At 72.6% G+C, this 53,286-nt stretch carries 28 protein-coding genes and 3 pseudogenes; 22 read left to right on the forward strand and 9 right to left on the reverse strand.

What is annotated here, in order from left to right:
* Positions 1–992, reverse strand: a 992-nt coding sequence (locus tag STRAU_RS12250) for an FAD-dependent oxidoreductase (RefSeq protein WP_106967893.1), incomplete at its 3' end; no start/stop codon positions are given.
* A gap of 187 nt (positions 993–1,179) precedes the next feature.
* Between STRAU_RS12250 and STRAU_RS12255 the strand changes: the two genes are divergently transcribed.
* The 3 genes from STRAU_RS12255 (at position 1,180) to STRAU_RS12265 (ending at position 4,295) form a co-directional block, all read left to right on the forward strand.
* Positions 1,180–2,298 carry an NAD(P)H-dependent flavin oxidoreductase gene (locus tag STRAU_RS12255; protein ID WP_016640614.1) on the forward strand — a complete coding sequence of 373 codons (1,119 nt, stop codon included), beginning with the start codon at positions 1,180–1,182 and terminating at the stop codon, positions 2,296–2,298.
* 9 nt (positions 2,299–2,307) lie between these two features.
* Complete coding sequence (locus STRAU_RS12260; RefSeq protein ID WP_016640615.1) at positions 2,308–3,861, forward strand: acyl-CoA synthetase; 1,554 nt, start codon at positions 2,308–2,310, stop codon at positions 3,859–3,861.
* Positions 3,862–3,971: 110 nt separating this feature from the next.
* Entirely contained in the window at positions 3,972–4,295 is a 324-nt protein-coding gene (locus tag STRAU_RS12265) for a DUF4326 domain-containing protein (protein ID WP_016640616.1), read from the forward strand.
* Here STRAU_RS12265 and STRAU_RS12270 read toward each other — a convergent pair.
* On the reverse strand, positions 4,292–5,014 hold the full coding sequence (locus STRAU_RS12270) for an N-acyl homoserine lactonase family protein (RefSeq protein WP_016640617.1): 723 nt from the start codon (positions 5,012–5,014) through the stop codon (positions 4,292–4,294). The genes STRAU_RS12265 and STRAU_RS12270 overlap by 4 nt on opposite strands.
* Before the next feature lie 94 nt (positions 5,015–5,108).
* Positions 5,109–5,813 (reverse strand): annotated as a pseudogene (locus tag STRAU_RS41435) (penicillin acylase family protein); the annotation flags it as partial.
* A 536-nt stretch (positions 5,814–6,349) separates the two neighbouring features.
* Between STRAU_RS41435 and STRAU_RS12280 the strand changes: the two are divergent.
* The 9 genes and pseudogenes from STRAU_RS12280 (at position 6,350) to STRAU_RS12320 (ending at position 36,411) form a co-directional block, all read left to right on the forward strand.
* Complete coding sequence (locus STRAU_RS12280; protein WP_158692064.1) at positions 6,350–6,679, forward strand: hypothetical protein; 330 nt, start codon at positions 6,350–6,352, stop codon at positions 6,677–6,679.
* 236 nt (positions 6,680–6,915) lie between these two features.
* Positions 6,916–7,269: pseudogene (locus STRAU_RS12285) on the forward strand (alpha/beta fold hydrolase); the annotation flags it as partial.
* Positions 7,270–7,652: 383 nt separating this feature from the next.
* Positions 7,653–8,675, forward strand: coding sequence for a 3-oxoacyl-ACP synthase III (locus STRAU_RS12290; RefSeq protein WP_016640621.1), 1,023 nt, complete (start codon positions 7,653–7,655; stop codon positions 8,673–8,675).
* A gap of 109 nt (positions 8,676–8,784) precedes the next feature.
* Positions 8,785–10,692, forward strand: coding sequence for a non-ribosomal peptide synthetase (locus STRAU_RS12295; RefSeq protein WP_259299894.1), 1,908 nt, complete (start codon positions 8,785–8,787; stop codon positions 10,690–10,692).
* Positions 10,693–10,777: 85 nt separating this feature from the next.
* Entirely contained in the window at positions 10,778–15,493 is a 4,716-nt protein-coding gene (locus STRAU_RS42355) for a condensation domain-containing protein (protein WP_016640623.1), read from the forward strand.
* Positions 15,490–20,181, forward strand: a complete 4,692-nt coding sequence (locus STRAU_RS38980) for a non-ribosomal peptide synthetase (protein ID WP_016640624.1) — start codon at positions 15,490–15,492, stop codon at positions 20,179–20,181. The genes STRAU_RS42355 and STRAU_RS38980 overlap by 4 nt, the downstream gene beginning before the upstream one ends.
* Positions 20,151–23,732: an amino acid adenylation domain-containing protein gene (locus STRAU_RS12310; RefSeq protein WP_016640625.1), complete on the forward strand. Its 3,582-nt coding sequence runs from the start codon at positions 20,151–20,153 to the stop codon at positions 23,730–23,732. The genes STRAU_RS38980 and STRAU_RS12310 overlap by 31 nt, the downstream gene beginning before the upstream one ends.
* Positions 23,733–23,735: 3 nt before the next feature.
* On the forward strand, positions 23,736–34,523 hold the full coding sequence (locus STRAU_RS12315; protein WP_016640626.1) for a non-ribosomal peptide synthetase: 10,788 nt from the start codon (positions 23,736–23,738) through the stop codon (positions 34,521–34,523).
* A 361-nt stretch (positions 34,524–34,884) separates the two neighbouring features.
* Positions 34,885–36,411 (forward strand): acyl-CoA synthetase, encoded by a 1,527-nt coding sequence (locus STRAU_RS12320; protein WP_016640627.1) that lies wholly within the window; start codon positions 34,885–34,887, stop codon positions 36,409–36,411.
* Positions 36,412–36,453: 42 nt separating this feature from the next.
* Here STRAU_RS12320 and paaK read toward each other — a convergent pair whose 3' ends face one another.
* The gene (gene paaK, locus STRAU_RS12325) at positions 36,454–37,749 is read right to left on the reverse strand and encodes a phenylacetate--CoA ligase PaaK (RefSeq protein WP_016640628.1); all 1,296 of its coding nucleotides are present in this window, start codon (positions 37,747–37,749) and stop codon (positions 36,454–36,456) included.
* Positions 37,750–38,168: 419 nt separating this feature from the next.
* On the opposite strand from paaK, the gene STRAU_RS12330 reads away from it, so the two are divergent.
* The 4 genes from STRAU_RS12330 to STRAU_RS12345 all read left to right on the forward strand — a co-directional run bounded on the left by STRAU_RS12330 (position 38,169) and on the right by STRAU_RS12345 (position 42,466).
* Positions 38,169–39,599 carry a family 2B encapsulin nanocompartment shell protein gene (locus tag STRAU_RS12330; RefSeq protein ID WP_016640629.1) on the forward strand — a complete coding sequence of 477 codons (1,431 nt, stop codon included), beginning with the start codon at positions 38,169–38,171 and terminating at the stop codon, positions 39,597–39,599.
* 75 nt (positions 39,600–39,674) lie between these two features.
* Positions 39,675–40,910: a family 2 encapsulin nanocompartment cargo protein terpene cyclase gene (locus STRAU_RS12335; RefSeq protein ID WP_037658901.1), complete on the forward strand. Its 1,236-nt coding sequence runs from the start codon at positions 39,675–39,677 to the stop codon at positions 40,908–40,910.
* Between the two features lie 71 nt (positions 40,911–40,981).
* Positions 40,982–41,842, forward strand: coding sequence for a geranyl diphosphate 2-C-methyltransferase (locus tag STRAU_RS12340; RefSeq protein WP_016640631.1), 861 nt, complete (start codon positions 40,982–40,984; stop codon positions 41,840–41,842).
* 18 nt (positions 41,843–41,860) lie between these two features.
* A complete protein-coding gene (locus STRAU_RS12345; RefSeq protein ID WP_259299895.1) occupies positions 41,861–42,466 on the forward strand; it encodes a chorismate mutase in 606 nt (201 codons plus the stop codon).
* 60 nt (positions 42,467–42,526) lie between these two features.
* Here the strand turns inward: STRAU_RS12345 and STRAU_RS12350 are convergent, their stop codons facing one another.
* From STRAU_RS12350 to STRAU_RS12365, 4 genes are all read right to left on the reverse strand, one after another.
* The gene (locus tag STRAU_RS12350) at positions 42,527–43,234 is read right to left on the reverse strand and encodes an alpha/beta fold hydrolase (protein ID WP_016640633.1); all 708 of its coding nucleotides are present in this window, start codon (positions 43,232–43,234) and stop codon (positions 42,527–42,529) included.
* A gap of 116 nt (positions 43,235–43,350) precedes the next feature.
* Entirely contained in the window at positions 43,351–44,295 is a 945-nt protein-coding gene (locus STRAU_RS12355) for a PDR/VanB family oxidoreductase (protein ID WP_016640634.1), read from the reverse strand.
* Positions 44,292–44,864 carry an MOSC domain-containing protein gene (locus STRAU_RS12360; protein ID WP_016640635.1) on the reverse strand — a complete coding sequence of 191 codons (573 nt, stop codon included), beginning with the start codon at positions 44,862–44,864 and terminating at the stop codon, positions 44,292–44,294. The genes STRAU_RS12355 and STRAU_RS12360 overlap by 4 nt, the downstream gene beginning before the upstream one ends.
* 87 nt (positions 44,865–44,951) lie before the next feature.
* Entirely contained in the window at positions 44,952–46,562 is a 1,611-nt protein-coding gene (locus STRAU_RS12365) for an acyl-CoA synthetase (protein WP_016640636.1), read from the reverse strand.
* Between the two features lie 189 nt (positions 46,563–46,751).
* Here STRAU_RS12365 and STRAU_RS12370 point away from each other — a divergent pair, with 189 nt between their 5' ends.
* The 5 genes from STRAU_RS12370 (at position 46,752) to STRAU_RS12390 (ending at position 51,129) form a co-directional block, all read left to right on the forward strand.
* On the forward strand, positions 46,752–47,564 hold the full coding sequence (locus STRAU_RS12370) for a crotonase/enoyl-CoA hydratase family protein (RefSeq protein WP_016640637.1): 813 nt from the start codon (positions 46,752–46,754) through the stop codon (positions 47,562–47,564).
* A gap of 17 nt (positions 47,565–47,581) precedes the next feature.
* Complete coding sequence (locus STRAU_RS12375; protein WP_016640638.1) at positions 47,582–48,538, forward strand: Zn-ribbon domain-containing OB-fold protein; 957 nt, start codon at positions 47,582–47,584, stop codon at positions 48,536–48,538.
* Positions 48,535–49,593: a thiolase domain-containing protein gene (locus tag STRAU_RS12380; RefSeq protein ID WP_016640639.1), complete on the forward strand. Its 1,059-nt coding sequence runs from the start codon at positions 48,535–48,537 to the stop codon at positions 49,591–49,593. The genes STRAU_RS12375 and STRAU_RS12380 overlap by 4 nt, the downstream gene beginning before the upstream one ends.
* Positions 49,590–50,777 (forward strand): thiolase domain-containing protein, encoded by a 1,188-nt coding sequence (locus STRAU_RS12385; RefSeq protein WP_016640640.1) that lies wholly within the window; start codon positions 49,590–49,592, stop codon positions 50,775–50,777. Before STRAU_RS12380 ends, STRAU_RS12385 begins: the two co-directional genes overlap by 4 nt.
* Positions 50,778–50,883: 106 nt before the next feature.
* Positions 50,884–51,129, forward strand: a complete 246-nt coding sequence (locus tag STRAU_RS12390) for a DUF397 domain-containing protein (protein ID WP_016640641.1) — start codon at positions 50,884–50,886, stop codon at positions 51,127–51,129.
* 117 nt (positions 51,130–51,246) lie between these two features.
* On the opposite strand, the gene STRAU_RS12395 is transcribed toward STRAU_RS12390, so the two are convergent.
* On the reverse strand, positions 51,247–52,830 hold the full coding sequence (locus STRAU_RS12395; RefSeq protein ID WP_016640642.1) for an amidohydrolase: 1,584 nt from the start codon (positions 52,828–52,830) through the stop codon (positions 51,247–51,249).
* A gap of 111 nt (positions 52,831–52,941) precedes the next feature.
* Here STRAU_RS12395 and STRAU_RS12400 point away from each other — a divergent pair.
* Positions 52,942–53,286, forward strand: a pseudogene (locus STRAU_RS12400) (hypothetical protein); the annotation flags it as partial.

Here is a 53,286-nt window from a genome sequence, read left to right on the forward strand (position 1 = left end):
AGGTGGCGGGCCGCCGCGCAGGCGTCCTGCACGGCGAGGTTGACGCCGACGCCGCCGACCGGCGACATGGTGTGCGCCGCGTCGCCGATGCACAGCAGGCCGTCGCGGTACCAGCGCGGCAGGCGGCCCATGGTGACGTCGAGGAGCTTCACGTCGTCCCAGGACTCGATCGCGCGCAGCGCCTCGCGGTCCCAGTCGAGCAGATCGCCGAGGCGCTCGCGGAACCATTCGACGCCGTGGGCCCGCAGCCGCGCGTCCGCGCCCTTCGCGATGAGGTAGGAGGTCTGGTAGTAGTCGCCGCGGTCCATCGTGGCGGCGACCTGGCCGTCACGGACGCTCAGGAAGACGCGGCCGCGCTTGCGCCGGTCGTCCGGCGCGGGCACCCGGACCTGCCAGACGTCCATCGGCACCTCGAAGGGCCTGGGGACAAGACCGGCCGCCGCGCGCACCACGGAGTCCCGGCCGTCGCAGGCGACGGTGAGGTCGGCGGCCAGTTCGCCCGGGGTGCCGTTCTCGTCCGTGTACGTCACGCCGGTGACCCGCCCCGACGCGTCGGTACGCAGCCCCGTCACCGCCGTCCGCATCCGCAGCGTGAAGGACGGCTCCTCGGCCGCCGCGGTCGCGAGCAGATCGAGGAAGTCCCACTGCGGGACCATCGCGATGTACTTGTGACGGCCGGGTACGCGGCTGAGGTCGGCCGCCACGAACGTCGTGCCCTCGATGTGCATCCGCAGCTCCGTCAGCCGCTGCGCGGGCAACCGGGCGAACCGTTCGCCCAGGCCCAGCTCGTCCAAGAGCCGCAGCGTGGACGGATGCACGGTGTCGCCCCGGAAGTCCCGCAGGAAGTCCCCGTGCTTCTCCAGGACGGTGACCTCGACACCGGCCCGGGCGAGCAGCAGCCCGAGCATCATGCCCGCCGGTCCGCCGCCCACCACACAGCACGTCGTACGTTCCCGGCCGGCCCGGCCGCCCTTGTCCGCGGAATCTGCCATGTCTGCCACGTCCCCTCTCCCGCAGGGTTCCTCCCCGAGGTCGGGCCACTCTAACCGATCGGTCAGTTGTCTGACCGCTCGGTCAGGGAATGGCTCAGGCCGCCGAACCGTCCCGGCGCGCGCAAAGAATCTGACGCTGCATCAGAAACCTCTTCCCTCGTCCGGGTCGCTGCGGCATCCTGCGCCCATGCAGACGGAGCTGAGCAAGCAACTCGGAGTCGAGCACGCCGTCTTCGGCTTCACGCCGTTCCCCGCCGTGGCCGCCGCCATCAGCAGGGCGGGCGGGTTCGGGGTGCTCGGCGCGGTCCGCTACACCGCGCCCGACGACCTCGCGCGCGACCTGGACTGGATGCAGGAGCACGTGGACGGCCGCCCGTACGGCCTGGACGTCGTGATGCCCGCCAAGAAGGTCGAGGCGGCGGGCGGCGGGGCCCTGACCGAGGCCGACGTGGAGGCGATGATCCCGGCGGCGCACCGGAAGTTCGTCGAGGAGACGCTCGCCAAGCACGAGGTGCCCGGCCTTGCCGAGGGTGAGGCGTCCGGCTGGCGCATCACCGGCTGGATGGAGCAGGTGGCGCGCGGACAGCTCGACGTGGCCTTCGACTACCCCATCAAGCTGCTCGCCAACGCGCTCGGTTCACCGCCCGCCGACGTCATCGCCCGCGCCCACGGACAGGGCGTACTCGTCGCCGCCCTCGCGGGCAGCGCCCGGCACGCGCGCAAGCACGCGGACGCCGGCATCGACATCGTCGTCGCGCAGGGCTACGAGGCGGGCGGCCACACCGGCGAGATCGCGTCGATGGTGCTCACGCCCGAAGTCACGGAGGCCGTCGCGCCGTTGCCGGTCCTCGCCGCGGGCGGCATCGGCAGCGGTGAGCAGGTCGCGGCGGCGCTCGCGCTCGGCGCGCAGGGCGTGTGGCTCGGCTCGGTGTGGCTCACGGTGACGGAGGCCGACCTCCATTCCCCGGCGCTGACGCGGAAGTTGCTCGCGGCGGGCTCCGGCGACACGGTCCGCTCGCGCGCGCTGACGGGCAAGCCCGCACGGCAGCTGCGTACGGAGTGGACCGACGCGTGGGACGACCCGCAGGGCCCCGGGACGCTGCCGATGCCGTTGCAGGGGCTGCTCGTCGCCGAGGCCGTGTCGCGTATCCAGAAGTACGAGGTGGAGCCGCTGCTCGGCACGCCCGTCGGGCAGATCGTGGGCCGGATGAACAGCGAACGCGGCGTCCAGGCCGTGTTCGACGACCTGACCCGCGGATTCGAGCGCGCCGTCGCCCGGCTCAACCGCATCGCAGGACGAGCCTGAGGAGGCCCGATGAGCACCCCGCCCAACGGATTCTGGGCCCAGGCCGGTGCCGATCCCGCCCGCACCGTCCTCGTCGCGCCCGGCGGCGAGGAGTGGACGGCGGGGCGGCTGCACGCCGCCGTCAACCAGCTCGTGCACGGACTGCGCGCCGCGGGCCTGGAGCGCGGCGACGCGTTCGCCGTCGTGCTGCCCAACGGCGTGGAGTTCCTCACCGCGTACCTCGCCGCGTCGCAGGCCGGGTTCTATCTCGTCCCGGTCAACCACCACCTGGTGGGCCCGGAGATCGCCTGGATCGTCGCCGACTCGGGCGCGAAGGTGCTCGTCGCCCACGAACGGTTCGCCGACGCGGCGACCACGGCGGCCGACGAGGCGAAGCTCCCGTCGACGCACCGATACGCCGTCGGTGGCGACGTACCGGGATTCCGCCCCTATGCCCAACTCCTGGACGGGCAGCCCGAGTCGGTGCCCGCGGGCCGCACCCTCGGCTGGGTCATGAACTACACCTCCGGCACCACCGGAAGGCCGCGCGGCATCCGCCGCCCGCTGCCCGGCAAGCCGCCCGAGGAGTCCTACCTGGGCGGTTTCCTCGGCATCTTCGGCATCAAGCCGTTCGACGACAACGTGCATCTGGTGTGCTCGCCGCTGTACCACACGGCCGTGCTCCAGTTCGCGGGCGCCGCCCTGCACATCGGCCACCCCCTCGTCCTCATGGACAAGTGGGCGCCCGAGGAGATGCTGCGTCTGATCGACACGTACCAGTGCACCCACACCCATATGGTCCCGACCCAGTTCCACCGCCTGCTCGCGCTGCCGGAGGAGACCCGGGCGGCGTACGACGTGTCGTCGATGCGGCACGCCATCCACGGGGCGGCGCCCTGCCCCGACCATGTGAAGCGGGCGATGATCGAGTGGTGGGGGGAGTGCGTCGAGGAGTACTACGCGGCCAGCGAGGGCGGAGGCGCGTTCGCGACGGCGCGGGACTGGCTGAAGAAGCCCGGCACGGTCGGCAGGGCCTGGCCGATCAGCGAGCTGGCCGTCTTCGACGACGACGGCAACCGGCTGCCGCCCGGTGAACTCGGCACCGTGTACATGAAGATGAGCACCGGCGGATTCTCGTACCACAAGGACGAGACGAAGACGAAGAAGAACCGCATCGGCGACTTCTTCACGGTCGGTGACCTCGGCTGCCTCGACGAGGACGGCTATCTCTTCCTGCGCGACCGCAAGATCGACATGATCATCTCGGGCGGCGTCAACATCTACCCGGCCGAGATCGAGTCCGCCCTGCTCACCCACCCCGCGGTCGCCGACGCCGCCGTGTTCGGCATCCCGCACGACGACTGGGGCGAGGAGGTCAAGGCCGTCGTCGAGGCCGCCGACGGGCACGACGCGGACGACGCGCTCGCCGCGGACATCCTGCGCCACTGCGAACGCCTCCTCGCGGGCTACAAGCGCCCCAAGAGCGTGGACTTCGTCGCGTCGATGCCCCGCGACCCCAACGGCAAGCTCTACAAGCGGCGGCTCCGGGAGCCGTACTGGGAGGGGCGGGAGCGGGCGGTGTGAGGCGGTCCGTCCTGGTCCGGGCGGCGGTCCCACCCGGGGAGTGGCACGATGAAGATCGGGCTGCCGGTGCGCGGAAGCCCCCGGACGGAATCGCCGAAGGAAGCACTTCCATGACCCGTACGACGGTCGTCAACCTCAAGGGCCATCGGGACGACCCCGACTACGCGGACGTCGTCTATGTGGGCCGGGCGATGAACCGGGGCGGCTGGCACCTGGAAGGCTCCCCGCTGGCAAGCCCCTTCCGCCCCGGCCCCGACGGCACGCGCGAAGAGGTCGTGGCCAAGTACCGCGCCCACCTACTCGGCCGCCCGGACCTCCTGAAACTCCTCCCGGACCTCCGGGGCCGCCGCCTCGGATGCTGGTGCGTCCCCGAGCCGTGCCACGCCGAAGTGATCGCTGAACTCGCCGACGCCGGAGAGGGGTCGAGGCCCTAGGGGCTGTCCGCCGGCTCCCACACCGAGCAGTCGTGGGCGAAGAACACCCGGCGCGGGTCGAATTCCGCGAGGCGGTCCAGCCAGGGCCGGTGGCGGGGGAGCGGCGGGCCCGCGCCGTCCAGGGCGGCCTGCCGGGCGAGCTGGGCGTGGCCGAACGCGGAGGCGGAGTCGTACGCCTGACCGGCCAGCACCGCCGTGGTGCCGTCGCCGAGGCGAACCACCAGGGACTGGTGGCCCCGTGTGTGCCCGGGCGTCGGAACCACCCACACCCCCGGCCAGACCTCGGCCTCGCCCGCGAGTTCCTCGTACGACACACCGGGGAAGTCGACGAGCGCGTCGACGGTGTAGCCGCCCGCGCGGGCCGTCGCCAGCTCGGCCTCCTGGACGAGGACGGGCCTGCCCGGCAGCAGCGGGTTGCCGCCGCAGTGGTCGAAGTGCAGGTGGCAGTTCACGACGAGGGAGATGTCGTCGAGGGTCACGCCGGCTGCCGCCAGGGCGTCCGGCAGGGCGCGGCGCCGGGGCCGGTAGTGCGCCTCGGTCTCGGCGTCCGCGTGGCCGATGCCGGTGTCGAAGAGGAGCAGCCCCTGCTCGTGCCGCACCAGATGGGCGAGGGCGGGCTCCACACGTGGCTCCGTGCCGTTCGCTTCCGCGGCGGGTCGTACGAAGTACCCGAGGTCGAGGCGGCGTATCGCAGTCGTGGTCGTTGCCATGTGGCCCATGGTGGTGGGGAGCGCCCGCCACCGCCCCGTCGTCTGCCGACAGCAGAGCGCCCGCCTCCGCATGGCGTGCGGGGCGGGGGCGGGGGCGTTGGCCGCAGAAGCGTGACGTCACCCAGCGCTCCTGGGCGTACAGCCGGGTCTGGTCGCTGTAGTGCGGCGAGTCGGGGTTCGAGGACTGGGAGTAGGTCAGCAGGGTGGCGGCCTTGGGGCACAGCGTCTTGTCCCAGCCGACGGCCTGGATGTGGCTGGACCCGTGGGCGCGGAATGCCCGCCGCCGTCAGTTCCGTCACCGCGTCCGCGAGGGCCGTGGCGAAGCCCGGCACGGAGGTGTCGAGGGCGTTCGGGGTGCGCACCGGGTCGGAGGGCGTGAACGGCACCTTGCAGAGCTGCGCGTTCGGCACCTTCGCGGTCAGCGTGCGCCAGAACCGGTCGAAGAGCAGCGCGCCCTTGCTGCCGGTGTTCATCGTGCGGTCCCAGGACTTGATCACCTCGCAGGCCCCGCGTACGTCGACGGCCTTGCCGTCGGCCGACCTCGCCGCGCCGGGCGGCAGCGCGGCGCACGCGCGGGCCACGTCGGCCGCCGCGAGGTCACCGGCCGGGGCGCGGTTCACGAACTGCTGGCGCCGCAGGTCCTTGACGGTCAGCCCGCCGCGCGCGGCCATCGCGGACACGTCCTCGACGGCACCGCGGGTGCGCATCGAACGCTGCGTGCCGATCGTGCCGAAGATCCGCTCGACCCGGTCAGCGGCCGCTCGGCGTTGCTCAGCCACGCGCTGTCGTTGGAGTTTGCCAAGGTAGGGGGCGTGGAGAAAGACGCTGGTCAACCTAGCTGTTAAATGGTGCTTCTGTTCCTGGCGTAGCAACGTCCACCACGCCCGCTACAAGGGCCTCGCCAAGACCCAGCTGCAACACGTTCTCACTGCGGCCGCCCTCAACCTCGCCCGCATCGACGCCTGGCTCACCAACACCCCGTTCGGAGGCAGTTGGACCTCACGCCTCGACACCCTCCGCCTCTCCCTCACGGCACCTCAGATTCACCGCCGGGGGCGCCTCAGCCCGGGATTTCGTCGAGGACGTGGGCGCGGCGGGTCTGTCCCCATCTCGGTGAGGGCTGCCGTCGCACGCTTGGCGTCGATTGAGAAGGGTGCCCTGGTCAGCCTGCCGGGCAGCGGGGTTCGCCTGCTGCGCCGGCCCCGGTGTGCCGCGCCTCGTCGACCTGCCGGACCAGCTTCGCAACCGGGGCCTCCGCTACGGAAGCCTGGGGCGCGAAGGGAGCGATGTCCGGGTGCAGGACCCCTGCGGGCACCGATGCGGGTCCTGGGCCACTACGACTCCGTGCACAAGGCAGTCGAAGCGGCCCGCCCGCGCTGCTTGCGCACGGCCCTGCCAGAGCCGAAGTTCTTCACCGCTCAGGGGCGGGGCGACAGGGCGGTGCTGTCCGGCGAGGTCACCGATGATGAAGGAACGCTCGGCCCAGGTCAGCACGTAGGGCCACAGCTGGAGGTGACGGACGCGGGAAGCATCGAGCTCGTCCTGGCCGGCGGGCGCGGACCGGATGCGGTGGATCTGGTCGGCGGCATGGCGACCACGGCGCTCCGCGCGGCGGCCGGCAGCGTGTTCGCGTGCGGCGCCACATGGCGCTCGAACGCCTCGGCGCCTTCCTGACGCCTGCCGCGCGCAATGACTGCTGCGGCGTGCGAGGCATCTGCGGCACCGGTCGCTTGGGACCAGGCGCGCTCGTAACCCCCGTGGATCAGTGCGAACTGCGTCTGGAAAGTGTGCAGTTCGTCGAGGGCGGTGCCGAGGTCTTCGGCGGGGGTGTCGGTGATGAGGTGCTCCGGGACAGGGGTGCGGCGCGGTGGCTGCGCGCGGGGTTCAGCGGCGTGCGCCGGGGGCGGCGCAGGCCCGCAGCCGATCCCGCCGCGTTCGGGATGCCGACCGGGGATGACGGTCGCCGTGACGATCCGCTGCTGTCCGACCGCTCGTGGGCGGTCAGCAGCTACCGCCCCGAGGTCGACGCGCTGCCGGCGGCGCCGACGCGGGTCGTGATCGCGGTGGGGGAGGAGTCCGAGGACGTCTTCACCGGGCGGACCGCGGTGGCGACGGCCCGACTGCTCGGCCGGCAGGCGGTGGTGTTCCCCGGCCACCACGGCGGCTTCCTCGACGGCGAGTTCGGCTACGCCGGGCGGCCCGCCGCTTTCGCGCTCAGGCTCTGTGAGGTCCTCGACGGCGCCGGCGACGTCTCCGTGGATTGATGCCTCCCTCCCCGCCGTGTCCTGTCGGAAGGACACGGCTCGGAAGAACACCACAGGTTGGACAACCACTTGCCCGCACCCGGTACCTAGTGGTCTTGACCGGCTGATCCACGTCCCTGAAGGTGGACGATCAGCGGAGCCCTCCGCGTCCCTGGGCCGTTGGCCGAGGGGTTGGTCCCTGCGTGCTCGTTCGGTGCGTCGGCTGCGTACAAAGGCCGTGGCAGGCGCGGGAGTTGAACGGGCGGAGGCTGAGCGCAGAGCAGCAGGGCCGACCGGTTCTTGAGGCACGGCAAGGTCATGCAAACCATCGAGGGAGCGGACGAGGTCGCCGAGGCCTCCCACGGCAGCCAGCTGCTGGGGCCGTCCGCAAGGAGGCTGTCACGGTGAGCACGCAACGGCGCATTGTCATCGGCCCTGTCGCCACCTGGTTCCCGGAGGGGGAGATCGCCGTCACCGCGCTGCCGGAGCTGGACAAGCTTCCGGCGGCGCGGCGTGAACACGCGCTGGGGCTCGGCGTCGACACCGTCCGGGACGCCGGCGAGGCGTCCGAGGTGGACATGGCGGAGCACGCGGCCCGGATCGCACTGAGCCGCGCGGGGCTCGACGCCGCCGATCTCGACGCGCTGCTGCTGGTGCAGGGCCGTGTCCCGGAGTATCTCCTGGCCTCGGAGGCGACCCGCCTCCAGCACCGGCTCGGCGCGCACCGGGCGTTCACGACCGCGGTCGGTGACCTCGGCTGCGTCTCGGTCTCGGCTGCCTTCGCCCTCGGTTCCGCCCTGCTGCGCGGGGACCCGCGCTGTCGCAACGTCCTGGTCGTGGCCGCGGCGCGGACCCCGACCCCCAACAGGTACCGTCCGCCGATGACCCTGCTCGGCGACGGAGCGGGCGCGGTCCTCCTCACCACGTCGGGCACCGGTACCCATGAACTCGTCGACCAGACCGTGCTGAGCGACGGCAAGTACGCCGACCTGTTCTTCATCGACTACCGCCACATCCCCGAGCCCGACTGGGCCGAGGAGTGCGCGGACGAGCCGACGTACTCGTTCCGGCTCGCCGTGGAGAGCCGGAAGCGCTTCGCCGCCCTCAACGCGGAGTTGCTGGCCCGCAACGGACTCGGCCAGGAGCGGATCGGCACCCATCTGACCCAGAACCTGGCCGCCGGGGCGTTCGCCTTCTGGGAGGAGGCGCTGGACACGGAGATACATCCCGTCTGCCGGCGCAACCTGGCGGCCTACGGACACCTCGGGTCCGTGGACGTCCTGATCAACATGACGGACGCCGCGGCCACCCAAGCCCCCGGCGAGCACTGCCTGGTGATGAACAGCAGCCCCGTCGCGGCATGGAGCACCTGGCTGCTGCGCCGTCTCGGAGAACAAGAAGAACGAGCCGAGGACGTGGTCCGTTGACCCCGGCCGCCTCGCCATGGCCGAGGACGGCGGCACCCGGGCGTGCTGGACCACCCGAGCCGAAGCGCACAGCACGGCACTGTCGTCGAGGAGGTAGGGGGTGACTCGGGTGACAAGGACGCCTACCGGGCACAGAGCGCTGTCCGCGGTCGTACGGCACTTCACGCGGGTGCCCGACCGCACAGCGATCGTGGTCGGTCCGCGGGCACTGACCTATCGGGAGCTGGACGAAGCAAGCGCCGCGCTCGCCGCACGCCTGACGGCCGCCGGCGTCCGGCCGGGCCGGACCGCCGTGCTGTACCAGCGACAGACCGTGGAAGTCGTGGTGGGCATGGTCGCGGCGGCACGGATCGGTGCGGCCTGGTGCGTGGTGAATCCCGGGCATCCGGTGGAGCTGCTGCGCGCACTGCTCGACGACGTCGACTGCGGGGCCGTCGTCTTCGATCCCGCCGACCCGGCGACCTCGGCCGGTGCGGTCGCGGCGCTCGGCGCCCGCGCCCGTGGGGCCGCTCCGGTGCTGCTGGAACAGGGTGGGCCGCGACCGGCCGGCCCGCCTGCGGATGACGTGGTCTCCGTGCCGGGCAACGCACCGGCATATGTGATCACCACCTCGGGATCGACGGGCGTTCCGAAGGCCGTGGTCATCACGGTGGACAACCTGGCCGCGCTGCTCGAATTCTCGGACTACCCCTACGACGAGTCACACCTGGTCGCGTTCTCCGCGATGCGGCTCACATGGGACGGATCGCTGCACTTCACCCTGCGGCCCCTGACTCTTGGCGGAACAGCCGTACTGCCCGGCGAGGACGAGCTGTCCGACGCGGACGCCGCGGCCCGCCTGGCCCGCACCTGGCGGGCCACGCACCTGGCGGCCACACCGTCGTTCTACCGGCTCATGCTGCCCGGGATGGCGTCGTTCGGCGCGCACCTGCGCCTTGTCGTCCTCGGGGGCGAGGCCCTGCCGGTCCCCCTGGCCGAACGCCACCGCGAGGTGCTCCCCGGGGTCGACCTGAGGAATGTGTACGGACCCACGGAGACCACCGTGATCAGTCTGGCGCACCCCGTTCGGGAGGCTGCTGCCGGGTCGGTAGTGCCGATCGGCCGACCCTTCGGTGCCTGCACGGCGTACGTGCTGGACGAGCGCCTGATGCCTGTTGTGCCGGGCCGCGTGGGCGAGTTGTACATCGGCGGCCCACACGTGGCCGCCGGATATGCGGCGCGCCCCGCACAGACCGCGGAGCGGTTCGTCGCCGACCTGTTCACCGGACAGCCGGGGGAGCGCATGTACCGCACCGGTGACCTGGCGCTGGTCAACAGTGACGGGGAAGTGGAGTTCCGCGGCCGGGCCGACGGCCAGATGAAGGTCAGAGGGGCGCGCATCGAGCGCCGTGCCGTCGAGTCCGTACTGGAGAGCCATCCCGCCGTGAGCCAGGCGGTGGTGCTCGGCGTGCCCAGCGAGCACGGGGAGACCACCCTCGCCGCGTTCTGGGCACCGGCCGAGGCGGCCACCGTGTTGCCCGGCACCAGGGAGCTGCTGACGTACTGCGCGGAGCGCCTGGTCGCCCAGGCCGTGCCGGAACGTCTCATCGCGCTCGGGGCGTTCCCGTTGGCGCCGAGCGGCAAGGTGGACGAGGCGGCGCTCCGCGCCTTGCTGACCGACCCCCTGGCGGGTGCCGCCGCCGGAGGGCGGCAGCGGTGGACACCGGTTCAGCGGTCGCTGGCCGAGATCTGGGCGGCGGTGCTCCAGCACGACGACTTCGGGCTCGACGACGTGTTCTTCCAGGTGGGCGGCAACTCCCGGCGGGTGGTGGAGCTGCACGTGCGGATGGAGGGCGTCTGGCCCGGCGTGCTGCGGGTCGGCCGGCTGTTCGATCTGCGGACCGTGGCGGAGCAGGCCGAGGCCCTGGAAGCGGGCCGGGCACCGAGGGCGGAGCAGCAAGGGCGCCCACGGCCGGACGACGACGTGGCTGACAGCCCTGGCACGGGGACCGACGGCCCTGTTCTTTTCGAGATATGACCCGAGGCGCGCCCCGGCTACGACCCGAGGTGCGCCCCGAGAAATGACCCGAGAAATGACCCGAGGTGTGACGAGGGGAGCCAGCATGACCGGCTTACGTCCGGGACCGGCTGACGCGGACAGACCGGATGGCGCGGACATCAGGCGTGGTGAGAACGCCTGGCGCGGAGAGGACATCGCGATCGTCGGCATCGGCCTCCGCTTTCCCGGGGCGTCGAGCCTGGCGGAGTTCCGCTCCGGCCTCACTGCGGGGCGGGACCGGGTCGGTCCGATGCCGCCGGAGCGGGCCGAGGCGACCGGCCTGGACGCGGCCGTGAACCGTCTTCCCATGGGGCATGTCGAGGACATCCACACGTTCGACCACGCCTTCTTCCACATCTCCCGGCGTGAGGCCGCGCTGATCGACCCCCAGCACCGGATGGCCCTGACCCTGGCCCACCGGGCGATCGAGGACGCCGGTTACTCGGTGGCGGATTTCCATGGCAGCGAGACAGCGGTGGTGTGCAGCGCCTCGGCGTCCGGCTATCACACCCTCATCGGCGAACAGGGGGCGCTCGGCACTCTGGGCAACGCCCCGTTCGGGCTTCCCGCACGCATCGCGCACACCCTCGGCCTTGCGGGACCGTGCTACGCGGTCGACACCGGGTGCAACGGCTCCCTGATCGCCGTACACCATGCCTGCCGCGAACTGGCCGCCGGTGACGCCGAGTACGCCCTCGCCGGGGGCGTCAGCCTCCGGGTGGAGGGAATCCCGGTCGCGGAGGCGGTCGGCTTCACCGAACTGGTGTCGCAGAGCGGCCGGTGCCGGGCCTTCGACGCCGGCGCCGACGGAACCGTCTCGGGTGAAGGCGGGGCCGTGCTGCTGCTCACCACCCTCCGCCGCGCGCTGTCGGACGGTGCGCCGGTCCATGCCGTGATCCGGGGCAGTGCCACGCTCCACAACGGGGCCACCGCCGGCACCATCAGCGCCCCGAGCGCGGCGGCACAGCGGCGCGTCATCGCCAAGGCGTGGGCCGCCGCGGGCGCCGACCCGCAGCAGGCCGGCTACCTGGAAGCCCATGGTTCGGGGACCCGCCTCGGCGACGCCGTCGAACTGGAGGCGATCGCCGAGGCGTTCTCCGGCCGCAAGGATCCGCTTCCGATCGGCTCGGTGAAGACCAACATCGGCCATCTCGACCACGCGGCCGGTATCGCCGGACTGGTGAAGGCCGTGCTCAGCGTGCACCACGGCGAGCTCTACCCCTCGCTCCACTTCGAGCGGCCGACACAGGACATCGATCTGGCCGCGGCCGGGATCGAGGTGCTCACCGAGACGCGCCCATGGCCGTCGGCGGGCAGCGAGCCCCGGCTCGCCGGAGTCAGTTCGTTCAGCCTCGCCGGCGTCAACGCGCACTGCGTGGTGGCGCAGCCGCCGGAGCCGGCCCGCCCCGCAGGACCGCGGGCGCCTGCCGGGGAACCGCGGCTCGTCGGAGTCTCGGCCCGCACCCACGAGGCGCTGACCCAACTGTGCGGGGACCTGGCGCTTGCCCTGCGGAACAGCGAACTCGCCCTGGACGACGTGGCGTACACCCTCAACCAGGGCCGCACACACCACGCGTACCGCGTCGCGGTGACGGCGCGGAGCACCCCGGACCTGGCCTTTCAGCTCGCGGCTCAGGCGACCTGGCTGCGGGCCGAGGACGGCCGGGCACGCGACGGCCGCAAGCCTCCGGCCGTGGCCCTGCTGCTCTCGCAAGATGCGATGCCCGCGGGCATCAGCGGGGGTGAACTGCCGTCCGCCCTTCCCGCGACCGGGAGGGCGGCCGAGATCCTCGCGGCGCAGATCGCCCTGTACGACGCGCTCCGGCTCCGCGGCATCGCGTTCGACGCCGTTCTGGGCAGCGGCACGTCCCGGTTCGCGGCGCGGTACGTCCTCGGCCGCTCGTCCCTCGGCGACCCGGCGGAGTTCGCCGCCGTACAGGCCGCGCCGATCGACGCCGACGGACTGGTCCGCGCGGCCCGGACCCTCCTCGCCGACGGTCCGGTCCTCTTCCTCGAACCCAGCCCGGAAGGAGTCCTCGGCAGCCTGCTCGCCGAGCGCCTCGCCGGCGACGCGGGGGCCCGGGTGCGGGTTGCCCACGGGCTCACGGACGTGGCCCGCCTGCTGTACGAGAGCGGCATCGACGTGGACTGGGCTCAGGTGCAGTCGGCGCCCGCGTACGCCGCGCGGGTGCGGCTGCCCGGCCACCCCCTGCTCGGTTCGCCGTGCTGGCCCGCGCCCGTAACGCCGTCCTCAGCGGTGCGCGCCACGTTCGTGCCGCCGACCTCGGTGGTTCCCGGCGCCTCCGTATCGCCGCCTCCAGCGGTGCCTGACGCCTCCGTATCACCGCCCCCGGCGGTCCCCGCCACTCCCGTACCGTCGGCGGGGGCCCTCGCTGCCGCCGTGCCCACGGCCGCCGCGGCTGTCACGGCCGGTGCGGCGGGACCTGAGGAGAGCGCCGAGCCGCTGGACGGCGTCGACTGGCTGCAGAGCACGCTGCGGGAACTGCTGCACGCCGAAGGGCCCATCAGCCCCGAGGACGACTTCTTCGACCTCGGCCTCAACTCCCTCATCGCGCTGCAACTGGTCGACCGGATCCAGTCCCGGTACGGCGTCCGGCCCAAGCTGATCGACGTGTACGAACGACCCCGGGTGGCCGACCTCGCCGAGCTGATCACACCGGCGGACGCGGCGTCCGAGGCCCTGCCGCCCATCACCCCCAGGGACGAACTGGTCCTGTCGTTCGGCCAGGAGCGCATGTGGTTCCACCACCAGCTCGACCCCGACACCACGCTCTACAACCTGCCGATGGTCAGCCACATCCGCGGTCCCCTCGACGTGGACGCGCTGCGCGGCATGTGGGAGGACCTGGCGGAGCGGCACGAGGTGCTCCGCTCCAACTTCGTCGACGTGGACGGCACTCCGATGCTGCGGATCCGGCCGACGCTCGGCGACTTCTTCCGCTTCACCGATGTCGCGGCGGAGCGCGACCCGGTGGCCGCGGCGCGGGAGTTGGTGCGCGAGGTGGCACAAGTGCGGTTCGACCTGGAGCACGACCCCCTGCTGCAGGTGCTCGTCGTCCGGCTCGGCCCCGACGAGCACGTCCTCCAGGTCACGGTCCACCACGCGGTCAATGACGGACACTCGCCGAAGATCTTCCAACGCGAGCTGCCGATTCTCTACGCCGCGCGCCAGGAGGGGCGGCGGGCGGAACTCGACCCGCTTCCCATCCGTTACCGGGACTACGCCGGCTGGCAGCGTGATCTGCTCGCACGCTCCGCGCTCGATCACGAACTCGCCTACTGGGTCAGCACGCTGCGTGACGCGCCCGTGCTCACGATGCCCACGGACCACCCGCGACCCCCACGGAGACGATTCGTCGGCGATCTGTGTCCGTTCACTGTCCCGGCGCCGGTCCTGAGGGCGCTCAGAGAGTTGGCCCGCCGCGAGTCCGTGACCCTGTTCGTCGTCCTGCTCACCGCTCTGTACGTGCTGCTCGCCCGGTACAGCGGACAGCGCGACATCGTGGTCGGCTCTCCGACGACCGGTCGTAACCGTCCCGAACTGGAGGGCCTCATCGGCTTCTTCAACAGCACGGTGGCACTGCGCGCCGACCTGTCGGGCGAACCCAGCGTGCGCGAACTCCTGCGGCAGGTCCGGTCGGTGGTGCTCGGCGCGCTGGAGCACCAGGAGATCCCCTTCGACCGGGTCGTGAACGCGCTCGGCGGTGAGAAGGACCTGAGCCGGGCGCCGCTGTTCGACGTGTCCTTCGTGCATCAGGAACTGCCGCCGATCCAGGCGCTCGGCACCGCGGTGGGTGACTTCTTCGACCAGCGCGACACCGTCGCCAACAGGTTCGGCGGGATGCCGGCCGGTACCGCCAAGTGGGATCTGACCCTCCTCACCAACGACCGTGAAGGGGACGAGGACATGGTGGCCTGCCTGGAGTTCAGCACCGAGCTGTTCACCGAGGAGACCGCGGCGGAGCTGACCGCGGCCTATCTCGGCATCCTCGACGACCTCGCAGGAACGAGGGACACCGACCGTCCCGTACCCGGTCTCCAGCCTGTACCCGGTCTCCAGGCCGGGTCGGTACCTCCGAAACGGTCCGCGCCCGCGGACTCCGCGCCGCTGCCGCGGATGCGGGTTCCGGCCGACCGGCCGCGCTCCTCCGGCCCGGTCCACGCGTCGGCCACAGCCACCGTGGTGGTCGACGGCGGTCTCCTCGTGGGGCCGGGGCCGGATGTGGATGCGGATGCGGTTGTGGAGCCGGAGTCGGCGGCCGGCGACGTACGGAGCGAGCTTGACGGCGCCCTGCTCGCCGCCTGGCTGGTCCTGCTCGGCTGGTACACCGGCCAGGACGAGGTAGCGGTCCTGGCCGACACCCCGCACGGGCCGGTCGCGGTGCGCGCCGACCTGTCCGACGAACCGGGCTTCACCGCACTGCGGGCCCGGCTCCACCGCACGCCGGCGGAGCCGTTCGTACCCGAGGCCGGGCCGCTCCCCGTGCGGTACGCCGGGAACAGCACCACGGCGGACGGGCACGGAGCCGAGCTCAGCCTGTCCTGGTCCCGGTCGGACGCGGGACTGACACTCGTGATCGGTTACGCACCGGAGCTCTTCGACGAGAGCACCGTGCTGACCATGGCCACCGACCTGACGCGTCTGCTGAGCGGGCTGACGGACTGCCCCGAGGCGTCCGTGCAGGAGGTGGCGCTCGACCACATCATCCAGGACAACCGGTCGGACGACCTTGCCATGCTGGAGGAGGCGGCGCGATGAACACGTACACCCACGGCCGTGAGCCGGGAGGAGCGGGTCCTGACGAGGCCGTCGAGCCCGACGGTCAGGCCGCTGCCCCTGAGAACCCCCGACGCGGCGCGTCCGACGCCGGCGCCGAGGGCGCCCAGGGCTCGGCACCGTACGCCGCCCGGTACATCAGCCTGTGCGGCCCGGTGCGGGAGTCGGCACTGCGCGCCGCGATGGCGGGCTCGGGCGCCGGGTTCGAGCTGATCGACGCCACCGGCACGGCTGATCCGGACGCCTTCGTCACGGCTCGGGTCGAGCGGGAACTCGACCGCATGCCCGATGCGGACCAGGTACAGGGCTCCGTTCACCTCCTCTTCCGCCTGAGCCCGGAGCGATACGGCTGGTTCCAGGTGCACCACGGTCCGGCGGCGGAGGAGGCGATGGACGCGACCCTGCGCCGCGTCGCCACCCGGTACGCCACGGCGTCCGGCGCCCCCGAGGCCCCTGCCGACGAGCGCACGGACACCGCAGCCGACCGGGCGGGAGACCAGCGCGCGGCCGGTACCACCGGCGAGTCCGCGCCCCAGGCCGTCGGGCCCGCGCCCCAGGCCGTCGGGCCCGTGCGCATGGCCCGCTTCGACGCGTCGGACCGGACCCGCATCACGGCGGGCGCGGCCCTGGCCAGGGCCGCCCGACGCAGCGGCGGGGGTCAAGGAGCAGTGCTCCTTGCGGCACTCGCCGTCTACGCGCACCGCAGGTTCGGATCGGACGACCTGGTGATCGGGTACCGGAGGTCCGGCACGACCGTTCCCGTCCGGCTCGCGATGAACCCGCGCCTCACCTTCGCCGAGGTGGCGGGAGCAGCGGGCGCTCAGCTGCGCCGCGCCGGGCGAAGCAGCGGGCCCACCGTGTCGGACGGGCCGTCGTCGAAGCCCGCGGACGCGGACCAGGTCCTCGCGTGCGGGCTGGTGGATCACAGCCGTACCGTCCCGTTCGGCGCCTGTGAGGCCGCAGTGGTGTCGGTCTGGGCCCCGGCGACCGGCCTCGACGTGCGGGTCGACGCGGACGGCGAGTGGGAGACGGAGGTACGGGCCGACGAGGCGGGCGACCACCAGCGCCGGTTCGTGGCTCTCCTCGAGCGGATGGCACGCCAACCGGACCTGCCCGTCGCCCGGTTCGACCTCGCGGACGAGAAGGAACTCACGCGGTACCGCGAGGAGTTCAACGACACCGCGCGCCAGGTTCCGGAGGGGACCGTGTCCGGGGCGTTCCTGGAGCAGGTCCGCCGTGCTCCCGGCGCGGTGGCGGTGCGCCACCGTGGGAGCGAGCTGACCTACGCCGAACTCGACGAGCGGGCGGACCGTGTGTGCCGGCTCCTTGCCGAGCGGGGTGCGGGACCGGAGCGCCTGGTCGCCGTCATGGTGCCCCGGACCCCCGAGATGGTGGTCGCCGTACTGGCCGTACTGAAGTCGGGCGCGGCCTACGTGCCGATCGACCCCAAGTACCCGGACGGCCGGATCCGCCATCTCCTGAACGACGCGCGGCCCGCGGCCGTGCTGACCACGGCCGCGCTGGTGGGCCAACTCCCCGCGGCGGACGCGCCACCGGTGCTTGTACTGGACGATGCCGCCACCGTCGCCGAGCCGGCCGCCCCCGTCGACGCACCGGCGGGGGAGGGGCACGCACCGACGCGGGCGGAGCCCGCACCGGAGAACGCCGCCTACGTCATCTACACCTCGGGCTCGACCGGAAACCCGAAGGGCGTGGTGATCACACACCGGAACGTGGTGAACTTCGCCGCCTGGTCGGTGGCCGAGCTGGGCGCCTCGGCGTTCGAGCGGGTGCTCGGCGCCACCTCGCTGAGCTTCGACATGTCGGTCCTCGAGATCCTGGTGCCCCTGATGACCGGCGGCAGCATCGACCTGGTGCCCAACGTCCTCTCGCTGCTCGACGACCCCGACTGGACCGGGAGCCTGATCACCGCGGTGCCCTCGCTGTACCGGCGGGTGCACGAGGCGGAGTGGGTGGCCGAGCGCTCGGCGAACTACGGCTTCTCCGGCGAGCCGCTCCCCGCCGAGCTGGTCAGGGAGCTGCGTCAACGCCTTCCGCAGGCCCGCGTGTTCAACCTCTACGGGCCGACCGAGGTCACCGTCTACGCCGCCGCCTGGCAGTGCGACCCGCAGGCCGCCGGCAACCCGGCGGTCGGCCGCCCCGCGACCAACGTGCGCTGCCACGTCCTCGACGCGGCGCTGCGCCCGGTGCCGCTCGGGGACGTCGGTGAGCTCTATCTCGCCGGGGACTACCTGGCACGCGGGTACGCCCACCGCAGCGCGCTGACCGCGGAGCGGTTCCTCGCGGACCCGTTCTCCGACCGTCCTGGCGGGCGGATGTACCGCACGGGTGACCTCGCGCGCTGGTCCGAGGACGGGCAACTGGAGTTCGTCAGCCGTGTCGACAACCAGGTCAAGGTGCGCGGCCACAGAGTGGAACTCGGCGAAGTCGAGGCTGCTCTGCTGAGGCAGCAGGGCGTGGCCGAGGCCGTCGTCGTCGCCACCGACGACGGCGAGGGCGACCGCCGGCTCACCGCCTTCGTCGTGCCGCAGGGCGCCGAGTGCGTGCCGGAGGCGCTGGCCGACGCGCTGCGGGCCGAGCTGCCCGAGCCGTACGTGCCGGCCGCCATCCGTACGGTGGACGCCCTGCCCCGGAACCCCAACGCCAAGGTGGACCGGCTCGCGCTGGCCGCCCGGGCCGAGAGCGACGGGGCGACGCCCGCGCCCGCGCCGGTCACCAGAGGCCCGGTGGAGGTACTGCGCGAGGTGTTCGCCACGGTCGTGGGCCGTCCCGACGTGGAGCCGGACGACAGCTTCTTCGCGGTCGGCGGCGACAGCATCTCCTCCATCAAGCTGGTACGCCGTGCCCGCCAGGCCGGCCTTGTCATCTCCGTCGAGGATGTGTTCGAGCGCAAGACTCCCGCCCTCCTGGCAGAGGTGGCCGTACCGCGGAGCACCCCCGATGCCGAGCCACCGGCCGCGGACCACGAGGCGCCACTGATCGATCTTGACGCCGCGGAGCGTGCCTGGCTGGCGACGACCTGCCCATGGGCGGAGGACGTCCTTCCGCTCACGCCCGTGCAGGAGGGACTGCTCTTCCACAACAGCCACGACCGCCTCGACGAGGACGTCTACGTGCTGCAGTCGGCCCTGGACTTCACCGGCCCGTTCGACGCGGGCGCGATGCGGCGCGCCGCGGCGCTGCTGTGCCGACGGCACGCCGGGCTCAGGGCGGCCTTCCTCCGGCTGCCCTCCGGCAGGCCCGTGCAGGTCGTCAGCGCCGACGCCGAACCGGCCTTCACCGAGATCGACCTCACCCACCTGCCGGAGGAAGAGCAGCAGAAGGAGACCGCGCGGCTCACCGAGGCGGACCGCACCACACGCTTCGACCCGGCCGAACCGCCGCTGCTCCGGCTGACCCTGATCCGGCAGGCGGAGCAGCGGTTCCGGCTGCTGATGACCGCACACCACCTCCTGTTCGACGGCTGGTCGGTGCAGATCGTCGCCCGTGAACTGTTCCAGTTCTACGCCGACCCGGACCGCCTGGACGCGCTCGACGACGCCCCGCGCCACCGCACCTTCCTCGCCTGGCTCGGGCAGCAGGACCAGGAGGAGTCCATACGGGCATGGCGCGAGGCGCTGGGGCAGGTCCAGCCGACCCTGCTCGACCCCGCCGGACTGCACCGCGGTTCCGCCTGGCCGGCGCGGCTCCAGCATGAGCTGAGCGTGGAACAGCTCGATGCGCTCACGCGGTCGGCGGCCCGGCTCGGTGTCACCGTCAACACCCTGTTCCAGGTGTGCTGGGGCCTGCTGTTGGCCCAGTGGACGGGCAGGAGCGAAGCGGTGTTCGGGGTGGCCGTATCCGGCCGCGCCCCCGAGGTGGCCGGCATCGAGTCGATCGTCGGCTTCCTCATCAACACCATCCCCATGCGGGTCACCGTCTCCCCGGCCGAGTCGCTGGCCGAGCTGCTGCAGCGGGTACAGGGCGAGCAGGCACGGCTGCTGTCACACCACCACCTCGGTCTCACCAAGATCCAGCATGCGGTCGGCGCGGACACGCTCTTCGACACCGGCATGGTGTTCGAGAACTTCCCGGTCGACCGCGACCCCTGGGGCGATGTCCCCGAACTCTCGTTCCACGCCGCGCGCAACGAGACCGCAGGGCACTATCCGCTCACCCTGATGGCCGTGCCGAAGGTGACCGGAGGCATGCTGCTGAATCTGCTCCACCGCGAGGACGTCCTCGACCGGGCGACGGCCGAGCGCTTCCTCTCCAGAACGCTGCGCCTCCTCGACCTGATGGCCTCCGCTCCCGATACCCGCCTGTCCCGCCTCGACCTGCTCGACGACGCCGAGCGAGCGGCGCTCGCCGCGTACGGCGGCGGCGATGCCGACGTGGCGCCCCGCACGATCACCGCCCTGTTCGAGGAGCAGGTGGCGGCGACGCCCGACGCGCCCGCCGTCCGCAGCGCCGGACCCGACGGCACGGACATCACGTACCGCGAGGTGTCCGCCGCGGCCAACGGCATCGCCAGGGAACTGATCGCCCGCGGCGTCGGTCCGGAACAGGTGGTCGCGCTCGCACTGCCGCGCTCGGTGCAGACCGTGACGGCGGTGTTCGGGGTGTTCGCCGCGGCGGGGTGTTCGCCGCGGGCGCCGCGGTCACGCTGATCGACCCCGACTATCCCGAGGAGCGGCTCCGGCTCGTCCTGGGGGACACCCGGCCCGCCACTGTGATCACCGACCGGGCCCTCGCCCAGCGGCCGGCCCTGGGCGAAGCCGCCGACCTCCTCGTTCTCGACGACCCGGACACCGCGCGGCGCATCGCCGGACACGACGGCCGTCCCGTGACCGACGCGGAGCGGACCTGCCCCCTGCTGCCCTCACATGCGGCCTACATCGTCCACACCTCGGGCTCGACCGGGCGGCCCAAGGGCGTCCTCGTCCAGCACACCGGCGTGGCGGCGATGCTGAGCAGCACCGCCGTACAGTCCCGGATCGTCCCGGGCAGCCGAGTGCTGCAGTTCGCCTCCCTGGCCTTCGACGCCGCGCTCTATGAGATGTTCGAGACGTTGTGCAGCGGATCGACCCTGGTGGTCGCCTCTCCGGAGCGGCTGCTGCCCGGCCGCGGGCTCGAACGCCTCGCCCACGAGGAGCGGATCACCACCGTCACCCTTCCCCCGTCGGCCCTCGCCGTGCTCGATCCCGACGCGGGCCTGCCCGACGGCTGCCTGATCCGCGTCGTGGGTGAGGAACTGCCTGCCGAACTGGTGGCCCGCTGGGCCGCTCGGCACCCCATGATCAACGGCTACGGGCCGACCGAGTCCACCGCCTGTGCCACCATCAGCGACGAGCTGACCGGCGCGAGCACCACCATCGGCCGCCCCGTCGCCACCACCCGGATCCACGTCCTGGACGCCGCGCTGCGCCCGGTACCGCCCGGCCGCGAGGGCGAGCTGTACCTGTCGGGCCCCGCCCTCGCCCGCGGATACGTCGGCCAACCCGCCCGCACCGCCGAGCGGTTCGTGCCCGATCCGTTCGCGGCACCGGGCCGGCGGATGTACCGCACGGGCGACCTCGGCCGCTGGAACGCCGACGGCGAGCTGGAGTTCACCGGCCGCTCCGACCGTCAGGTCAAGATCCGCGGCTATCGGATCGAGCCCGGCGAGGTGGAGTCCGCGCTGCTCGCACACGAGGCCGTGGCCCAGGCGGCGGTGCGGGTCTGGACGACCGGGGTCGACGGTTCACGCCTGGTCGCCTACGTGGTGCCCGAGCCGTCCGCCGCGCCGGGCGCCGTCGCGGAGGAGGAGGTCCTCGCCGATTGGGTGGCGGTGCACGACAGCGTCTACGACAGAGAGGGCGGCGCCGACCGGGAGTCCTCGTCCCCGGACGAAGCCCCCTTCGGCGACTCCTTCGTCGGCTGGAACAGTTCCTACGACGGCTCCCCCCTTCCCCGCGAGGCGATGCGGGAGTGGCGGGACGCCGTGGTCGACCGCGTCCGCGAGCTGGCTCCCCGGCGGGTCCTCGAGATCGGCGCGGGCAACGGAGCGGTCCTCGCCGCGCTCGCGCCGCACTGCGAGAGCTACCACGCGACCGACATCTCCCCGATCGCCGTCGACACCCTCCGCCGGCACGTGGCGGCGGCGCCCGCACTGAGCGGCAAGGTCACCGTCAGCCAACAGACCGCCGACGACCTCTCCGGACTGCCGGACGGGCACTTCGACACGGTCATCCTCAACTCCGTGGTGCAGTACTTCCCTTCGCGCGCCTACCTGGAGCGGGTGCTCACCGGTGCGCTGCGCCTCCTCGCGCCCGGCGGTGCGGTCTTCGTCGGCGACGTCCGGGATGTCAGGAGCCGCTCCGTGCTGTTCACCGCGGCCGGTGTCGGCGCCGCCGGTGCGGTGACGACCGCGGCCCAGGCCCGGCTCGCCATCGGACGGAAGCTGCTCCTCGACAAGGAGCTCGCGGTCGCGCCGGAGTTCTTCGGCGGCTTCGGCGACGCGGCCGACATCCGCCTGAAGTCCGGCAGCCACGACAACGAGCTGACGCGCTACCGCTACGACGCCGTCCTCTACAAGGCGCCGGTGCCCAGCACCTCGGCGGCTTCGGCCATGCCCCTCGTCTGGGGCACCGACGTCCGCGGTCCTGCCGAGCTGTCCGCCCTGCTGTCCTCGGCCGGCGGCGCGACGCCGCTGCGTGTCACCGACATTCCCGACGCCCGCCTTGCCGCGGACCTCGCCGCGACACGCGCCCTCGACGCCGCGGCGCCGGGGACCACGATCGGCGCCCTCGACCTGACGGTGCCCGACGACCCGGGCGTCCGCCCGGCCGACATCGAGGACCTGGCGGAGAGGTCCGGCTACCGCGTGCTCGCCGCGCCGTCCGCCGCTCTGGGCCGGTTCGACGCCGTCCTGCTGCCCACCTCGGCCGCCGCCCCGGTCCGCGACGTGTACGCCCCCACCGCGGCCCCCGACGGCCCCGCCGTGCACGAACCGGCCACGGCGGGCGTCGCGGCGGCGCTGCCGACCGAGCTGCCCCGACGACTGCGCGAGGTGCTCCCCGCCCATCAGGTGCCCTCCGCCGTCGTCGTCCTGCCCGACCTGCCCCGCACACGGAGCGGGAAGATCGACCACGCCGCGCTGCCGGACCCCGAGGCACCCGGCACGACAGCGGGACGGGCCCCGCGAACGGTGCAGGAGAAACACCTCTGCGAGCTGTTCGCCGAGACCCTCGGCCTGTCGGCCGTCGGCATCGACGACAACTTCTTCGACCTGGGCGGCCACTCCCTGCTCGCCGCCCAACTGGCCAGGCGGATCGAGCTGACGTGGGGCACCGGCGTCGACACCGCGACCCTGTTCGTCGCGCCGACCGTGGCCGCCCTCGCCGAGCGACTGGGAACGGACGACCAACGCTTCGCGTTCGACGTCGTCCTGCCGCTGCGCCGCACCGGGGACCGCCCCGCGCTGTTCTGCGTGCACCCGGCAGGCGGAGTCGGCTGGATGTACTCGGTGCTGATGCGCCAACTCGGTGCGGATCACCCGGTCTACGCGCTCCAGGCCCGCGGCCTGGGCGGGGACGAGCCGCTGCCCGGCGACATCGCGGACATGGCCGACGACTACGTGGCGCAGATCAGGAGCATCCAGCCGAAGGGGCCCTACCACCTGCTGGGCTGGTCGTTCGGCGGGATGGTGGCGCATGCCGCGGCGACCAGGCTGCAGGCGGCGGGGGAACGCGTCGGGCTGCTCGCGCTCCTCGACTCGTACGTCATCGCCGACCACCCGTCGCTGCCGCCGGAGGACGCGTTCGGCGGAGCACGCGCGATGTTCGCCACGCTGCTGGCGTTCGCCGGAGTCCAGCCCGCCGGACTGCGCCTCGACGAGCTGACCACCGAGCGGTTCCTGGAGCTCGTACAGAGCACCGACAGCGTGCTGTCCGGCGTCGCCGAGCGGCATCTGATCGGCATGGGAAGCGTGTACAGCAACAACCTGAAACTGGGCCGGACCTTCCGGCCGGACGTCTTCCGGGGCGATGTCCTCTTCTTCGCGGGACGCCAGGACGCGTCGGTCCCGATGACCGTCGACTCATGGCTGCCCTACGTGCAGGACGGCCGGATCCGCGTCATCGACAGTCGATTCCTCCACGCCGACATGGGCAACCCCGACTCACTGGCCGAGGTGGGCAAGGTGCTCGCCGGTGAACTCGGCCGGCTGGAGGGAGAGTAGGCCGTGCGCAGCGAAGAGGGACGGAACCTGTCGGCGGCCCAGGCGGGCCTGTGGTTCGGGCAGGAGCTGGACCCGACAGGCCTGCGCTACGTCGTCGGCCAGTACGTCCACATCCACGGCCCCGTCGACGCGGACAGGTTCGAGCAGGCGCTGCGCGTCGTGGTCGACGGCAGCGAGACCCTGCGCGTGCGGTTCGCCAACACCCCGGACGGGGCCCGCCAGTTCGTCGAGGCGGTGCCCGACTGGGCACTGCGCCGCATCGACGTATCGGGCGCCGAACGGCCGATGGAGGCCGCCGCGCGGTTCATCGAGGCACAGTACGAGAAACCGTTCGACCTCTCGGTGGCGCCGCTGTTCGAGCACTCTCTGATCAGGGCTTCGCAGACGGACCACCTGTGGTGCCTGCGCCTGCACCATCTGCTGTTCGACGGCGTCGGAGTCGCCACGTTCATACGGCGTGTGGCCAGCACCTACAGCGCGTTGTGCTCGGGGCAGCCCGTCGACGACGGAGTCTTCGACCGGGTGGAGACCCTGCTCACCGAGGACGCCCGCTACCGCGCCTCCGCCCGCTTTCGCGACGACGCCGCGTTCTGGGCGGAGAAACTCGCCGGCCTGGACGACGCCCCCGTCCTGGCCCAGGGGCCGGTGCCGCCCGGCTCCTTCGGCCACCTCCGGCGCTCCGCCCGCCTGGACCCGGACCCGTGGGTGCGGCTGCGGGCGAAGGCCGAAGCGTGGGACGTCCAATGGCCTTCCCTGGTGTGCGCGGCCACCGCCATGCTGCTGCACGCCGACAGCGGGCAACGCGATGTCGTCCTCGGCCTCTCGGTGCCGGGCCGGGTCGGCAGGGCGGCCCGCTCCGCGCTCGGTACCGCCGCCAACGTGGTGCCGCTCCGCCTCGCCGTCGACCCCGCTCGCCCGGTGGCGGACCTCGCGCGGGCCGCGAGCACGGAGATCACGGCCGTACTCCGGCACCAGCGGTACCGCCTGGAGGACATCGTCCGCGATGTCGGCGCGCTCGCCGACGGACGCCGGATCGTCGGCCCCACGGTCAACCTCATGTCCATGGACGCCGACCTGGAGTTCGCCGGACACCGGGCGACCGTCCACGAGGGCTCACCCGGGCAGAGCGACGAACTCTCCATCGGCGTGTACGACAACGGCGAGGCCGCGCTGCGCGTCGACATCGACGCCTCCGCCACCCAGTACACCGAGCAGGACATCACGGCCCACCAGAGGCGCCTCCTCACGGCGCTGACCGCTATCGCCGATGCGCCCGACGCGCTGACGACCGGCCGCCTCGCGTTGACCGACGCGCCCGCCCGCCCCACCGGAAGCGCGGCACGACCGTCCGGGACCCTCGTCGACCTGTTCGAGCGGCAGGCCCGTGCCAGGGGCGACGCGACGGCCGTCGTCCACGACGGCGAGGCCCTGAGCTACCGGCAGCTCGACGACAGGGCGAACGAGGTGGCCCGCCGGATCGCGGGGCGCGGGGTGCGGCCCGGCCGGTCCGTGGCCATCGCGCTGCCGCGCTCGCTCGACCTCGTCGTGGCGATCCTGGGCGTCCTCAAAGCCGGTGCCGCCTATGTGCCGCTGAACCCCTCGTACCCGGCTGAGCGGCTCCTGGCCACCCTCACCGATGCCGCGCCCGCCTTGCTGATCACCCGCGGCCACGACGCGCCACCGGCCCCGGACATCCCCGTGCTGCGCCTCGACGAGCCGTCCGCCCCGGACAGCGAACGACAGCCGGCCCGCCGCCCCCGACCCGACGATCCCGCCTACACCATCTTCACCTCGGGTTCCACCGGCCGGCCCAAGGGCGCCGTCGTCACGCACGCCAACGTCGCCCGGCTGCTGACCTCGACCGAGCAGGAATTCCGGTTCGGCGCCGACGACGTGTGGACCCTCTTCCACTCGACGGCCTTCGACTTCTCCGTCTGGGAGCTGTGGGGCGCCCTGCTGCACGGCGGCCGCCTCGTCGTCGTAGGGGAGGACACCGCCCGCTCCCCGGACGAGTTCCTCGACCTCCTCGTCCGGGAGGAGGTGACGGTACTCAACCAGACGCCCTCCGCGTTCACCCAGCTCGCCGAGGCCGACGCCCGGCGCCCGGCGGTGGGGGACCGGCTCGCGCTGCGGTACGTCATCTTCGGCGGCGAGGCGCTGGAACCGTGGCGGCTGCTCGACTGGTACGCCCGGCACGCCGACACCGCGCCCCGCCTGGTCAACATGTACGGGATCACCGAGACCACGGTCCATGTGACCGCGAGGCATCTTGGCGTCGACGCCGCCGCGGCAGGCGCGGGGAGCCTCATCGGGACGCCGCTGCCCGACCTGCGCGTCCATGTGCTCGACGCGGCGCTGCGACCCGTACCGCCCGGTCTGCCGGGTGAGATGTACGTGTCGGGCGCCGGCGTCGCGCGCGGCTACCACGGCCTTTCCGGCCTGACCGCGCAGCGTTTCGTCGCCGACCCGTTCGCGGCGCCGGGGGAGAGGATGTACCGCAGCGGCGACCTGGCCCGACGGCGCGAGGACGGCGGGCTGGAGTACCTGGGCCGCGCCGACCGGCAGGTGAAGATCCGCGGCTTCCGGATCGAACCGGGAGAGGTGGAAGCCGCACTGAGCGGCCTGCCCGGCATCAAGGCCGCGGCCGTCCTGGCCACGGAGGACCTGCCGGGCGACCGGCGCCTCGCCGGCTACGTCGTGGCCGACGCCACCGGATCGGCGGCCCCGGACCCGCGGGTGATCCGCGACGCCGTGGCGGCCCGGCTCCCCGCCCACATGGTGCCCTCCGTCGTGCACCTCGTCGACGCCCTTCCGCTCACCCCCAACGGGAAGCTGGACCAGCGGCGGCTGCGTGCCCTGCGACCGGGGCGAACGGAACGGGCCGCCCCGGCACCGGACGATGAGCTCGACGCGCTCGTGCACGGGCTGTTCGCCGACGTCCTGGGCGTGGGCGGCGACACGGTGAGCCTCGACGACAGCTTCTTCGCTCTCGGCGGGGACTCGCTGTCGGCCAACCGGCTCGCCCAGCGGCTCGCCGACGCTTCGGGCACACCCGTCTCGGTACGCGACGTGTTCGCGTCCCCGACCGTGACGGGCCTCGCCGACCTCGTCAGGCACCCCGACAGCGGCACCGCAGCGGCGGCCCGCCCCCTGACAGCCGTACCCCGCCCCACGCGCGTCCCCGCGTCCTACGCCCAGCGCCGGCTGTGGTTCCTGCACCGGATGGAAGGCCGGGCCACCACCTACCTGGTCCCGCTGGCCGTCCGTATGAAAGGTCCGGTGGACACGGAGGCGCTGCGTGCCGCCTTCGACGACATCCAGGAACGGCACGAAAGCCTGCGCACCCTCTTCCCCGACACCGGGGAAGAACCCTCCCAGCTGGTGCTGGAGCGACCGACGACCCCGTTCACGGTGCGCAATGTGCCGGCCTCCGCACTCGACGCCGAGCTGCGCGCCGAGGCGAGCCGGGGATTCGACCTCACCACCGAACTCCCTTGGCGCACCACCCTGTTCACCAGCGGAGCCGACGAGCACGCACTGCTGACCGTCCTGCACCACATCGTCGCCGACGAGCACTCGCTGCGCACCCTGGCCCGTGACCTGTCCACCGCCTACGGCGCCAGAACGCAGGGCCTGGCCCCGGCCTGGCCCCCGCTCGCCGTCCAGTACGCCGACTACGCGCTGTGGGAACGCGAGCGCCTGGGCAGCGCCGAGAAGCCGGACAGCAGACTCGCCACCGAACTGGACCACTGGCGGCGGACGCTCGACGGCCTGCCCGACGCGCTCTGTCTGCCCATGGATCATGAGCCGGCGCCCGCTCCCGCTCACCGGGGCGACGCCGTCACCTTCGCGTGGGAACCCGAACTGGGGCGCCGCATCACCGCGTTGGCCGCCGCGCGCGGCGCCACCCCGTTCATGGTGCTGCACGCGGCGGTCGCCTGCCTCCTGAGCAGGCTCGGCGCGGGCACCGACATCCCCGTCGGTACCGTCACCGCGGGCCGTGACACGGCAGGCGTCGACGACCTCATCGGATTCTTCGCCGAAACGGTGGTGCTGCGCACCGACCTGGCCGGCAGTCCCGGCTTCGCCGACGTCGTCGACCGGGCACGACAGACCGACCTCAGCGCTTTCGCGCACCAGGTTCCCTTCGACCGGGTCGTCGACGCCGTGCACCCGCCCCGTGTGCTCGGGCGCCACCCGCTGTTCCAGGTCATGGTCATGCTCCACTCCGGGGAACAGGCCGTGCCCGCTCTCACCGGGCTGCGCTGCACCCCTGTCGAACTCAGCCGGTCGATGGCCAAGTTCGACCTGCTCTTCGAGTTCACACAGAACGCCGTCGGCGGCTTCGACGGCGTACTCGAGTACAACGCCGACGCGTACAAGCGGGGGACCGTCGAGCTCTTCCTGCGTGTTCTGAGACGCCTCGTCGACGCCGTACTGGACGCCCCGCAGCGGCCGTTCGACTCCGTCGCCGTCCTCGACGCGGAAGAACGCGCCGCCCTGCGCCCGGCGACGCCTCCTCCTCCGACGACGCCTGCACCGGCGACGCTCGCACCGGCCCCGCCCGCAGCCACGCGGCCCGCAGGGTCCGGCCGCGCTCCCGAAGTGCCGGGCACCGACCTGCTCGTCTCCCTCTTCGGCGCGCTCCTCGGGACCGAACACGTCGGCCCGGACGACGACTTCTTCCGGCTCGGCGGGGATTCCATCCTCGCCATTCGTCTGGTCAACCGTGCCAGGGCGGCCGGAGTCCTGATCAGCCCCCGGGACGTCTTCGAACAGCCGACCCCGGCGGCGCTCGTGCGGGCCGCCGAGCCCTCGTCCCTGCCCGCCCGTTCCGGGACCCCGGAGGAAGCCGTCGGCGAGTTCCCGCGCACGCCCATCATGCGCCGGCTCGCCGAACTGGGCGAACCCGGCGACACCTTCGCCCAGTCGGTCGTCTGCCGAGTGCCCTCTGATGCCACCGAGGCCACCCTGCTCACCGCCCTTCAGACACTCCTCGACCACCACGACGCCCTGCGGCTCGTCGCGCCCGACTCCCAGGACACCGAATCCACCCTCCGGATCCAGTCCCCCGGAGCGGTCCGTGCCGAGGCGTGCTTCTCCCGTGTGCCCACCGATGACGTACAGGCCGAGGCGGAACGCCAGCGGCCGCCGGCCCGGCGCCGCCTGTCGGCCCGCGAGGGCGCCCTGCTGCGCGCGGTCTGGCTGGACGACGGAAGCGGAGGCCGTCTTCTGGTCGTGATCCACCATCTGGCGGTCGACGCCGTGTCCTGGCGCATCCTGCTCCCCGATCTGGCGGCCGCCCACGCCGCCGCCGTCGCCGGGCGTCCCGCCGTACTGCCACCCGTTCCGACGCCGCTGCGCACCTGGGCCCGGAGGCTGGCCGAGGCCACCCCGTCCGAGGCGGAGACCCGATGGTGGACCGAAGCCACCGCGTGCAACCTCCTCGGCCGGCGGCCCCTCGACCCCTCCCGGGACACCGTCGGCGACACCACCACCCTCCGCTTCTCCCTCGGTCCGGAGGCCACCCGGGCCCTGCTCACCGCCGTCCCCCAGCGCTTCCACGCAGGCGTCCCGGAGATCCTCCTCGCCGCCCTCTCCGTAGCGCTGCACCACCGATCCGACCAGTCCGCCGACGGGCCCTTCCTCGTCGACATCGAGGGCCACGGCCGCGACCTCGACCTGGACGAGGTGGCCGACCTCGACAACTCGCGCACCGTCGGCTGGTTCACCGTCATCCACCCGGTGCCGCTCGACGCCCGGGTGGACGACTGGGACGGCATGACGGCACACGGTACGGGCCTGGATGCCGCGGCGAAGCGGGTGAAGGAGCGGCTGCGCACTGTGCCGCACAAGGGCGTCGGCTACGGCCTGCTGCGCTACGGCCCCGACCCCGAGGTCCGCGCCCGCCTGGCCGCCGCCGCGTCGATCGGCTTCAACTACCTGGGCCGCTTCGACACCGGAGACGGCCCCGGTGCCGACGGTGGTGCCTGGGAGCCGCTGCCGGGTTCGCTGCGCGGGGAGGCCGACGCGGCGCTGCCCGTCGCCCACGCCCTGGAGATCGACGCCTTCGTCGAGCCCGGTGACCACGGTCCGCACTTCAGTTTCGCCTGCACCTGGGCCGGGGGAGTCCTCGACCGGACCGAGGTCGACGGCTTGGCGCGGGCCTGGCGGGCGGTGCTCGCCACATTCGTCGAGCACTACGCGGACACCGCCGAGGGCGAACACACTCCGTCCGACTTCCCGTTGGTCTCCGTCACCCAGGCGCACATCGACCACCTCGAAGCCGAGATGGGGCCCCTGGCCGAGCTGCTGCCCACCGCGCCGCTGCAGTCAGGTCTGCTGTTCCACTCGCTCACCGCGCCCACGGATGCCGCGGACCACAGCGCTCCCACGGGCGCCGTGGACCACACCGCCCCGACGGACGCCGCGGACCTCCACGACCCCTATGTCGTCCAACTCGTCCTCACCCTGCACGGCGACGTCGACCCCGAACGCCTCCGTGCGGCCGCCGAGTCCCTGCTGCGCCGTCACCCCCATCTGGGCGGCGCGTTCCGCATGGACGAGGGCACGGACCCGCTGTGCGTGATTCCCTCGCGGGTCGAACTGCCCTGGCGGACCCTGGACCCGGCCTCGGGGCCGGTGCCCGCCGCCCGGCTCCGCGAGCACCTGACCGAGGACCGGTGGCCGTTCCCCCTGCATCAGCCACCGCTGCTGCGGTTCACGCTGGCCCGCACGGGTGCCCGGCGCTGGTCCCTGGCCTTCACCCATCACCACGTACTGCTCGACGGCTGGTCCGTACCGATCCTGTTCCATGAACTCTTCGCGCTGTACCACGGAACGGCGCTGCCGCCGGCGCCGGTGTACCGGCGCCACCTGGCTTGGCTGGCATCCCAGGACGCCGACCGTGCCCAGGATGCCTGGCGTCGGGAGCTCGACGGCGCCGAGCCGACCCGAGTGGGCGGTGCGGGCGCGCACACCCGTCCCGAGCCGCACGCCCGTCCGGAGCCGTCGACGCTGCGTACCTTCACCCTGCCGCAGGAGACCACCGCCGCGCTGACCGCCCGGGCCGCCCACCACGGGCTCACCGTCAACACCCTGGTCGAGACGGCATGGGCACTGGTGCTCGGCCACCTCACCGGACAGGACGACGTCGTCTTCGGCGTGACGGTCGCCGGCCGGCCCGTCGGCCTGGACGGGGCCGAGGAGATGGTCGGTCTGCTGATCAACACCGTGCCCGCCCGGGTCCGTATCGACGCGGCCGCTCCGCTCCAGGACCTCGCCGCGGCTGTCCAGGCGGCCCGCGTACGCCTCCTCGACCACGAGCACCTCGGCCTTGCCGCCATCGAGGCGGCGGCGGGCACCAGCGACCTCTTCGACACCCTGCTCGTCTTCGAGAACTACCCCTTGGAGTCGGAGGACTTCAGCGCGGCGGAAGGGAGCCTGCGGGTCACCGGAGTCGATGTCCACGACGCCACCCACTACCCCCTCGCCGTCGCGGTGCTGCCGCGCGCCGGCCGGCTCGACTTCCGCTTCTACCTCCAACCCGGGCGCCTTGCCCGGTTCGGCGACATCGAGGACATCTGGCGGCTCGTCGCCGACGCCTGCCGGGCGCTGGCGGAGCAGGACACCCTCCGCGTCCGCGACCTCGACCTGCTCGGCCCCGAGCGCCGCGGCCGCCTCCTTGCCCGAGGCCGTGGTCAGGCCACCCCGGTGCCGTCCCACTCGCTCCCGCAGGCATTCGAAGCGATCGTCCACGCCGACCCCGGCCGCCCCGCCCTGTGGACGGCCGACCGGCCGATCAGCTACGGACAGCTCAACTCCCGTGCCAACCGGCTCGCCCACCACCTCCGCCGCCGCGGCGTGCGCCCCGGCACGCCGGTCGGCCTGCGCCTGGAGCGTTCCGTCGAGGTCGCCGTCGCCTTCCTCGCCCTCGCCAAGCTCGGCTCGGTCTGCGTCCCGCTGCGCCAGGACCTGCCGCCCACTGCCGTCCGCGAACTGCTCCACCACGCCGGTGCGGAACTGCTCCTGGACGGACTGGCGGACGCGGAAGCCGAGGCGGCCACCGAGCCCGCGACCGACCCCGGTCTGCACGTTCCGCCCGACGCACCCGCCTGCCTGATGTTCACCTCGGGCTCGACCGGCATGTCCAAGGGCGTCGCCGTCACCCACGGCAACATCGTGGCGCGCGCACACGACCGCGCCTTTCGCGGGGACGCGCACGAGCGGGTGCTCTTCCACTCCTCCCACACCTGGGACCCAGTGGTCTACGAGCTGTGGACACCCCTCCTCACCGGCCGCCAGGTGGTGCTCGCGCCCGCCGGTGACCTCGGCCTCGACGACTACGCCGCCGTCATCACCGAGGGCCGGGTCACGGCCGCCTGGTTCACCGCCGGCCTGTTCGACCTGATCACCGAACAGGCACCCGGCATCCTCGGCGCGCTGCGCCAGGTGTCCACCGGCGGCGACGTCGTCTCGCCGGCCGCCGTCCGCCGCGCCCGGCAGGCCAACCCCGGCCTGCGGGTCATCAACTACTACGGTCCTGTCGAGACGACCACCTTCGCCCTGGGCCACCCGATTCCCGAGGGGCCCTTCGACGACCAGCCACTGCCCATCGGCAGGCCCATCGACAACACGTCCGTCTCGCTCCTCGACGCGGCGCTGCGGCCCGTCGCGCCCGGAGTCCCCGGCGAGATATACGTCGCCGGGGCCGGACTCACGTCCGGATACCACCGCGCTCCCGCCCTCACGGCGGAACGGTTCGTCGCCGACCCGCACGGCGCACCCGGTTCCCGTCTGTACCGCACCGGCGACCTCGGGCGCTGGGACGAGAGCGGCCGACTGCACTTCCTCGGCCGGGTCGACCGGCAGCTGAAGGTGAACGGGTTCCGCGTCGACCCCGGCGAGATCGAGGCGGCGCTGTGCCGCGAGCCCGAGGTCGCCGCCGCGGCCGTGGCCGCCCACACCGCGGGCAGCGGCAAGACACTGACCGCGTACGTCGTCCCCCGTACCGCCGTCGACCCGGCGGAGCTGCGCGCGCGGCTGGCCGCCCGTCTTCCCGGCTATCTCGTCCCCGCGTCGATCGTCACGGTCGGCGCCCTTCCCCTGACCGCCAACGGCAAGGTCGACACGGCCGCCCTGCCCGCGCCCGCCGCCAACGGTGCTCACGGGCCGCGCACGCCACGCCAGGAGGTCATCGCCGCCCTGTTCGCCGAAGCCCTCGGCGTCGGCGTCGACAGCGTCGCCACCGACGCCGACTTCTTCGCGCTGGGCGGCAACTCACTGGCCGCCATGCGGCTGGTGAGCCGTCTGCGCGCCGCACTCGACGCACGCGTCACGATGCGCGACCTCTTCGACGCGCCCACCGTGGGCGCGCTGGACCGACGCCTCGCCGACACCCCACAGACCCCGACCGCACATCCCGCACTCCCGCCCCGGTCGCCGTCGAGCCCCCGTCCCGGCGAGACCCCGCTGTCACCCGCCCAGGAACGTCTGTGGACCATCCACTACTTGGCGGGCCATCAGCCGGACTACCTCACCACCACGGCCCTCGACCTGCGGGGCGAAATCGACACGGCCGCACTCCGCGCCGCCCTGCAGGACGTCGTCGCCCGCCACGAGATCCTGCGGACCGTCTACCCGTACACCGAGCAGGGCCCCGTCCAGCGGATCCTGCCGCCCGAGTCCGCCCCCCTCGACCTGATGGGGGCCAACGTGACCGAGGACGGACTCGACGCCGCGATCGAGGCGCAACTCCGAACCGGCTTCGACCTCTTGAGCCGACCGCCGTTGCGCATCCGGCTCCTCCGCGTCGCCGCCGACCGGCACGTGCTGCTCCTCGTCATGCATCACATCGCCGTCGACGGCGAGTCGCTGGTCCCCCTCCTGCGGGATCTCGCAGCCGCCTACGGCAGCAGGCTCCAGGACGAGCCCCCCACCTGGCCCGCGGCCGCCCCGCAGTACGCCGACTACGCCCAGTGGCTCCACACCCGCATGGGCGACGAAGCCGAGCCCGGCAGTCTCGCCGCGTCCCAGGCCGGGTACTGGCGCGCGGCCGTCAGCGGACTCCCGGACGAGTTGGCCCTGCCCCTGGACCGCCCCCGAGCCGCGGTGGCCGACAAGCGCGCCGCCGGCGTCACGTTCTCCGTGACCGCCACGACCCACGAGCGGATGCACCGGATCGCGCGCGACTGTGGCGCCAGCGGCTACATGATCTGGCACGCCGCACTCGTCGCCGCGCTCGCCCGCATGGGAGCGGGTCAGGACATTCCGGTCGGCGTCGTCGTCAGCGGCCGTGACACGCAGGCGTTGGACGGCCTCGTGGGCTGTGCCGTGCACACGGTGGTGCTGCGCGCCGATGCCTCCGGGCGTCCGACCTACCGCGAACTGATCGGGCAGGTCCGGGACCGCCTGCTCGCCGCGCACGATCACAAGGAGTACCCCTTCGACCGGCTCGTCGAGCTGGTGAACCCGGAGCGGTCGCTCGCGCGGCACCCGCTGTTCCAGGTCGCCGTCACGTACACCGCGCTGCGCGGTCACGAGACCCTCGGCTTTCCGGGACTCGCGGCCCAGTTCCGCCCGGTGCCCGTACCCCATACCGATTTCGACTTGCTGTTCCAGCTCTCGGAGCAGCCCGACCTGGGCGGCATCACCGGCACCCTCATCTACGCCACCGAGCTCTTCGACCGGGCGACAGCGGAACGCATCAGCGCCGAGGTCTCCCGCGCCCTGACGGCGATGACCAGAAATGTCGACGACCACCTGCCGAGCGTCCCCCCTCGCACCGCCTGAGAGGCCGCATCGGCCAACTGCAGCCCGACGACACCACGCGGTTCTGCTTCAGCAGCTTCTCCACGGTGCCCGTGTCGCGTACGCCGCGGAAGTACTGGTCGCTCGCGAGATTCGTGGACGCGGACGACAGGGCGCCGCCGTCGCCACGGGCGACAGCAGGGCCGAGGCCGTGAGCAGCGCGGCGCCGAACGCCACGGCGGGTCCGGTGCGTAAGCGCATCGTGCCTCCCAACTGGTGTGAGAGCAGGGGCTGGTGGAGCGCACCAAGCGGTATGTGATCTGTCCGGAGCGCCCACGCGGGGGCGATGTACGTCGCGCACGGGCCTTGACCGGCGCCCGGTGGCCCGCACAGGATCACGCTCATGACGGGTGGACACGACAGCGCGACGACGACCGGTGTACGCGGCAGCACGGTCGACGGCATCCTCCGGCGCAGCGCCCGCCGGACACCGGCCCGCACCGCCCTGCGCTACGGCGACCGCGCCTGGACGTACGCCGAACTGGACGACGCCGTCTCGCGCGCGGCCGGCGTCCTGCGCGGAACGGGCCTGGCCGGCGGCGACCGCGTCGGCGCCTACGCCCACAACTCGGACGCCTACCTCATCGGCTTCCTGGCCTGCGCCCGCGCGGGCCTCGTCCATGTGCCGGTGAACCAGAACCTCACCGGCGACGACCTCGCGTACATCGTCCGGCAGTCCGGCAGCGCCCTCGTCCTCGCGGACCCCGACATCGCCGCCCGGCTCCCCGAAGGCGTGACCGTCCTGCCGCTCAGGGACAGCGACGACTCGCTCCTCGCCCGCCTCGCCACCACCGGCCCGTACGACGGCCCCGAGCCGGACTCCGAGGACCTCGCCCAACTCCTGTACACCTCGGGCACCACCGCCCTGCCCAAGGGCGCGATGATGACCCACCGGGCCCTGGTGCACGAGTACATGAGCGCCGTGCACGCCCTGGACCTGAGGGAGTCCGACCGGCCGCTGCACTCGCTGCCGCTCTACCACTCCGCCCAGATGCATGTGTTCCTGCTGCCGTATCTGGCGGTGGGCGCCGAGAACACGATCCTCGACGCGCCGGACGCCGCCCGGATCTTCGACCTGGTTGAGGCCGGCCGCGCCGACAGCCTGTTCGCGCCGCCCACCGTGTGGATCGGCCTGTCGCACCACGCGGAGTTCGCCACCCGCGACCTGAGCGCCCTGCGCAAGGCGTACTACGGCGCGTCGATCATGCCGGTGCCGGTCCTGGAGCGGCTGCGCTCCCGCCTTCCCGGCCTGGCCTTCTACAACTGCTTCGGCCAGAGCGAGATCGGGCCGCTCGCCACGGTGCTCGGCCCCGAGGAGCACGAGGGCCGCATGGACTCCTGCGGGCGGCCCGTCCTGTTCGTCGAGGCGAAGGTCGTCGACGAGGCGGGCAAGGAGGTGCCGGACGGCACGCAGGGCGAAGTGGTGTACCGCTCACCGCAGTTGTGCGTGGGCTACTGGGACAAGCCCGAAGAGACCGCCGAGGCGTTCCGCGACGGGTGGTTCCGCTCGGGCGACCTCGCCGTGCGCGACGCGGAGGGCTACTTCACCGTCGTGGACCGGGTGAAGGACGTCATCAACTCCGGGGGAGTGCTTGTCGCTTCGCGCCAGGTCGAGGACGCGCTCTACACCCACCCCGCCGTCGCCGAGGCCGCGGTGATCGGCCTGCCCGACGAGCGCTGGATCGAGGCCGTCACGGCCGTCGTCGTACGCGGCGAAGACGTCACCGAAGCCGAACTCATCGCCCACGCACGCGAACAGCTCGCCCACTTCAAGGCGCCCAAGCGCGTGCTGTTCGTGGACGCGCTGCCGCGCAACGCCAGCGGGAAGATCCTCAAGAGGGAACTGCGGGACCGTTTCAGCACCGGCTGACGGAGGCGGCGCCGTCATGGCGCGGGCGGCCGCGCGCCCGGGTCACTTCCCCCGCAGATCCACGATCCGCTTGAACTTCCCCACCGACCGCTCGATGGTCTCCGGGTCCACGACCTCCACGGCGACCGAGACGCCGATGCCGTCCTTCACCGCCGCCGCGATCTCCCGGGCGGCCATGTCGCGCCGCTCGGGCGGCGCGTCCGAGCGGGCCTCCACGCGCACGGTGAGGGCGTCCATGCGGCCCTCCTTCGTGAGCCGCAACTGGAAGTGCGGGGCGAGCCCCGGGGTGCGCAGCACGATCTCCTCGATCTGGGTGGGGAAGAGGTTCACCCCGCGCAGGATGACCATGTCGTCGCTGCGCCCGGTGACCTTCTCCATGCGCCGGAACACCCGCGCCGTACCGGGAAGGAGCCGCGTCAGGTCCCGGGTGCGGTAGCGGATGACGGGCAGCGCCTCCTTGGTGAGGGAGGTGAAGACCAGCTCGCCGTGCTCGCCGTCGGGCAGCGCCTCGCCCGTGACCGGGTCGACGACCTCGGGGTAGAAGTGGTCCTCCCAGATGTGCAGGCCGTCCTTGGTCTCCACGCACTCCTGGGCGACTCCGGGGCCGATCACCTCCGAGAGCCCGTATATGTCGACGGCGTCGATCGCGAACCGCTCCTCGATCTCGCGCCGCATCGCCTCCGTCCACGGCTCCGCGCCGAAGATGCCGACCTGGAGCGAGGTCGTCCGCGGATCGATGCCCTGGCGCTCGAACTCGTCCAGGAGGGTCAGCATGTACGACGGCGTGATCATGATGATCTCCGGGCGGAAGTCCAGGATGAGCTGGACCTGGCGCGCGGTCATGCCGCCGGAGGCGGGGATCACGGTGCAGCCGAGCCGCTCGGCGCCGTAGTGCGCGCCGAGGCCGCCGGTGAACAGGCCGTACCCGTACGCCACATGGACCTTCTGCCCCGGCCGTCCACCCGCCGCGCGGATGGACCGGGCCACCACGTCGGACCACATGTTCAGGTCCTGCTCGGTGTAGCCGACGACGGTGGGGCGCCCGGTGGTGCCGCTCGACGCGTGCAGCCGCCGCAGCTCCGACTGCTCCACGGCGAACATCCCGAACGGGTAGTTCGCCCGCAGATCCGCCTTCGTCGTGAAGGGGAACCGGGCCAGGTCGGCGAGCGAGTGACAGTCGTCGGGCCCGAGCCCCGCCGCGTCGAACGCCGCCCGGTAGAAGGGCACGTTCTCATAGGCGTGCAGCAAGGTGTCCTGAAGCCGCTCGAGCTGCAGCGCCTCCAGCTCCGCGCGGCCGAGCCGCTCCGCCGCGTCCAGCAGTGCCGGTGTGCGCGCCATCTGGAGTACCCCCGTCCGTGCCGGGCGACCGATCATTCGGCCGATCTTGTGTCGGGGTCAGTTATTCAAGGTTTCCGGGCTTCTGGCAAGGCTTTCGTACGAGGTGTCATCGGCGGATGTCCGAGCCCTCACGCCCGCTGTGTGGCCGCCCTCCGCCCGGCTGTTCGAAGAAATCCCGCCGTCCTCGGCACCGGAACGATCCGGCCACCCGGCGAGCCGTCCGCGGTGATCCACGGCGCTCGGAGCGGGCACGACGGCCTCGGCACCCGCGACGTAAACGCGCCGCGCACGCCTCATCACCCTCGACCCCTTCGATCGCACGTTGTTTCACTTGCGTCGCGCCGCTCCTCTGCCGACCCATCCGGAACAGAGGGCTACGCGCGCCGCATCTGTCGCAACGCCGTTGGAGGAGACCCGGGATGAGCACCGAAGCGACGCCGGACCAGCAGGACGCGCGGGAGCCGAACGCGGGCCAGACGCAGTTGAGCCTCGGCATCGCGGCCGCGCGGAATCTGTCGACCACGACCAAGACCGTCCCGCAGATGCAGGGCATCAGCTCGCGCTGGCTCCTGCGGACACTGCCCTGGGTGGAGGTGAGCGGCGGTTCCTACCGGGTCAACCGGCGCCTGGTGTACGCGGTCGGCGACGGGCGGGTGACCTTCGTACAGGAGGGCGCCGACGTCCGGGTCGTCCCCGCGGAGCTCGCCGAGCTGCCGCTGTTGCGCGGCCTCGACGACGCCGAGGCGCTGCGGGCGCTCGCCGAGCGGTTCCAGCAGCGCGAGTTCCAGCCCGGCGAGGAGATGGCGCGGGCGGGACAGCCCGCCGATCACGTCTATCTGATCGCGCACGGCAAGGTGCAGAAGGTGGGCACCGGCAAGTACGGCGAGGAGACCCGGCTCGGCACGGTCGCCGACGGCGGGTACCTCGGCGGCCAGACGGTGGGGACCGAGGCCGGCGAGTGGGCGTTCACCGCGCGCGCGGTCACCGCGTGCACCGTGCTCGCCCTGCCGCGAGCGGCGTACGAGGAGGTGGCCGGGCGGAACGAGCGGCTCCGCGCCCACGTGCGGCGCCGCGAGGACGAGGCGGGGCGCCCGCAGAACAAGCGGGGCGAGGCCGACGTGGCGCTCGCCGCGGGGCACGCGGGCGAGCCCGCACTGCCCGGCACCTTCGTGGACTACGAACTGCGGCCGCGCGAATACGAGTTGAGCGTGGCCCAGACGGTACTGAAGGTGCACACCCGGGTCGCCGACCTCTACAACGACCCGATGAACCAGGTCGAGCAGCAGCTGCGGCTGACCATCGAGGCCCTGCGCGAGCGCCAGGAGTGGGAGCTGGTCAACAACCCCGAGTTCGGCCTGCTGCACAACGCCGATCACGGCCAGCGCGTCTCCACCCACTCCGGGCCGCCCACACCCGACGACTTCGACGAGCTGCTGAGCATGCGCCGCCAGACCAAGGCGTTCTTCGCGCACCCGCGCGCGATCGCCGCCTTCGGCCGTGAGTGCACCAAGCGCGGCATCTACTTCGGTGACGCCGAGGTCGACGGCCATCGCCTGCCCGCCTGGCGGGGCGTGCCGATCTACCCGCTGGGCAAGCTGGGGGTGGCGGCCGACGGCACCACGTCGATCCTGGCGATGCGCACCGGCGAGGCCGCGGAGGGCGTGGTCGGCCTGCGCCAGACCGGCATCCCCGACGAGTACGAGCCGGGCCTGAACGTGCGGTTCATGGGCATCAACGACCAGGCCGTCATCTCCTACCTGGTCAGCACCTACTACTCGGCGGCCGTCCTGGTCCCGGACGCGCTCGGTGTGCTGGAGAACGTCGAGGTCGACCGGACGCCCGACGCCTGACACCGGGCCCGTGTCTCCCACCGCCGCGAAGGCACCCGAGACACCTGAGAACCTGTCTTCGAACGGAGAGAACCGGTGTCCCTGCTATCCCGTATGACGGCGCCCGCCGCCGGTCACGACGTGGCACGGCTCGTGGCCGCGCTGCTGTCCCACGAGACGCGCGGCACGCCAGGCGAACTGTCCGGCCGGGCTCGCTCCCTCCCGCCCCGGCTGCCCACCGGCCCCACCGGGCTCGGCACCTCCGCTGCCCGCGTCGCCGTGCCGCCCCCGGCCGGTGACCGGCATCAGGGATCGCGCGCCCGGGCCCCCGAAGCGCCCGCGACGACGAGCGGGCCGTCCGACACGGCGGTCCCCGAGCTGTACTGCCCACCGCCGCTGCGCGACGACCCCGCCCTCGCCACGGAGGTCAACGAGCGCCTGCTCGCCTGGGCCGCGGAGACGGGCATCTACGCCGGCCGCCTCGAAAGGGTCCGGGCGGCCGACTTCGGGCGCCTGATGATGCTCGCCCACCCCGGCACCGACGACCCGCGGCGGCTGCTCGCGGCCGCCAGGTGCGCACTGGCGGAGTGGGCCACCGACGACTACTACTGCGACGACGAGAGCATGGGCTCCCGGCCCGAGGCGCTCGGCTCCCACCTCGGCCTCGCCTACACGGCCATGGACCCGACCCATCCGCCGCTCCGCTACGCCCGGGAGGCCGACCAGGGCCTGCGCGCCGACCCGGTCCGCGTCGCCCTGCGCGACAGCTTCGCCCAACTGGTGCCGTACGCGGACCGGACCCAGGTGACCCGGCTGCGCCAGGAGGTCGCCGCGCTCTTCGTGGCGTACGCGCAAGAGGGCGCGTGGCGGGCCGAGGAGCGGATGCCCGCCGTGTGGGAGTACCTCGCCCACCGGCAGGTCAACAGCTTCGTGCCCTGTCTGGCCCTCATCGACGTCGTCGACGGCTACGCGCTCACCGCCGCCGAGTACGACGACCAGCGGGTGCGCCGCGCCGTCGCGCTGGCCGGCACCGCGTCCACCCTGGTCAACGACCTGTACTCGATGGCCAAGGAACACGATTCCTCCGGGCGGGACTTCAACCTGCCCACGGTCGTCGCCGCGGAGGAGCAGTGCTCGCCGCGGGAAGCCGTCGAGCGCAGCGTCGAGATCCACGACGAGCTCGTCCGCACCTTCGAGGGGGAGGCGGCGGCCCTGACCCTGACCGGGTCACCGGCCCTGGGACGCTTCCTCGCCGGGGTGTGGGCCTGGCTCGGCGGCAACCGCGAGTGGCACCGCGGCAGCGCCCGCTACCAGGCCGCGAGCGGCGCCTGATCGTCCCGCACCTTCTGCGCATACGCACATCACGCACGTAAGCACATCACGCACGCCGTAAGGAGCTTGCCATGACGACCACCCCGGAAGCACCGGCCCAAGTGGTGCGCACCGCCTACCAGAAGGCTGTCGCGGACTACTGGAACAACGAGAAGGACCCGGTCAACCTCCGCCTCGGCGATGTCGACGGCCTCTACCACCACCACTACGGCCTCGGCGACTACGACCCCTCCGTCCTGGCGGGCCCCGAACGGACCCGGGACGCGCGCATCGTCGAGGAACTGCACCGCATGGAGTCCGCCCAGGCCGACGTCCTCCTCGACCACCTCGGCAGCCGCACGCCCGCCGACCGGCTCCTCGACGCAGGCTGCGGGCGCGGCGGCACCAGCGTCATGGCCCACGCCCGCTTCGGCTGCGAGGTCGACGGCGTCACCATCTCGCGGTCCCAGGCCGAGTTCGCAAACGCGCAGGCCATGAAGCGGGGCGTCGACGACAAGGTGCGCTTCCACTTCCGCAACATGCTCGACACCGACCTGCCCGGCGGTGCCTTCCAGGGGATCTGGAACAACGAGTCCACCATGTACGTGGACCTGTTCGAGCTCTTCGCCGAACACGCCCGGCAGTTGGCCCGCGGCGGCCGTTACGTGTGCGTCACCGGCTGCTCCAACGACGTCACCGGCCTGCGCTCCAAAGCCGTCAGCCGCATAGACGAGCACTACACCTGTAACATCCACCCCCGCAGCCACTACTTCAAGGCCCTCGCCGCCAACGGCCTCGTCCCCCTCAACGTCGTCGACCTCACCGCCGCGGCCATCCCCTACTGGGAGTTGCGCGCCCGCTCCTCCCTGGCCACCGGCATCGAGGAGCCCTTCCTGACGGCGTACAAGGAGGGAAGCTTCCACTACCTGCTCATCGCCGCCGACCGCATCTGATCAGCCAGGAGTTTTCCCGTGCGCCTCGTCTCACCCGTCGGATGTGTGCGTGCCGCCGCAGGCGTCGCCGTGGCGCTACTGGTGGGCGGGGGCACGGCTGTCGCCGCGCCCACCGCGTCAGCCGCGACCGCCGGGCAGGGCGCCGTCGCCCAGCTCCACCCCCTCTCCGCCCTCTCCGCCCAACGCCTCGCCACCGCCGACCTCGTCGCCGCCGCGAAGTACGGCACCGGCAGCCCGGTCGACGATCCCGCGCGTGAGCAGCAGGTGCTGGACGCGGTGGCGCGGCAGGCGGAGGAGGCCGGGGCGGACCCCGGGGCGACCGTGCGGATCTTCCGGGACCAGATCGAGGCCAACAAGGTGGTGCAGCGAGCACTGCACCGGAAGTGGGACGCCGACCCGGCGTCGGCCCCGGCGGAGCGGCCCGACCTGGCGGAGGTGCGCGAGCGGATCAACCGCCTCAACGGCGAACTGGTCGGCGCCATCGCCGCGTCGGCGCCCGCGCGCGGCGCACCGTACTGCGCCGGTGTCCTCACCGTGACGACCGCGCACGTGCGGCACGAACAGCGGCTCGACGCCCTGCACACGGTGGCGCTGGTGCGGGCGTCGCGTTCGGTGTGCGGGTGACGGCGTGCAGCGATGTGCCGACGTGCCGATGTGCCGATGTGCCGATGTGTCGCTATGGCGTCATGAGGCGGGGCGCGGCTCGTACTCGGGCAGCGTGGTGTGCAGCCTTTCCACCAGCAGGTGAGGGTGCGTGACCATCGGCACGTGGGCCGTGTCGAGTTCGACGACGTCCATGCCGCGGGCGCGGGCCCGGGGAAGCATGTCGGCCATCATGGGCCGGGCCGCGCAGAACCAGTAGGAGCTCGGACGGGGCGATGGGGCGTCACGTGCGGGTTCGCGGTGCGTGGCCAGGGGCATCGGGGTGACGGCGCCCGCCAGCCAGGCGCGATCGCCGGCGTCGCTGACGGTGAGGGAGTCGAAGGGCAGCGGTGCCGCCAGCCACGGCAGGTCGGGCGAGACCGGTGCGAAGAAGTCCACCAGCCAGGGCAGCAGGTCGAAGGCGGACTCCCCGGGCTCGGCGAGGAAGGCGTCCAGAAACACCAGGTGCCGCACCTGCTCCCCGAGGCGGGCCGCGGCTCCCTGGGCGACGATGCCTCCGTAGCTGTGGCCGACCATGACGACCGGCCGGTCGACGTCGCGGACGTAGCGCACCAGGTCGCTGACGTGGGTCTCCAGGCCGGTGTCCGGGCGCGCTTCGGCCCGCCGCTCGGCCAGGCCGGGAAGGGTGGGGGTCAAGACGGTGTGCCCCCGCCGGCGCAGCGGGGTGGCGACGCGGTCCCAGACCCAGCCTCCCAGCCAGGTTCCGTGGACGAGGACAAAGGTGGTCATGACGCTCCTTGGTGCGGGCTGGTGCGGGCTGGTGCGGGCCGGTGCGGTGGGGCGGCCGGTTCTCCGGCGGGTGAGGCCGTCGCCGGGCTCCAGTATCGGGCGGCGTGATCGGCCGGTCACATGAGCAGGGAGATGTCACCGCGCCCCCGCGAGACGCAGGTGGTCATGTAACCGGCGGCGCGTTCGTCACCGGACAGGCAGGCGTCGCGGTGCTCGACCTCCCCGTCGAGGACCTGCAGCACGCACGTACCGCAGATGCCGCCCTCGCAGGAGTACTCGAGCCGGACGTCATGACGGTGAAGGGCGTGGAGCAGCGACTCGTCCGCCGCCACGGAGACCGCCTTGCGCGACAGCGTCAGATGCGCCTGGAACGGCTCGCCCCGGCGCTCACCGGGCGGGACGGCCGTGCTGAAGCTCTCCCCGCGCACCCGCTCCGGCGCCCGGTCCGCCGTGGCGGCCTCGATCGCGGCCATCAGCCGCCCCGGGCCGCAGTGGTAGATCGTGGCGGACGAAGGCAGGCGGGCGACGAGCTTCCCGACGTCAAGGCGGGAGCCGGCGGAGCTGTCGTGGACGGTCAAGGGCAGCCCGCAGGCGGCGAGTTCCGGCAGATACGCCGCCTCGCCCGCCGAGGGCACGCAGTAGTGGACCTCGCCACGGCTGCCGGCGGGAAGCTCGTGCAGCAGCCCGAGGATCGCTGTGACGCCGATGCCACCGGCGACGAACACATGGTGCCCGGCCTCCGTGTCGATCTCGAAGCCCGGTTGGGGGTACGAGACGTAGACCTCGTCGCCGATGTCCAGGTCGTCGTGGAAGAGCAGCGACCCACCACGGCCTGCGGGCTGCCGCAGGACCGCGATCCGATAGCGGTCGGTCGCCGTCGGGGGCCCGATGAGGGAGTAGTCCCTGCGTGTCCCGTCCATGTGCTGCACCTGGACGTGGTCGCCGCCCCGGAACGGCGGGAACTCGGCGCGGTGGCGGGGCACCACCTCGATCTCGCGGACTCCGGGCGTCACCAGCCGTGCGGCGGCGACACGGGAGGCCATCAGCAGTCGGACCGTCATGACGGGTCCCCGGGCCCGTTCGGCGAAGACGAATCACCCGGCCAGTCCGGCAAGGGCCGGATCACCTGCCCCGGGCGGACCCGGGCGCCCCGCACGATCTGACAGTTCAGCCCGGAGCGGCCGACGAGCGGCGTGAAGACCGGCTTGTCGATCAGTCGTTCCAGGTAGGCGCACGGCACGTTGAGACGGCCCCCGAAGACGACGGCGTCGCCGATGGCGAAGTAGGTGCCGACCAGGTCGTTGAGGGGCACGCCCCGCGTGACCATGTTGCGTCGGCTCTCCTGGCCGCTGAGCCGAATGCCGGTCTCGGCCTCTACGGCGTCCAGGACTTCCTGGGCGATCAGGGTCAACTGCCGGTCGGCGTGGGGGAGGTGCGCGTAGTGACCGCGTCCGGTGGCATAGCGGTCGCCGTGGATACCGACCCCGGCGAGCAGTTCGGCTTCCGCCAGCGCGTGCATCTCCACGCCGGCGGTCTCGGCGGCGAACACCTCAAGGAGGACGCCGCTCCACAGGACGTCGGTGGCGTCGGACGCGGCTCCCGAAGCCCGAGGATTCACGAAAGGGGACATGGGCCGAACGTTCCATAGATCGCGGCCGCGGCCAAGACCGGACCTGCCGCGGCCAGGGCCGGGTCCGCTGATCCCCCACTGCCACCGCTATCCCGCCGCCACCGCCCGTGCCCACCGATAGTCCGCCTTACCGCTCGGCGACCGCTGAATGTGATCGGTGAACACCACCGCGCGCGGGATCTTGTAGCCCGCCAGGTGGGTGCGGCAGTGGCTCTGGAGCGCGGTCAGGTCCAGGGGGGAGGCGCCGTCGCGGAGTTGGACGACCGCCGCGACCCGGTTGCCCCAGCGTTCGTCCGGGACACCGGCGACCAGGGCGTCGTAGACGTCGGGGTGGGACTTGAGGGCCTGCTCGACCTCCTCGGGGTACACCTTCTCGCCGCCCGTGTTGATGCACTGCGAGCCCCGGCCGAGCACGGTCACGATGCCCTCGGCGTCGACCGTGGCCATGTCGCCGAGCAGCACCCAGCGTTCGTCGCCGCGCTGGAAGAAGGTCTCGGCCGTCTTCTTGGGATCGTTGTAGTAGCCGAGCGGTACATGGCCGCGTTGGGCGATGCGGCCCGGCTCGCCGGGGGACACGGGCTCGTACGTCGCCGGATCGACCACCTGCGTACGGGAGTTGACGCTCAGCCGGAACCCCTTCTCGGGGCCCGAGTCGTCCGTCGCGGTGCCGTTGAAGCCGGACTCCGACGAGCCGAAGTTGTTGAGGAGCATGACGTTCGGAGCGAGCGCCGCGAACTGCGCGCGGACCGTCTCCGACATGATCGCGCCCGAGGAGGAGACGCTGAAGAGCGAGGAGAGGTCGGTGCCGCGCAGCGGGCCGTTCAGGGCGTCGATGAGGGGACGCAGCATGGCGTCGCCCACCAGGGACACGCTGGTGACCTTCTCCCGCTCGATGGTGCGCAGCACTTCTTCGGGGGCGAACTTGCGGTGGATGACCAGGCGTTGGCCAAAGTGGAAGCAGATGAAGGCGGTGAGCGTCGACGTGCCGTGCATCAGCGGCGGGGTCGGGAAGAACGTGATGCCGTCGCCCCCGGCCGCCACCCGCTCGGCCACCTCCTCCGGCCTCGTCACCGGCTCGCCGGTCGGCGCGCCCCCGCCGAGCCCGGAGAAGAACAGGTCCTCCTGACGCCACATCACCCCCTTGGGCATGCCCGTCGTGCCGCCGGTGTAGATGATGAACAGGTCGTCCGCCGAGCGCTCCGGGAACCCGCGCTCCGGGGACCCGGACGCCTCCGCCTCCGCGAACGCCACCGCGTCGGGGCCGGTGGTGCCGGGCGGCGCGTCCCCGACCCGTATCAGATGCCGCAGCTTCTCCGCCCGCGGCAGCGCGGCGGCGACCCGCTCGCCGAACTCCGCGTCGAAGACGAGCGCGGCGAGGTCCGCGTCGCGGTAGAGGTACGCCAACTCCTCTTCCACGTAGCGGTAGTTGACGTTGACAGGGACCACGCGCGCCTTCAGGCACGCGAGCACCGTCTGGAGGTACTCGACGCCGTTGTAGAGGTGCAGGCCCAGATGTTCGCCCGGCTTGACGCCGTGGTCCATCAGATGGTGCGCGAGACGGTTGGCGGCCGCGTCCAGCTCCGCGTACGTGAGGCTCCGCTCCGCGCCCGTGCCGGGGTGGTCCACGTACAGCAGCGCCGCACGGTCGGGCACCACGTCGACGACCGACTCGAACAGGTCGGCAAGGTTGTACTCCACCGCTCCTCCTGACCCCGACGCCATCCCGTGCGGCGGTCGTCCGCCACCCCGTGTGGCGGTCATCAGAGCAGAGGCGCGCACAAGTGGGAAGGGCCCCCGCAGAAGAAAACTGACTACCTGTCAGAAAACTATTGAACTGGCACGTCGCCTCCTGCAACCTGTTCCAGGTCTGACGACGGGAGGACGGCTATGGGTGGTACGGAACATCTCTCCGTGCGCCGCGAGGGCGCCACGCTGATACTCACGCTCAACCGGCCGGAGGCCAGGAACGCGCTCTCGCTGCCGATGCTCGTGGGCCTGTACGACGGGTGGGTCGCCGCCGACGAGGACGACGCCGTGCGCTCCGTCGTGCTCACCGGGGCGGGCGGCGCCTTCTGCGCCGGGATGGACCTCAAGGCGCTCGCGGGCACCTCGACCGGCAAGGGCATGGGCGGCGAGGACTACCGCGACCGGCTCAAGGCCGACCCGGACCTGCACTGGAAGGCGATGCTGCGCCACCACCGCCCCCGCAAGCCCGTGCTCGCCGCCGTCGAGGGGCCCTGCGTGGCCGGCGGCACCGAGATCCTGCAGGGCACCGACATCCGCGTCGCGGGGGATTCCGCGACCTTCGGGCTCTTCGAGGTCAAGCGCGGCCTGTTCCCCATCGGTGGCTCGACGGTGCGCCTGCCACGGCAGATCCCGCGCACCCACGCCCTGGAGATGCTGCTCACCGGCCGCCCCTACTCGGCCAGGGAGGCCGCCGACGTGGGCCTGATCGGCCATGTCGTCCCCGATGGCACCGCCCTGGAGAAGGCCCTCGCCATCGCCGAACAGATCAACGCCTGCGGCCCGCTCGCCGTCGAGGCCGTCAAGGCTTCCGTGTACGAGACGGCCGACATGACGGAGGCCGACGGCCTCGCGGCCGAACTCAAGCGGGGCTGGCCGGTGTTCGACACCGCCGATGCCAAGGAAGGCGCCCGCGCCTTCGCCGAGAAGCGCCCGCCCGTCTACCGCCGCGCCTGACCCGAGGAGCCGCCGCCGTGACCGAAGTCCTCAGCGCCCCGCTGGTCGTGGAGTTCCCCTTCACCCGCTCCCTCGGCCCCGTCCAGTCCGCCTTCCTCACCGGCCTGCGCGAACGCACCGTGCTCGGCGTGCGCACCGCCGACGGCAAGGTGCTCGTCCCGCCCGTCGAGTACGACCCGGGGACCGCCGAAGAACTGCGCGACCTCGTCAAGGTCGCCGCGACCGGCACCGTCACCACCTGGGCCTGGAACCCCGGGCCCCGCCGCGGTCAGCCCCTCGACACCGCCTTCGCCTGGGTCCTCGTACGCCTCGACGGCGCCGACACGGCCCTGCTGCACGCCCTCGACGCCCCGGGCCCCGACGCCGTACGCACCGGGATGCGCGTCCGCGTCCGCTGGGCCGCCGAACGCACCGGCGCCATCACGGACATCGCCTGCTTCGAACCGTACGAAGAAGGTGAGGCGACGGGCCATCAAATCACCGCGCACAGTGGCGAGTTCGGTGGCGAGACGGCAGTGACCGGGATCGTCGCGCCCGCCCGGCTCGACTACACCTACAGCCCCGGCCGCGCCCAGTCGCAGTACATCCACGCCCTGTCCGGCCGCCGGACGGTCGGCGAGCGGTGCCCGTCCTGCCGCAAGGTGTACGTGCCGCCGCGCGGGGCCTGTCCGACCTGCGGGGTCGCCACCGCCGAGCAGGTGGAGGTCGGGCCGCGCGGCACGGTCACCACCTTCTGCATCGTCAACATCAAGGCCAAGGGCCTCGACATCGAAGTGCCGTACGTCTACGGCCACATCGCCCTGGACGGGGCGGACCTCGCGCTGCACGGACGCATCGGCGGCATCCCCTACGACCAGGTGCGCATGGGCCTGCGCGTCGAACCGGTGTGGACGGACGGCGGCCGCTACCCCGACCACTACCGGCCCACCGGCGAGCCCGACGCCGACTACGACACGTACAAGGAGCTGCTGTGACCGGCGAGTTCAGGGACGTGGCGATCGTCGCCTTCGCGCAGACCGACCACCGGCGTCGCACCGACGAACTGTCCGAGGTCGAAATGCTCATGCCGGTCCTGCACGAGGTGCTCGAGCGGACCGGCCTCGCCACGGCCGACATCGGCTTCACCTGCTCCGGCTCGTCGGACTACCTCGCCGGCCGCGCCTTCTCCTTCACCATGGCCCTCGACGGCGTGGGCGCCTGGCCGCCGATCTCGGAGTCGCACGTGGAGATGGACGGCGCCTGGGCGCTGTACGAGGCGTGGGTGAAGCTCCAGACCGGCGAGGCCGACACCGCGCTCGTCTACTCCTACGGCAAGTCGTCGCCCGGCTCCGTGCGCGACGTCCTGACCCGCCAGCTCGACCCGTACTACCTGGCGCCGCTGTGGCCGGACTCCGTCGCGCTCGCCGCACTCCAGGCGCAGGCGCTCATCGACGCGGGCGACACGGACGAGCCCGCCCTGGCCGGCGTCGCGGCCCGCAGCCGGGACGCCGCACGCGCCAACTCCCACGCACAGATCGGTGGTTCGGTGCCGCAGGGCGACTACGTCGTACGTCCCCTGCGTACCGGGGACTGCCCGCCGATCGGCGACGGAGCCGCCGCCGTGGTGCTCGCGGCGGGGGAGCGGGCCCGGGAGCTGTGCGGGCGGCCCGCGTGGATCCGCGGCATCGACCACCGCATCGAGCCGCACAGCCTGGGCGTGCGCGACCTCACCGACTCGCCGTCGACGCGGCTCGCGGCCGAACGGGCCGGGGCCTTCGCGCGGCCCGTCGACACCGCCGAGCTGCACGCGCCGTTCACCTCGCAGGAGGTCGTCCTGCGCAAGGCGCTGCGGCTCGGCGACGACGTGACGGTCAACCCCTCGGGCGGTGCGCTCGCGGCCAACCCGGTCATGGCGGCCGGTCTCATCCGGCTCGGCGAGGCCGCGGCCCGCGTCCACCGCGGCGCGTCCGACCGGGCCTTCGCCCACGCCACCTCCGGCCCCTGCCTGCAGCAGAACCTGGTCGCCGTCCTGGAAGGGGACCCGCGATGAGCAACGCGCCACGGCCGTCCGGCAAGGAACCCGTCGCCGTCGTCGGGATCGGCCAGACCAAGCACGTCGCCGCCCGGCGCGATGTGTCGATCGCCGGACTCGTCCGCGAGGCCGCCCGACGCGCCCTGCTGGACGCGGAGTTGACCTGGGCGGACATCGACGCCGTGGTCATCGGCAAGGCGCCCGACTTCTTCGAGGGCGTGATGATGCCCGAGCTGTACCTCGCCGACGCCCTCGGTGCCGTCGGCAAGCCCATGCTGCGCGTCCACACCGCGGGCTCGGTCGGCGGCTCCACCGCGCTCGTCGCCGCGAACCTCGTCGCGGGCCGCGTCCACGGCACGGTCCTCACCCTGGCCTTCGAAAAGCAGTCGGAGTCCAACGCGATGTGGGGTCTCTCGCTGCCCGTCCCGTTCCAGCAGCCGCTGCTCGCCGGCGCGGGCGGATTCTTCGCGCCGCACATACGGGCGTACATGCGGCGCACCGGAGCCCCCGACACGGTCGGCTCGCTGGTCGCGTACAAAGACCGCCGCAACGCCCTCAAGAACCCCTTCGCCCATCTCCACGAGCACGACATCACGCTGGAGAAGGTGCAGGCGGCGCCCATGCTGTGGGACCCCGTCCGCTACTCCGAGACCTGCCCGTCCTCCGACGGGGCGTGCGCGATGATCCTGACCGACCGCGCCGGAGCGGCCCGCGCGCCCCGGCCGCCCGCCTGGATGCACGGCGGCGCGATGCGCAGCGAGCCCACCATGTTCGCGGGGAAGGACTTCGTGTCGCCGCAGGCCGGGAAGGACTGCGCGGCCGACGTCTACCGGCAGGCGGGCATCACGGACCCGCGCCGGGAGATCGACGCGGTCGAGATGTACGTGCCGTTCTCCTGGTACGAGCCGATGTGGCTGGAGAACCTGGGCTTCGCCGCGGAGGGCGAGGGCTGGAAGCTCACCGAGTCCGGCGTGACAGAACTGGACGGTGACCTTCCGGTGAACATGTCGGGCGGCGTCCTGTCGGCCAATCCCATCGGCGCCTCCGGGATGATCCGCTTCGCCGAGGCCGCGCTCCAGGTGCGGGGGCAGGCCGGTGAGCACCAAGTGGCCGGTGCGCGCAGGGCACTCGGACACGCCTACGGCGGCGGCTCGCAGTTCTTCTCCATGTGGCTGGTCGGCACCGAACCGCCCACGACGTGACCCGGGCCCCGCCTCGCACAGGAATCCGTCCTGCCGCCGCGGCCTGTGCTGCGCCGGAGGTGAAAGCTAGGCTGGCGACGGACGACGCATCGGGAGGAGCACGGACGTGGCCGAGAGCACCATCACCCAGCAGCATCCGCTCGCGAGTTGGGACAAGCCGGACCTCGACCTCAGCACCGCCGAATGGCGGTCGAGCAGCGACGGTCGCGGAGACGTGGAGATCGCCTTCGTCGAAGGCTTCATCGCGATGCGCAACGGCGGTCGGCCGGAGAGCCCCTCCCTGATCTTCACGCCCGCCGAGTGGGGTGCCTTCGTGCACGGGGCCCGGGAAGGGCAGTTCGACCTGACGTAGCGCGCACGGAGTTCGACGGTTCGCCCGCGCACAGCGCGTACGCGGGCGCGTCACGCCCACGCTCCGCGACCGGGCCCCGGCCCTCCCGCACGGCGGGGGGCCGGGGCCCGACGTGCGTCAGGAGGCGCCCGCGCAGGCCGCGTCGCCTTCCTCGCCCTCGACGAAGGTGCGGACCACCTCGATGTCCCCGATCCGTCCGGGATCCACCCGCCTCGGGTCGTCGCCGAGGACGACCAGATCGGCGCGCTTGCCGGGCGTGATGCTGCCCGCGCTGTCCTCCCAGTGGCAGGCGTACGCCGCGTCGGTGGTGTACGCGCGCAAGGCCGCGTCCACGTCGATGCCCTCGTCGGGGCCGATGACCGCGCCCGATGCGGAGGCCCGCTCGACCATGAACTGGATCGCCCGCAGCGGCGCCCCGTCGGCCACGGGCCGGTCCGAACTGCCCACCAGGCGCACCCCGTGGTCGAGGAAGCCGCGGCCCCGGTACAGCCACGGCGCCCGCTCCGCCCCCATGATCGCGGCGTAGTCGTCGCCGAAGTACCGCAGGAAGCTCGGCTGGACGACGGCCGTGACCCCGAGCCGGGCGAACCGGCGGAGCTGGTCGGGGCGCACCAGACCGGCGTGTTCCACGCGGTGCCGGGCGTCCGGGCGGGGCCGGGCGCGCTGGGCCGCCTCGATGCCGTCCAGGGCGACATCGACCGCGCGGTCGCCGATGGCGTGCACGGCGAGCTGCCAGCCCGCGCGGTGGCCCGTCACGATGGTGTCCTGGAGCAGGTCCGCGGCCATCTGGAGGCGGCCGTTGGAGTCGCTGCCCTCGTACGGGTCGGTGAGCGCGGCGGTGCGCGCCATCATGCCGCCGTCGGTGAAGACCTTCAGGGCTCCGAGTGAGAGCCGCCCGTCACCGAAGCCCGTGCGCAGGCCGAGCCCGAAGGCGCGCGTCGTGGTGTCCTCGCGCGCGGCCTCGACCGCGCGCAGCGCGTCCGCGGCCACCATGAGCTGGACGCGGACGGGCAGCCTGCCCGACTCGTGGGCGAGTTGGTAGGCGGCGGCCTCGATGGGGCTGTGGGCGAACAGCTCGCTGCCCACGCCCGCCTCCGCGACGGCCGTCACGCCCTCGGAGCGGCACACGCGCGCCGAGTGCTCGATGGCTCCGGCGAGTTCGCCGAGCGAGTGCGGCGGCCGGAGCTGGAGCACCGCGCCCATGTCCTCCTCGGCGAGGAAGCCGTCCGAGCCCGCGATGTGTGGCGCCAGCAGATCCAGGACGGCCGTGTTCACCAGGCAGGCGTGGCCCGAGATGTGCCCCAGGAACACCTTGCGGCCGTCGCTCACCGCGTCCAGTTCCTTGGCGGTCAGCGGGCGGTCCAGTTCGCGCTGGTCGTAACCGGCCAGGGTGACCCAGCCGCCCCGGGGCCGGGCGGCGACGGCGTCGGCCACCACTTTGAGCACGTCGTCGACGCGCCTGCTGGGCGCGACGCTCGGCGCCTGCGCCTTCAGGCCCGCCCAGACCATGTGCACATGGCTGTCGATGAAGCCGGGGAGCACGGTCGCGCCGTCCAGGTCGAGGACCTTTCGGGCCGGAAGCCCCGCCACGTCGGCGTCGAGCCCCACGATCCGGCCCCGCCAGATGCCGAGTTCACGGGCGGTGGGGTGGTTCGGGTCCATCGTGACGACATGGGCGTTGGTGATCCTGGCGCAGAGCACGAACAGATCCCTCCGGGGAAGCGGGTGTCGAGGCCGGACCTCGTCAACACGAGCTATTGTTCTATTGTTAGGTGAGGCTACCCTAAGTTGCGATGGTGGTGGGTTGGGTTGGTGGACGAGGAACGGGTGGAGCGGCGGGCGGTGGTGGTCAACCGCCTCGAGGCATGGGCCGATGGTGTGGTCGCGAGGCTCGACGCGCAAGAAGACGTCGATCGCTCCTTACTCCACGCCCTGGGCGAGCGGCCCTCGCTGCGTGAGGAGAACGCGGTCCGCAGGGCCGACGCGGTGCGCGCGGCCGCCCTCGGGCTCGGCCCGGCAGGCTGCGCGGCCGCGGCGGGGGTCTCGGAGCGGCTCCTGCTCAACTGGCAGGCGCGGGAACCCACGTTCGCGGCCGCCATGGCCGCGGCGGCGCACATGGCCGCGCGTGAGGGGGAGCGGGCCCGCCTCGTGGCGGCG

This window comes from Streptomyces aurantiacus JA 4570 (genome assembly GCF_000414115.1).
Lineage (GTDB): Bacteria > Actinomycetota > Actinomycetes > Streptomycetales > Streptomycetaceae > Streptomyces > Streptomyces aurantiacus_A.

What these genes read in the sequence shown, in the direction of transcription:
- STRAU_RS12260 (WP_016640615.1), top strand. Translation starts at nt 2,308, where the DNA reads ATGAGCACCCCGCCCAACGGATTCTGGGCCCAGGCCGGTGCCGATCCC.
- STRAU_RS38980 (WP_016640624.1), top strand. Translation starts at nt 15,490, where the DNA reads ATGAACACGTACACCCACGGCCGTGAGCCGGGAGGAGCGGGTCCTGAC.
- STRAU_RS42355 (WP_016640623.1), top strand. Translation starts at nt 10,778, where the DNA reads ATGACCGGCTTACGTCCGGGACCGGCTGACGCGGACAGACCGGATGGC.
- STRAU_RS12340 (WP_016640631.1), top strand. Translation starts at nt 40,982, where the DNA reads ATGACGACCACCCCGGAAGCACCGGCCCAAGTGGTGCGCACCGCCTAC.
- STRAU_RS12270 (WP_016640617.1), bottom strand. Translation starts at nt 5,014, where the DNA reads ATGGGCCACATGGCAACGACCACGACTGCGATACGCCGCCTCGACCTC.
- paaK (WP_016640628.1), bottom strand. Translation starts at nt 37,749, where the DNA reads ATGGCGCGCACACCGGCACTGCTGGACGCGGCGGAGCGGCTCGGCCGC.
- STRAU_RS12385 (WP_016640640.1), top strand. Translation starts at nt 49,590, where the DNA reads ATGAGCAACGCGCCACGGCCGTCCGGCAAGGAACCCGTCGCCGTCGTC.
- STRAU_RS12360 (WP_016640635.1), bottom strand. Translation starts at nt 44,864, where the DNA reads ATGTCCCCTTTCGTGAATCCTCGGGCTTCGGGAGCCGCGTCCGACGCC.
- STRAU_RS12355 (WP_016640634.1), bottom strand. Translation starts at nt 44,295, where the DNA reads ATGACGGTCCGACTGCTGATGGCCTCCCGTGTCGCCGCCGCACGGCTG.
- STRAU_RS12330 (WP_016640629.1), top strand. Translation starts at nt 38,169, where the DNA reads ATGAGCACCGAAGCGACGCCGGACCAGCAGGACGCGCGGGAGCCGAAC.
- STRAU_RS12370 (WP_016640637.1), top strand. Translation starts at nt 46,752, where the DNA reads ATGGGTGGTACGGAACATCTCTCCGTGCGCCGCGAGGGCGCCACGCTG.
- STRAU_RS12320 (WP_016640627.1), top strand. Translation starts at nt 34,885, where the DNA reads ATGACGGGTGGACACGACAGCGCGACGACGACCGGTGTACGCGGCAGC.
- STRAU_RS12255 (WP_016640614.1), top strand. Translation starts at nt 1,180, where the DNA reads ATGCAGACGGAGCTGAGCAAGCAACTCGGAGTCGAGCACGCCGTCTTC.
- STRAU_RS12350 (WP_016640633.1), bottom strand. Translation starts at nt 43,234, where the DNA reads ATGACCACCTTTGTCCTCGTCCACGGAACCTGGCTGGGAGGCTGGGTC.
- STRAU_RS12265 (WP_016640616.1), top strand. Translation starts at nt 3,972, where the DNA reads ATGACCCGTACGACGGTCGTCAACCTCAAGGGCCATCGGGACGACCCC.